At 73.6% G+C, this 56,214-nt stretch carries 52 protein-coding genes and 1 riboswitch (2 of these 53 running past the window's edge); of the genes, 19 read left to right on the forward strand and 33 right to left on the reverse strand.

Features of this window, described 5'->3' with window-relative positions:
- A protein-coding gene (locus ACWCPW_RS20890) for an ABC transporter permease (protein WP_449763076.1) crosses the window boundary here: on the forward strand, positions 1-761 show its 3' portion. It extends 82 nt beyond the left edge of the window; only the last 761 of its 843 coding nucleotides appear in the window; the start codon falls outside the window, past its left edge; it ends in the stop codon at positions 759-761.
- A gap of 36 nt (positions 762-797) precedes the next feature.
- Here ACWCPW_RS20890 and ACWCPW_RS20895 read toward each other — a convergent pair whose 3' ends face one another.
- Positions 798-1,775, reverse strand: coding sequence for a helix-turn-helix transcriptional regulator (locus ACWCPW_RS20895; RefSeq protein ID WP_449763077.1), 978 nt, complete (start codon positions 1,773-1,775; stop codon positions 798-800).
- A gap of 261 nt (positions 1,776-2,036) precedes the next feature.
- Here ACWCPW_RS20895 and ACWCPW_RS20900 point away from each other — a divergent pair, with 261 nt between their 5' ends.
- The gene (locus ACWCPW_RS20900; RefSeq protein ID WP_449763078.1) at positions 2,037-2,270 is read left to right on the forward strand and encodes a hypothetical protein; all 234 of its coding nucleotides are present in this window, start codon (positions 2,037-2,039) and stop codon (positions 2,268-2,270) included.
- 18 nt (positions 2,271-2,288) lie between these two features.
- Here the strand turns inward: ACWCPW_RS20900 and ACWCPW_RS20905 are convergent, their stop codons facing one another.
- A complete protein-coding gene (locus ACWCPW_RS20905) occupies positions 2,289-3,023 on the reverse strand; it encodes a DedA family protein (protein WP_449763079.1) in 735 nt (244 codons plus the stop codon).
- Between the two features lie 206 nt (positions 3,024-3,229).
- Here ACWCPW_RS20905 and ACWCPW_RS20910 point away from each other — a divergent pair, with 206 nt between their 5' ends.
- Positions 3,230-3,706, forward strand: coding sequence for an N-acetyltransferase family protein (locus tag ACWCPW_RS20910; protein ID WP_449763080.1), 477 nt, complete (start codon positions 3,230-3,232; stop codon positions 3,704-3,706).
- Between the two features lie 111 nt (positions 3,707-3,817).
- On the opposite strand, the gene ACWCPW_RS20915 is transcribed toward ACWCPW_RS20910, so the two are convergent.
- A complete protein-coding gene (locus ACWCPW_RS20915; RefSeq protein ID WP_449763081.1) occupies positions 3,818-4,222 on the reverse strand; it encodes a PPOX class F420-dependent oxidoreductase in 405 nt (134 codons plus the stop codon).
- Between the two features lie 114 nt (positions 4,223-4,336).
- Between ACWCPW_RS20915 and ACWCPW_RS20920 the strand changes: the two genes are divergently transcribed.
- Entirely contained in the window at positions 4,337-4,852 is a 516-nt protein-coding gene (locus ACWCPW_RS20920) for an N-acetyltransferase family protein (protein ID WP_449763082.1), read from the forward strand.
- Here ACWCPW_RS20920 and ACWCPW_RS20925 read toward each other — a convergent pair.
- Complete coding sequence (locus tag ACWCPW_RS20925; protein WP_449763083.1) at positions 4,836-5,507, reverse strand: SDR family oxidoreductase; 672 nt, start codon at positions 5,505-5,507, stop codon at positions 4,836-4,838. The genes ACWCPW_RS20920 and ACWCPW_RS20925 overlap by 17 nt on opposite strands.
- A 331-nt stretch (positions 5,508-5,838) precedes the next feature.
- Between ACWCPW_RS20925 and ACWCPW_RS20930 the strand changes: the two genes are divergently transcribed.
- Complete coding sequence (locus tag ACWCPW_RS20930; protein WP_449763084.1) at positions 5,839-7,161, forward strand: hypothetical protein; 1,323 nt, start codon at positions 5,839-5,841, stop codon at positions 7,159-7,161.
- Between the two features lie 91 nt (positions 7,162-7,252).
- Here ACWCPW_RS20930 and ACWCPW_RS20935 read toward each other — a convergent pair whose 3' ends face one another.
- On the reverse strand, positions 7,253-7,711 hold the full coding sequence (locus ACWCPW_RS20935) for a flavodoxin family protein (protein ID WP_449763085.1): 459 nt from the start codon (positions 7,709-7,711) through the stop codon (positions 7,253-7,255).
- Between the two features lie 313 nt (positions 7,712-8,024).
- On the opposite strand from ACWCPW_RS20935, the gene ACWCPW_RS20940 reads away from it, so the two are divergent.
- From ACWCPW_RS20940 to ACWCPW_RS20960, 5 genes are all read left to right on the forward strand, one after another.
- Complete coding sequence (locus ACWCPW_RS20940; protein WP_449763086.1) at positions 8,025-8,375, forward strand: hypothetical protein; 351 nt, start codon at positions 8,025-8,027, stop codon at positions 8,373-8,375.
- Between the two features lie 23 nt (positions 8,376-8,398).
- Positions 8,399-8,593 carry a DUF2304 domain-containing protein gene (locus ACWCPW_RS20945; RefSeq protein ID WP_395865676.1) on the forward strand — a complete coding sequence of 65 codons (195 nt, stop codon included), beginning with the start codon at positions 8,399-8,401 and terminating at the stop codon, positions 8,591-8,593.
- Positions 8,594-8,689: 96 nt separating this feature from the next.
- Positions 8,690-10,273, forward strand: a complete 1,584-nt coding sequence (locus tag ACWCPW_RS20950; RefSeq protein WP_449763087.1) for a hypothetical protein — start codon at positions 8,690-8,692, stop codon at positions 10,271-10,273.
- 200 nt (positions 10,274-10,473) lie between these two features.
- A complete protein-coding gene (locus tag ACWCPW_RS20955) occupies positions 10,474-12,993 on the forward strand; it encodes an ATP-binding SpoIIE family protein phosphatase (RefSeq protein WP_449763088.1) in 2,520 nt (839 codons plus the stop codon).
- Positions 12,994-13,344: 351 nt separating this feature from the next.
- The gene (locus ACWCPW_RS20960; protein WP_360318572.1) at positions 13,345-13,719 is read left to right on the forward strand and encodes an RNA polymerase-binding protein RbpA; all 375 of its coding nucleotides are present in this window, start codon (positions 13,345-13,347) and stop codon (positions 13,717-13,719) included.
- Positions 13,720-13,866: 147 nt separating this feature from the next.
- Here ACWCPW_RS20960 and ACWCPW_RS20965 read toward each other — a convergent pair whose 3' ends face one another.
- The 4 genes from ACWCPW_RS20965 to yczR form a co-directional block, all read right to left on the reverse strand.
- Positions 13,867-14,424, reverse strand: coding sequence for an FxsA family protein (locus ACWCPW_RS20965; protein WP_449763089.1), 558 nt, complete (start codon positions 14,422-14,424; stop codon positions 13,867-13,869).
- Positions 14,425-14,428: 4 nt separating this feature from the next.
- A complete protein-coding gene (locus tag ACWCPW_RS20970) occupies positions 14,429-15,424 on the reverse strand; it encodes a polyprenol monophosphomannose synthase (RefSeq protein ID WP_449763090.1) in 996 nt (331 codons plus the stop codon).
- A complete protein-coding gene (lnt, locus tag ACWCPW_RS20975; protein ID WP_449763091.1) occupies positions 15,421-17,184 on the reverse strand; it encodes an apolipoprotein N-acyltransferase in 1,764 nt (587 codons plus the stop codon). The genes ACWCPW_RS20970 and lnt overlap by 4 nt, the downstream gene beginning before the upstream one ends.
- 822 nt (positions 17,185-18,006) lie before the next feature.
- Positions 18,007-19,494 (reverse strand): MocR-like transcription factor YczR, encoded by a 1,488-nt coding sequence (gene yczR / locus ACWCPW_RS20980; protein ID WP_449763092.1) that lies wholly within the window; start codon positions 19,492-19,494, stop codon positions 18,007-18,009.
- A gap of 102 nt (positions 19,495-19,596) precedes the next feature.
- Between yczR and yczE the strand changes: the two genes are divergently transcribed.
- Positions 19,597-20,271, forward strand: a complete 675-nt coding sequence (yczE, locus tag ACWCPW_RS20985; RefSeq protein ID WP_449763093.1) for a membrane protein YczE — start codon at positions 19,597-19,599, stop codon at positions 20,269-20,271.
- 56 nt (positions 20,272-20,327) lie between these two features.
- On the opposite strand, the gene ACWCPW_RS20990 is transcribed toward yczE, so the two are convergent.
- Together ACWCPW_RS20990 and ACWCPW_RS20995 are read right to left on the reverse strand one after the other, a co-directional pair.
- A complete protein-coding gene (locus tag ACWCPW_RS20990; RefSeq protein WP_449763094.1) occupies positions 20,328-21,950 on the reverse strand; it encodes an amidohydrolase in 1,623 nt (540 codons plus the stop codon).
- 201 nt (positions 21,951-22,151) lie between these two features.
- On the reverse strand, positions 22,152-22,592 hold the full coding sequence (locus tag ACWCPW_RS20995) for an Lrp/AsnC family transcriptional regulator (RefSeq protein ID WP_395865692.1): 441 nt from the start codon (positions 22,590-22,592) through the stop codon (positions 22,152-22,154).
- Between the two features lie 151 nt (positions 22,593-22,743).
- Here ACWCPW_RS20995 and ACWCPW_RS21000 point away from each other — a divergent pair, with 151 nt between their 5' ends.
- Both ACWCPW_RS21000 and ACWCPW_RS21005 read left to right on the forward strand, forming a co-directional pair.
- Positions 22,744-23,709, forward strand: a complete 966-nt coding sequence (locus tag ACWCPW_RS21000) for a tyrosine-type recombinase/integrase (RefSeq protein ID WP_449763095.1) — start codon at positions 22,744-22,746, stop codon at positions 23,707-23,709.
- 214 nt (positions 23,710-23,923) lie between these two features.
- On the forward strand, positions 23,924-24,298 hold the full coding sequence (locus tag ACWCPW_RS21005) for a hypothetical protein (protein ID WP_449763096.1): 375 nt from the start codon (positions 23,924-23,926) through the stop codon (positions 24,296-24,298).
- 115 nt (positions 24,299-24,413) lie between these two features.
- Here the strand turns inward: ACWCPW_RS21005 and ACWCPW_RS21010 are convergent, their stop codons facing one another.
- The 6 genes from ACWCPW_RS21010 to ACWCPW_RS21035 form a co-directional block, all read right to left on the reverse strand.
- On the reverse strand, positions 24,414-24,905 hold the full coding sequence (locus ACWCPW_RS21010) for a MarR family winged helix-turn-helix transcriptional regulator (protein ID WP_449763097.1): 492 nt from the start codon (positions 24,903-24,905) through the stop codon (positions 24,414-24,416).
- Between the two features lie 186 nt (positions 24,906-25,091).
- Entirely contained in the window at positions 25,092-26,240 is a 1,149-nt protein-coding gene (locus ACWCPW_RS21015) for an acyl-CoA dehydrogenase family protein (RefSeq protein ID WP_449763098.1), read from the reverse strand.
- A 215-nt stretch (positions 26,241-26,455) separates the two neighbouring features.
- A complete protein-coding gene (locus tag ACWCPW_RS21020) occupies positions 26,456-27,571 on the reverse strand; it encodes a M24 family metallopeptidase (protein ID WP_449763099.1) in 1,116 nt (371 codons plus the stop codon).
- 46 nt (positions 27,572-27,617) lie between these two features.
- On the reverse strand, positions 27,618-28,478 hold the full coding sequence (locus ACWCPW_RS21025; RefSeq protein WP_449763100.1) for a DUF3050 domain-containing protein: 861 nt from the start codon (positions 28,476-28,478) through the stop codon (positions 27,618-27,620).
- Between the two features lie 196 nt (positions 28,479-28,674).
- Positions 28,675-29,784 carry a CaiB/BaiF CoA transferase family protein gene (locus tag ACWCPW_RS21030; protein WP_449763101.1) on the reverse strand — a complete coding sequence of 370 codons (1,110 nt, stop codon included), beginning with the start codon at positions 29,782-29,784 and terminating at the stop codon, positions 28,675-28,677.
- A 138-nt stretch (positions 29,785-29,922) separates the two neighbouring features.
- On the reverse strand, positions 29,923-31,071 hold the full coding sequence (locus ACWCPW_RS21035; RefSeq protein WP_449763102.1) for a PucR family transcriptional regulator: 1,149 nt from the start codon (positions 31,069-31,071) through the stop codon (positions 29,923-29,925).
- A gap of 684 nt (positions 31,072-31,755) precedes the next feature.
- Between ACWCPW_RS21035 and ACWCPW_RS21040 the strand changes: the two genes are divergently transcribed.
- Complete coding sequence (locus tag ACWCPW_RS21040) at positions 31,756-33,555, forward strand: AAA family ATPase (protein WP_449763201.1); 1,800 nt, start codon at positions 31,756-31,758, stop codon at positions 33,553-33,555.
- 105 nt (positions 33,556-33,660) lie between these two features.
- Entirely contained in the window at positions 33,661-35,403 is a 1,743-nt protein-coding gene (locus ACWCPW_RS21045) for a pyruvate dehydrogenase (RefSeq protein WP_449763103.1), read from the forward strand.
- Between the two features lie 40 nt (positions 35,404-35,443).
- Here the strand turns inward: ACWCPW_RS21045 and ACWCPW_RS21050 are convergent, their stop codons facing one another.
- The 8 genes from ACWCPW_RS21050 to ribD all read right to left on the reverse strand — a co-directional run bounded on the left by ACWCPW_RS21050 (position 35,444) and on the right by ribD (position 41,648).
- A complete protein-coding gene (locus ACWCPW_RS21050; RefSeq protein ID WP_449763104.1) occupies positions 35,444-35,908 on the reverse strand; it encodes a PH domain-containing protein in 465 nt (154 codons plus the stop codon).
- Positions 35,909-35,982: 74 nt separating this feature from the next.
- Positions 35,983-36,846 (reverse strand): ATP phosphoribosyltransferase, encoded by an 864-nt coding sequence (gene hisG, locus ACWCPW_RS21055; protein WP_402232268.1) that lies wholly within the window; start codon positions 36,844-36,846, stop codon positions 35,983-35,985.
- An 83-nt stretch (positions 36,847-36,929) separates the two neighbouring features.
- On the reverse strand, positions 36,930-37,193 hold the full coding sequence (locus tag ACWCPW_RS21060; protein ID WP_449763105.1) for a phosphoribosyl-ATP diphosphatase: 264 nt from the start codon (positions 37,191-37,193) through the stop codon (positions 36,930-36,932).
- Positions 37,194-37,249: 56 nt separating this feature from the next.
- Positions 37,250-37,741, reverse strand: coding sequence for a 6,7-dimethyl-8-ribityllumazine synthase (ribH, locus tag ACWCPW_RS21065; RefSeq protein ID WP_449763106.1), 492 nt, complete (start codon positions 37,739-37,741; stop codon positions 37,250-37,252).
- Positions 37,742-37,933: 192 nt separating this feature from the next.
- Complete coding sequence (locus ACWCPW_RS21070) at positions 37,934-39,268, reverse strand: bifunctional 3,4-dihydroxy-2-butanone-4-phosphate synthase/GTP cyclohydrolase II (protein ID WP_449763202.1); 1,335 nt, start codon at positions 39,266-39,268, stop codon at positions 37,934-37,936.
- Between the two features lie 29 nt (positions 39,269-39,297).
- Positions 39,298-39,960, reverse strand: a complete 663-nt coding sequence (locus tag ACWCPW_RS21075) for a nicotinamide mononucleotide transporter family protein (protein WP_449763107.1) — start codon at positions 39,958-39,960, stop codon at positions 39,298-39,300.
- The gene (locus tag ACWCPW_RS21080) at positions 39,957-40,568 is read right to left on the reverse strand and encodes a riboflavin synthase (RefSeq protein ID WP_449763108.1); all 612 of its coding nucleotides are present in this window, start codon (positions 40,566-40,568) and stop codon (positions 39,957-39,959) included. The genes ACWCPW_RS21075 and ACWCPW_RS21080 overlap by 4 nt, the downstream gene beginning before the upstream one ends.
- Before the next feature lie 3 nt (positions 40,569-40,571).
- Positions 40,572-41,648, reverse strand: coding sequence for a bifunctional diaminohydroxyphosphoribosylaminopyrimidine deaminase/5-amino-6-(5-phosphoribosylamino)uracil reductase RibD (gene ribD / locus ACWCPW_RS21085; RefSeq protein WP_449763203.1), 1,077 nt, complete (start codon positions 41,646-41,648; stop codon positions 40,572-40,574).
- 162 nt (positions 41,649-41,810) lie between these two features.
- Positions 41,811-41,956, reverse strand: a riboswitch (FMN riboswitch).
- A gap of 188 nt (positions 41,957-42,144) precedes the next feature.
- Here ribD and rpe point away from each other — a divergent pair.
- Complete coding sequence (rpe, locus tag ACWCPW_RS21090) at positions 42,145-42,819, forward strand: ribulose-phosphate 3-epimerase (protein WP_449763109.1); 675 nt, start codon at positions 42,145-42,147, stop codon at positions 42,817-42,819.
- Between the two features lie 152 nt (positions 42,820-42,971).
- On the opposite strand, the gene ACWCPW_RS21095 is transcribed toward rpe, so the two are convergent.
- The 5 genes from ACWCPW_RS21095 to def form a co-directional block, all read right to left on the reverse strand.
- Complete coding sequence (locus tag ACWCPW_RS21095) at positions 42,972-43,262, reverse strand: hypothetical protein (RefSeq protein WP_449763110.1); 291 nt, start codon at positions 43,260-43,262, stop codon at positions 42,972-42,974.
- A gap of 100 nt (positions 43,263-43,362) precedes the next feature.
- Positions 43,363-44,064 carry a hypothetical protein gene (locus ACWCPW_RS21100; protein WP_449763111.1) on the reverse strand — a complete coding sequence of 234 codons (702 nt, stop codon included), beginning with the start codon at positions 44,062-44,064 and terminating at the stop codon, positions 43,363-43,365.
- A gap of 355 nt (positions 44,065-44,419) precedes the next feature.
- The gene (locus ACWCPW_RS21105; protein ID WP_449763112.1) at positions 44,420-45,814 is read right to left on the reverse strand and encodes an RsmB/NOP family class I SAM-dependent RNA methyltransferase; all 1,395 of its coding nucleotides are present in this window, start codon (positions 45,812-45,814) and stop codon (positions 44,420-44,422) included.
- A gap of 5 nt (positions 45,815-45,819) precedes the next feature.
- Positions 45,820-46,752, reverse strand: coding sequence for a methionyl-tRNA formyltransferase (gene fmt, locus ACWCPW_RS21110; protein WP_449763113.1), 933 nt, complete (start codon positions 46,750-46,752; stop codon positions 45,820-45,822).
- Between the two features lie 6 nt (positions 46,753-46,758).
- Positions 46,759-47,304: a peptide deformylase gene (def, locus tag ACWCPW_RS21115; RefSeq protein WP_395865728.1), complete on the reverse strand. Its 546-nt coding sequence runs from the start codon at positions 47,302-47,304 to the stop codon at positions 46,759-46,761.
- A gap of 315 nt (positions 47,305-47,619) precedes the next feature.
- Between def and ACWCPW_RS21120 the strand changes: the two genes are divergently transcribed.
- Together ACWCPW_RS21120 and ACWCPW_RS21125 are read left to right on the forward strand one after the other, a co-directional pair.
- Positions 47,620-48,228 carry an RNA polymerase sigma factor gene (locus ACWCPW_RS21120; protein ID WP_449763114.1) on the forward strand — a complete coding sequence of 203 codons (609 nt, stop codon included), beginning with the start codon at positions 47,620-47,622 and terminating at the stop codon, positions 48,226-48,228.
- Entirely contained in the window at positions 48,225-49,391 is a 1,167-nt protein-coding gene (locus ACWCPW_RS21125) for a hypothetical protein (protein WP_449763115.1), read from the forward strand. The genes ACWCPW_RS21120 and ACWCPW_RS21125 overlap by 4 nt, the downstream gene beginning before the upstream one ends.
- A gap of 148 nt (positions 49,392-49,539) precedes the next feature.
- On the opposite strand, the gene ACWCPW_RS21130 is transcribed toward ACWCPW_RS21125, so the two are convergent.
- From ACWCPW_RS21130 to ACWCPW_RS21140, 3 genes are all read right to left on the reverse strand, one after another.
- Positions 49,540-51,768: a primosomal protein N' gene (locus ACWCPW_RS21130; protein WP_449763116.1), complete on the reverse strand. Its 2,229-nt coding sequence runs from the start codon at positions 51,766-51,768 to the stop codon at positions 49,540-49,542.
- A gap of 146 nt (positions 51,769-51,914) precedes the next feature.
- The gene (locus ACWCPW_RS21135; protein ID WP_449763117.1) at positions 51,915-54,029 is read right to left on the reverse strand and encodes a restriction endonuclease; all 2,115 of its coding nucleotides are present in this window, start codon (positions 54,027-54,029) and stop codon (positions 51,915-51,917) included.
- Between the two features lie 179 nt (positions 54,030-54,208).
- Positions 54,209-54,790 (reverse strand): excalibur calcium-binding domain-containing protein, encoded by a 582-nt coding sequence (locus ACWCPW_RS21140; RefSeq protein ID WP_449763118.1) that lies wholly within the window; start codon positions 54,788-54,790, stop codon positions 54,209-54,211.
- A 144-nt stretch (positions 54,791-54,934) separates the two neighbouring features.
- Here ACWCPW_RS21140 and ACWCPW_RS21145 point away from each other — a divergent pair, with 144 nt between their 5' ends.
- On the forward strand, positions 54,935-56,214 hold the 5' portion of the coding sequence (locus ACWCPW_RS21145) for a WS/DGAT/MGAT family O-acyltransferase (RefSeq protein WP_449763119.1). It continues 124 nt past the right edge of the window; 1,280 of the gene's 1,404 nt are visible here — the first part of the coding sequence; the start codon lies at positions 54,935-54,937; the stop codon falls past the right edge of the window.

A 56,214-nucleotide genomic window follows, 5' to 3' on the forward strand; every position in this document is an offset into this window, starting at 1 on the left:
CGTCCGCCGGGTCCGCCCTCGCGGCCGACACGCTCTTGATCTTCGGCCGCTACCTGCGGCAGACCGTCGCGAGCAGGATCGGCCTGATCTTCGGGCTCATGCAGCCGCTGCTGTTCCTGATCCTGTTCGGCCCGCTGCTGCGCGACGTCCCGCTCGGCGGCGACGGCGACTCGTGGCAGACCCTGGTCCCGGGCCTGCTGGTGCAGCTCGGGCTGTTCAGCGCCGCGTTCGCGGGCTTCGGGATCCTGATCGAGAAGCAGCACGGCGTGGTGGAGCGCATGCGGGTGACCCCGGTGAGCCGACTCGCGCTGCTGTTCGGGCGCGTGCTCAAGGACATCGTGCAATTGCTCGTCCAGTCCCTGCTGCTGGTCCTGGTCGGCGTGGCGTTCGGGCTGCGCGCGCCGCTGGTCGGCGTACTGATCGGCTTCGGCTTCGTCGCGCTGATGACCGCCTCGATCGCGTCCCTGTCCTACGCCCTGGCGATGCGGGTGGACAGTCCGCAGGAGTTCGCCCCCGTGGTGAACTCGGTCAACCTGCCGGTGATGTTGTTGTCCGGCATCCTGCTGCCGATGTCGCTGGCCCCGGGCTGGCTGGACGGGCTGTCCCGGGCCAACCCGCTGCGCTACCAGGTGGAGGCGGTCCGGTCGGCGTTCGTGGGCGACTACGGCGGCACCGTCGGGGCGGGCGTGGCGGCCGCACTCGCGTCGGCCGCCGTCTCGGTCGCCCTGGGCGTACGTCTGTTCCGCCGGGACGGCGCGTAGCCCCCCGATCCACCGCCCCGGCGGCGGCGCGGGCGCTCACGCGTACCGCGCCGCCGTCGCGCGTGCGGCGGCGGCCACGCGCGCGCGCAGCTCCGGCGGGCCCAGGATCTCGATCTCCGCCCCCAGCCGCAGCAGCTCGGGCACGGCCACCTCGATCGTCTCGATCGGGAAGTCGGCCCGGACCCGGCCGTCCGCCAGCGGCTCGCCCGCGCTCGCCTCCACGGTGTCCGCGACATGCGCGCCGAACAGGTGCCGCACCATCGCCCGCGCGTCCTCGGTCACCAGCACGTCCGCGAGGATCGGGCGCAACTGTTCGACGAAGTCCTGCGACCAGGCCTGCCAGTAGGCCGGCAGGTCGAAGCCCGGATCACGCTCGAACGCCTCGTCGAGCACGTCCAGTTCCTCGATCCGCACCACGCGGTAGGTGCGGTCGCGGCGCTCGCCCTCGCCCGCCGTGCGCGCCACCAGGTACCACGCGCCCGCCTTGAGCACGAGGCCGTACGGCTCCAGGTCGCGGGTGACCTCGCCCGCCCAGCGCCGGTACCGCACCCGGATCCGCCGGTCGGTCCACACCGCGCCGGCGATCCGGGCCAGCTCCGGCGAGCGGTCCGCCTCGCGATGCCAGCCCGGCGCGTCCAGGTGGAAGCGCAGTTGCGCGCGCCCGACCCGATCGCGCAGTTCGGCCGGCAGCCCCGCCTGCACCTTGAGCTGCGCGGACGCCACCACCGCGCCCAGCCCCAGCTCGGCCGCGGGCCCGGGCAGTCCGGCCAGGAACAGCGCGTCGGCCTCGTCCTGGGTGAGCCCGTTGATCCGGGTCCGAAAGCCCTCCAGGAGGCGGTAGCCGCCGGCCGGCCCGCGTTCGGCGTAGACCGGCACGCCCGCCGCGCCCAGCGCCTCGACGTCGCGGTAGACGGTGCGTACCGACACCTCCAACTGCTCGGCCAGCTCGGTCGCGGTGACCAGGCCCCGGGTCTGCAGGGTCAGCAGGATGGTCAGCAGTCGGCTCGCGCGCATGATCGCCAGTGTCGCGCATACCTGACGGGAGTTGACAGGTACCCGTGGGATCGCCGGAGGGGCCGTCGGCAGTGCCGAACGGGTGAAATGCCCGGCCGAATCGGTGTCCTTCCGTTCGGGATCTTCGTGTCCGTGCCATTCGTTGATCGATCATCGAGTGATCTCGGCGGGACGACGCCGCGTTGCGGACGGTGATCCCGGTACGGCAGCGACCTCGGGGCGGCAGCGATGTCCGTCCCGAACGGGAACGGAGACGGCGCGATGAGCGGCTTCCTCGACAAGGCCAAGAAGATGGCCGAGGACACGATGAACACCGGCAAGCACAAGGTCGAGGAGGTCCAGGTGGGCCGGGACGCGTCCGCGCTGCTCAAGCAGCTCGGCGCCGCGTACTGGAAGGAGCAGCGCGCCGGCGGCTCGCACGAGGAGGTCACCCGGGCCCTCGCCGCGCTGGACGAGCACGTGTCCAAGCACGGCGACGCGGCACTGCGCGGCTGACCGCCGGCGGTGCCCGGATCAGGCGGCGCTGTCCTCGCGGACCGCGGCCGTCGCGCCGGCGTAATCACGCCGTGAACCCGCGGGCGCTTCCGCCGCGGGGTCCCCGAACGCCGAGGAACGGTTCTCCTCGGCCTTGCGACGCCGACGCCGGCGCACGTAGGTGACGATGCCGGCGACGATACCGATCGCGACGATCGCGGCCCCTATCCAACCGGGAACACTCGCCGCCGACGGGTAGGCGCTGCCCGCGAGTCGGCCCAGCATGATCGAGCCCGGCACCCACACCAGGATCCCGACCGCGTTCCACGGCGCGAACCGCCGATAGGGCATGCCCGCCGCGCCGGCGAGCCGGGGCAGCAGGGTCCGGGCGAACGCGACCCAGCGACCCAGCATCACGGTCACGCCGCCGGCGCCGCGACCGCGGGTGAACATCTCCTCGGCCCGTTCCCAGCGGTGCTCGCCCACTCGGCGACCCAGCCGTCCGGTCCTTATGCGTTCGCTGCGATGTCTGCCGGAGAGGTAACCGAGGGTGTCCCCGACGAGCGCGGCGGCGGTCGCGATGATCAACACCGGGACCAGTGCCAGGTGGCCGGTGGAGGTGAGCAGCCCACCCAGCAGCAGCACCGGTTCGGCGGGCGCGAAGACGCCCAGCAACAGACCGGTCTCGACGACGGCGACCAGCGCGATCACGACATAGGCGTACGAGGGTGGTAGATCACCCAACCGCTCCACCCACTCGTGCACGGCATCCACGTGGAACCTCCCCGTTAGGCCGCTTGCCATGTGGCCTGACAAGCATCCGCCCTCAATGGTGTCAACGGATCCTGCGCGCGGCCGAATTCCCGCCTACTCCCCTGGCCGTACGCAGGTGACCTTAGTCATCCGTCATCGGCCGCCCGCGACGCCGCGCCCGGGACCGGACGGATGGCCGCCGAAGGGCTCCCTCTACGTTGGGCGTCATGAACGACATCGAAATCCGGCCGGCGGGCCGGGACGACATCGCGGCCATCGTGGGCCTGCTCGTCGACGACGCCCTCGGCTCGGGGCGGGACTCGCGGGAGGACCTGACGCCGTACCTGGCGGCCTTCGAGCGGGTGACGGCCGATCCGAACCAGGAACTGGTCGTGATGACCCGACCGGACCCGGCCACGGGTGAGCGGACGGTGATCGGCACGCTCCAGTTGACCATCATTCCGGGCCTGTCCCAGCGCGGAACCACCCGAGCCCTGGTGGAGGCGGTACGCATCGCCGGCAGCGAGCGCGGCGGCGGCCTGGGCACGATCCTGATGCACTGGACCATCGAACGCGCCCGCGAACGCGGCGCGACGCTGGTCCAGCTCACCTCCAACGGCACCCGCGAGAACGCCCACCGCTTCTACCGCAACCTCGGCTTCACCGATTCGCACGTGGGCTTCAAACTCACTCTCCGACCGTAGAGCCGCGAACCGTCGACCCGCGGACGTCGACCCGCGGACGTCGACCCGCGGCACCCCGACGGGCACCGGCCGGCGACGGCCCGGCCGGCGCCCCGGGGCGAAAGCCCGGTCCTACTCCCGTTCGCCCAACTCGATCCGGACGCCGATCGTCCCGGCCGTCCCGCGCCGCAGCCGGCTGCCGAGCAGGGTCAACCGCCCGATCACCCCGAACTTGCGCCGAATCAGTCCCCGATACCGCTCGGTCTCGGCGGCGTCCAGCAGACAGGCGTGCCCCGGTACGGCCTCGCCCCTCGGGTTCCCGCGCACGTCGCACGCCGCGACGGTGACCTTCCCGTCGTTGCGGATGCGCTTGACCTTGCCGGAGTCCCGCACCGTCCACGCCCCGAGCGCGGCGCCGTCGCGGATCACCCACACCGGCGTGCCCACCGCCCGCCCGTCCCGGCGGAACGTGGTCAGCAGGACGTACTTGCCGGCCGCGAGACGGTCGAGGTCCTCGGGCACCGGGGGCGAAGTCATGCGCACGAGTCTAGGGCGCGTACACGGCGCGGACGCGGCGCACACGAAGCGGTCGTCAAGATCGTCCGCGACCCGATCTGCCCGCCGCCCGGCCCCGGGTGCGACGATGATCGGATGTCGCGCACATCGGAGGAAACCCGCGTCCAGGTCCGCCCCGCGACCGAGGCCGACGGTACGAGTCTTGCCGAGATCGACCACCTCACGTGGTCCCCCGACGTCACCCCCGCGCCGCGTTGGGCGGCGGACAAGGTCTTCTTCCGCAGCGCCGAGCACGTGCGCGACACCCTGGTCGCCCACGAGGGCGACCTCGTCGTGGGCTACGTGCTGCTGGAACGCTCCACGCTGTGCCCGGCCTCCGGCCACGTGCAGATCGTCAACGGGCTCGCGGTGCATCCCGACCATCAGGGCCGCCGGGTCGGCCGACTGCTGCTTGCGGCCGCCGAGGCCCGGGCGCGCCGGCGCGGGGCCCGACGGATCACTCTTCGGGTGCTCGGCGGCAACGCCTCCGCGCGGGCGCTGTACCTGGCCTGCGGCTACCGGATCGAGGGCGTGCTGGAGGGCGAGTTCCTGCTCGGCGGGCGCTATGTCGACGACGTGCTGATGGCGCTGGACCTCACGGGCGAGGCCTAGCCGCCGCGTACTTGACCGCCTCGGCGACCGGCACGTCGCCGCCGACCACCTCCAGGGTCTTGCCGATCGTGCCGGGCTCGTCGAGCAGTTCGGCCACGATGGCCGCCACGTCGTCGCGGCGGATCGCGCCCCGGCCCTCGCGTTCGGACAGTGCGATCAACCCGGTGCCGGGATCGTCGGTGAGCCGACCCGGGCGCAGCACGGTCAGATCGAGCGCGCCGCGCGAGCGCAGGTCCTCGTCGGCCTCGCCCTTGGCCTTGAGGTAGAGGGCGAAGTCCGGGTCGGTGTCGGCGGGCGGGCTGGTCGAGGCGCCCATCGAGGACACCATCACGTAGCGCCGCACACCCGCGTCCTCGGCCGCGTCGGCCAACAGCACCGCGCCGCCGTAGTCGACCGTCATCGTGCGCTCCCGGGTGCCGGCCGCCCCGGCGCCCGCCGCGAACACCACCGCGTCCGCGCCGACCAGGTGCTCGACCACCTCTTCGACCGGCGCCCGTTCCAGGTCGCACACCACCGGTTCGGCCCCGGCCGCGACCAGGTCGTTCGCGTGGTCGGGGTTGCGAATGAACCCGACCACCGTGTGTCCGCGATCGGCGAGCAGCCGCTCCAGCCGAAGTGCGATCTTTCCGTGTCCACCCGCGATGACAATACGCATGTATCCGACCGTAAGGTCATGAACCGGGACATTCGCCGGCCTGGCCACGCGACACGATCAGGTTCCACTGTTCGGCTGCGCACCACCGATCGACCCGATCGAGGGCGCCCGGCACCGGCGCTCGCGACGGCCGCGGTCGGCCCCGGTCGCTCGGCCCGGGACACTCCGCCGGCGTACTCCCGACGAAGTCGCCCACCGTCCCCCATTTGCCGTAACCTGCCCCATCGCTTCCCCGCACGATCGGGCGGATTTCGCCCTTTGCCCTCCCTCGCGACCCGCAGCCGTTCTATCGTCGCCCCGTTCGGTGTCACCCGTACGGAAGGGGCCGGTCGTGACCCGAGGAGGCATCGGTGCGGCGCGCGTCGGCAAGGCGCTGGGGCTCGTCCCCCGTCAGGTCCGCCTCGCCGCCCGTACAGGACTGCTCGCACAACACCAGGACGGCACCTTCGACGCCGACGCGGTCGCCCGCGCCGCGGCCGACCCCGTCCCCTTCCTCACCGCACTGCGCCGCGAAGAGCCGCTGACCGCCACCGAGGCCGCGCACCGCCTCGGCATCAGCCGGGAGTGCTTCCGCCGGATCGCGCCGGCCGCCGGACTGCCCGTCGTCGACCGGGTGCGGGTCCTGCGGTACGGCCGCGAGTCGGAGGTGCGCTACTACCGCACCGCCGACGTGGACACCCTGCACCCGCACATCGCCGCCGACCGCGAACTGCGCGAGGCGGCCCGCCGGGTGGCCCGCTCACTGGCCGCGAGCAAGGCCGCCGCCACCCGGGCGCACAACCGCGAGCGCGCCCACAACGCGCGCCGGTACCTCGCGACCCTGGCCCCCGACCGGCAGACCGACCCGGCCGACGTGATCGCCTTCGCCTGCGCGCTGGCCCGGCTGCACGGCACCGCGCCCGCCCGGCTGCGCAGGTTCATGGGCGACCCGCGCGTGCGCGACATCGCCGAGATCGGCGCCCAGTGCCGCTACAAGCCGGGCGAGATCGCCGACCTGCTCGCCGCCGCCACCCCGCGCGCGATCACCGCGCTGCGTTCGCTCGCCCGGCCGCATCGGGTGTGGGCGACGCTGGGCGTGCCGGCCGAGGACATCGCGCACCGCGTCCCGTCCATCGACCACCACGTCAGCGCCGACCTGCTGCACCGGCTGGCCACCGACCCGCCGCACTGGCTGCTCGAGCTGCACGCGGACCGCGAACTCGAACACGCCTGCGCTGCGGTCACCCGCTGGCTGGATCGCGAGTGGCACGCCCAGCAGCGGCGCGCCGAGGCGGTGTGCCGCGCCGCCGAGGCGGTGATCGACCACCTCACCGACGACGCCGTCGCCGAACTCTTCGGGCTGCCCGTGGAGTTGGTCCTGGATCTGCGTCCGCGCAGCAACAAGTGGACCACCGCCTACGTCGAGGAGCTCCTGCACACGCGCCCGCTGTGGCTGCGCAGCCAGGGCCTGGCCCGCGCCGAGATCGCCCGCCGCGCCACCGCGCGCGCCCGCCGGGAGGCCGCCCGCACCCAGCGCCGCCTCGGCTGGCGACGCACCTGGGCCCGAGCCCTGTCCATCCCGCTGGAGGCCGTCCCCGACACGGTCGAGCGCCCCACCCCCGCCGCCCTGGAGACCGCCCGGACCCACCCGCCGCACTGGGCCCGCCCGCACTGACACCACCCGGTGCGCGAGGACCCGAGCGACCCCCGCTCCGGGGCGAGCCCGAGGGCCGTACGCGCCTCGCCCGCGTCGGCCGTTCCCCGCCTCAGTTCGCGTCCATCAGCTCCGCCGCGACCACCGCGCCCAGCTCGGTGCACGCGGCCAGCGCGTCACGCGTGACCGGCCCCGCCAGTTCCACCGGCGGGCGGACCCGCTTCCACTGCATCCCGCCCGCCACCGCCTCGACCGAGCGCACCGCGCCGGTGGTGTCGCTGCCGCCGTGCACGTACAGGCCATATGGGCGGCGCACCGTCTCGTGCAGGCACGGATAGTAGGCGCCGTCGAAGAAGTGCTTCAAAGCGCCGGACATGTAGCCCAGGTTCGCGGGCGTGCCGAGCAGGTAGCCGTCCGCCTCCAGCACCTCGACCGGCGAACAGGTCAGCGCGGCCCGGACCCGGACGTCGACGCCCTCGATCTCCGGGTCGCGGGCGCCGGCGAGGGTCGCCTCCAGCATCTCGGCGAGCGTCGGCGAGGGCGTGTGGTGCACCACGAGCAGGATGGCCATGGCCTCACGCTGCCAGAACCGGGCCGGAGCCGAAACGACCCGCTCACCGACCGCCACCCCAATGGGTGAGCTTGTCGGGAAATCGACATCGAGCCGATCACGCCGCGACGCCGGCCACCGGCGGACTGCGACCCGCGATCCCACCTGGGCAAACAGGTTCATCGCCTCACCCATGCGAGTGGATCGTCGGGAAAATCGTGGCGATTCCACCCGTTTGATGCTTTGACAGATGTGCACCATTTGTAACGATAAGAGCACTTTGAGTAATGCATCGATAGGCCAACCGGCCGGCACCTCGGGGAGAAGCACGCACATGCGCCTCATCCACAAGCGGCTACTGCCCTATCCCCGCAGCACATCCCCCACCGACCCGGACCCCGAAGCCGGCCCCACCCCCGTCCCCGACCAGGCCCCCGCCCCCGCCGCCCCCGCGCCGCCCTCCCTCGTCTCGGTCGTCCGCCGCACCCTGGCCCCCGCCACCCGCGCCGGCACCGCGCAATCCCGCACCTTCCACACCGCCTACGCGATCGCCACCCTCCCCCTGGTGATCGCGCTCCACGCCGCCCTCTGGGCGTTGTCCACCCCCGGGCGCCTCGGCGCCACCGTCCTCGTCCTGTACGGCCTCGGCCGCATCGGGATCCTCACCCCGCACCTCACACACTGAGTGCACCGCCCGAAGGAGCACCCATGGTTCTGTCCATCTCCGGCGTCCTGTTGCTCGGCGTCATCGCCTACGTCTTCTTTCGCAAAGACGGGCTGAGAATCCCGCATGCCCTCGTCTGCGCCCTGTTCGGCTTCTATCTGGCCGGCAGTTCGATCGCCCCGCACATCACCGCGAGCGGCAACAGCATCGCCAACCTGCTCAGCGGTCTCAATTTCTGACCCGCGCCCGTCCCCACCACAGCAAGGCCGCAGGCCCCGGCTCGCCCCCGAACCGGGGCCTCCCGCCTACCCGCACCAACCCCTCACGGAGAACGCATGTCCCCCGGCCCCAAGTCCCTCGTCGCCATCGCCCAGCGCGCCAAGGAGGGCATCGGCAACACCCGCACGCGCGCCCAGCGCATCCACCACCACACGCGCGACACGTTCTCGCCCGTGTTCACCCTCAGCCGAGGGCTGAACCGACAACTCGCCTGGGCGCGCACGTGGTGGAAGGGCGCGTCGGCGGACAAGCGCAAGGCCGGCGTCGCCGGCGTCGCCGGCGTCCTGCTCGCCCTCTACTTCCTGCCCTACGCCCCGCTGATCGCACTGCTGCTGATCCTGGCCGGCGCCGCCTGGCTCGGCCACGCGGACAGACCGCCCGCCCCCGAGCCCGGCCCCGACCCCACCGACGTCAAACTCCAGGCCGTCTACAACGGCCTCGTGCCCTACCTCGCCGACGACCACGACCCGGCCCGCCTCTTCCACCCCGGCGGCCCGTACCAGAACGCCTTCCGGCACTGGGAACTCGACGGTGACCGGATCACCCGTCTCGAACTGACCTACAGCCCCTACTTCACCGACGACGACCCCACCGCCCGGGCCCGGATCGAACGTGTGCTCCAGGCCAAGACCGGCCGCGGCCGCGAGTACCTCTACGACTGGGACACCGAGAACAACCACCTCACCGTCGCCGCCCTGCCGCCGCTGCCCTCGGCCGTGCCCGCGCAACACTTCATCACCGCGCCGAGCGAGATCCTGCTCGGCGTCACCGACGCCGGCAGCACCAACCGCCGCGTCCCGATCCGCGTGGACGACACCATCCGGCAACTCCCGCCGGTCATCTGGCGCACCGGCCACCGCAGCACCGACCCGCACCTGCTCGCCGTCGCCGCCCCCGGCGCGGGCAAGTCCAACCTGCTGCGCACCATCGCCCTCCAGGCCGCCCGCGACGGCGACATCGTGATCATCGACGGCAGCGGCTCCGGCGACTACGCCTGCCTGGCCGGTCGCCGCAACATCCTGCGGATCGAGAGCGGCTACCACGGCGCGCTGGAGCTGCTGACCTGGCTGCGGCACGAGACCGAACGCCGGATCGCCGCCGTCACCCACGCCAAGCAACACGGCACCGCGGTACCGGACAACGCCCGCCGACCGTTGTGGCTGATCCTCGACGAGATCACCGAACTCGGCGACCTCGCCGCCGGACAGGGCGGCACCGACCCGCAGGAACTCCTCGACCTCCCGCTGCGCCTGGGCCGCGCCGCGCACGTCGGGGTGATCACCAGCGCCCGCCCCACCCACCTGGACCGACTGCGCCCCGCGCTGATCGCCGACACGCACACCCGTGTCGTGCTGGGCCCGCTGGACCCGGAGACCACGTACACCGTCCTGGGCGCCGCCCCCGGCATCTCCGGCGGCGAGAGCATGCCCCCCGGCCGCGGCTACATCCGGATCGGCAACGGCCCCGTGGTGCGCATCCAGATCCCGCACACCCCCGACCCGCTGGAGGACGACACCCCCGAGGCCGAGCGCGAGCGCCTGCTCGCCCTGCTCCCGCGGCACACCGACACCCTGCCCGTCGCCGCGCCCGCGATCTCGCTCGCCAAGGCCCCCGAACGCGAGCCCGAGCCCACCGGCTGAGTCCGGGCACGGCACCGCGCCGGCCCGCGCCGACCACGTGCCGACCCCGCGTCCACCCTCGCGAAGGCCCCCCGAGCAGCCGCGCTCGGGGGGCCTCGACGCACGGTCACGTCACCATCAAATACCCAAAACGCACCACCGGGTCCGCACCCTCGCGCCATGATGGGGGCCCGCACCCCCACGGAGGACGTGGACGCCCAGTGTTCGACCTCGCCAACTTCACCGTCAGCGACATGGTCGTGTGCAGCTCCGAACTGCGCCAGGTCACCGCCGATTCGGCCACCACCGAGGACGCGGCCCGCGCGATCGTGCGACACCTGCGCACCACCTTCCGCGACCCGCTCACCGGGCAACCCCAACTCGTCCTCGCCCGCCTGTTCCAGACCATGCCCTGGCGCAACCTCACTCCCGACCTGGAACAGTGCGCGCTGCGCCGGCAGCCCGGCCTCACCCCACACCCCGACCTGCGCTGCCTGACCCTGCTGGCCACCACCGGCGACCACCCGGACTGGCGCGACCGCACCCGCTCGCGGCACCACCAGGTGGTCGCCTTCCCCAGCGTCGAGGCGGTCCGCCGGGCACCGATGATCAGCGCCATGCTCGGCCAACTCGGGGTCACCGCCGAGGAGATCGTGGCCGGGCCGCTGCCCACCGACAACGAGTGGGACCGGCACGACATCCACCACATCCCGGACGCGCTCACCAGCAACGCCGTCCCGGACAAGGAGTTCATCCGGGCGAGCGGGATAAAATCCGTGGTCGGCTACGCCGGCAAGCTCCCCGACGGCGAACTGTTCACCGTGCTGATGTTCACCCGCGTCCACGTCCCGGCCCGGATCGCCGAACTCTTCCGCACCGTCGCGGTGTCCACCCGCCTGGCCCTGCTCCCGCTCGACACCGCGCCCCTGTTCGCCGGCGGCCCCGGCCGGCCCACCCCCACCACGCATGTCGCCGCCGCCCGCCTGAACGCCCTGGAACAACTCCTGGCCGCCCACGAGGGCACCACCGCGCAACAGGCCCTGGTCGCCGAGGACGCCCGCGACCGGGTCCGCTCGCAGCAGGAGCAACTCGCCTACAAGCAGCGCCGGCTCGACCAGGAGACCCGGATCGTCGAGACGCTCTACAGCGTCGGCCAGAAACTCACCCGCGAGCTCAACCTCGAACGCCTCGTGCAGGCCGCCACCGACGCCGCCACCTCGGTGATCGCCGCCGAACACGGCATCTTCCGCTACATCGACTACGACACCGGTGGCGTCGCGGACACCCGCTACGCCGTCACCAGCCCCGACCCCACCCTGATCGACCGCCTGCCCCGCCCGCGCCCCTCCCTCGCCGCGCGCAGCCGACCGCAGACCAGCGCCGCGCCGCCGGCCACCGTGCGCCGCGGCGACCTCACCGAAGACCCCACCGCCACACACCTGTTGCCCTACCGGGTGAGCGCCGACGGACAGCCCCCCGTGCGCAGCCTGCTGACCATCCCGGTGACCACCGCGACCGGCGAGGACCTGGGCGCGTTCTCCTTCTGCCACACCCGGGCCGACGTGTTCACCGAACGCGACGAGCAACTCGCCCTGGGCATCGCCGCGCAGGCGGCCACCGCGATCGAGAACGCCCGGCTGTTCCGCAGCGTGCGCGACACCGCCGTCGAACTCCAGCGCAGCCTGCTCCCGCAGGTCCCGCCCGACCTGGACGAACTCAACATCGCCTTCCGCTACCTGCCCGGCGCCAAGGGCCAACAGGTGGGCGGCGACTGGTTCGACGTGATCCCGCTGTCCGCCGGCCGCATCGCCCTGGTGGTCGGCGACGTGATGGGCCGAGGCCTGCGGGCCGCCGCCGTGATGGGACAACTCCGGGCCGCGGTACGGGCGTACGCGGTGATGGACCTGCCGCCCGCGCAGGTCATGCGGCATCTCAACCGGCTGGTGACCGGGCTCGGCGGCGAGGACCAGATCATCACGTGCGTGTACGCCGTCTACGACCCCGGCGACGCCACCATCCACTGGTCCAACGCCGGCCACCTGCCGCCGGCCCTGATCGGCGCCGACGGCAAGGTCGAACTCCTGGAGGACGACCTGGGCGTACCGCTCGGCCTGGACGGCACCGCGTTCGAGGACGCGGTGGTCGGCTTCGACACCGGCGACCAACTGCTCCTGTACACCGACGGCCTGGTCGAGTCGCACGACGCCTCGCTCACCGACCGCCTGCAGGAACTCACCAAGCACATCGACAGCACCACCGGCGGCGCCTACAACGTCGCCGATGTCGCCGACCTGCTCGCCAAGACCATGCTCACCGGCCAGGAACCCGACGACGTCGCGCTGCTGCTGGTCCGGGCCCGGCACAGCGTCGAGCGCACCGCCGGCCTCGACCTGCCACCCACGCCGCGCTCCGCGCGCGAGGCCCGCGACTTCGTCCGCGCCACGCTGAGCCGTTGGGAGCTGGCCGAGCACAGCGACACCACCTGCTCGGTGGTCACCGAACTCGTCTCCAACGCCGCCGAGCACGCCCGCACCCCGATGGAGCTCAGGCTCCGGCACCACCCGGGCCGGCTGATCGTCGAGGTGGTCGACCACGACGGCCGACTGCCCAAGGAGATCGCCTCCCCCGGCCACGACGAGCGGCACCGGGGGTTGTGCATCGTGGCCGGCCTGACCACCGACTGGGGCGTGCGTCCCACCGACACCGGGAAGATCGTCTGGGCCGAGATCCGCGATCGCTGACGCCCGCCGCGGCCCCGGCCGTCGAGACCACCCGCCACACCCACATCACCCGCACCGGGAGCGGCCGGCCGACGCCGGCCCCCGGGTCGGCGCGCATTCGCTGTGCGTGGCGGCGGGCGTTCCGGGCAGGCGTACCGGGGACGGCTCCCGGGCCGTTCAGGCGAGTTTTATGTCACTTTCTCCCGTCGATGTGATGAATCATCCGTTTTCGGGTAGCTACTCACCGTCACGGCCCTCGGTCGTCCCCTCCGCCCCCTCGGTCGGGAATCTTCGGGGCCCGTCACGCGTTCTGCAATCGGACGAGACAGCAAGACCTGTCGATGTGGGTTGACAAGCCAGGAGGCACGATTCATGAGTGAGCGAGCTCTCCGCGGCACACGCCTTGGCGCCACCAGCTACGAAACCGATCGCGGTATCGATCTGGCGCCGCGTCGCACCGTGGAATACGACTGCCCCCGGGGGCACCGCTTCGAGATGCCGTTCTCCGTCGAGGCGGAGATCCCCTCGACGTGGGAGTGCCGCAGTTGCGGTGCCGTCGCGCAGTTGGTGGACGGCGCGCCGCCGGAGGAGAAGAAGAACAAGGCCACCCGTACGCACTGGGACATGCTCATGGAGCGGCGTACCCGGGAAGAGCTGGAAGAGGTCCTCGCCGAGCGCCTCGCCGTACTGCGGTCGGGTGGGATCAACCTCCACCACGATCCGCGCAACAACCGCAAGAGCGCCTGAGCGAGCACCGCGCGAGCCCGCTCCGGGCCCGTGCGGATCCCGTCGACAGGTGGCACCGACGCCCGGGGCGCCGACGATCTCACGATCGTGGCGCCCCGGGCGTCGTGCTGTCTGCGAACGCCGCCCGGGTCTCGAAGCCCCGGGCGCTCAGGGCAGTTCGCGCGGCGGCGGCGGGTCGTCGTCGCGGCGCTCGTCCGGATCGATCACCTCGCCGCGCACGATCTTGCCGTCCGGGCGGTGGATCCGGGCGTCCCGCACCGCGCCGGAGAACCTCGCGCTGTTCGCCACCTTCGCGGCCACCACCGTGCCGATCAGCCGCCGGATCAGCGGCCGGGTGAACGGCAGCACACACAGCAGGCCCAGCGCGTCGGTGATGAACCCGGGGATGATCAGCAGGATGCCGCCGAGGATGACCACGCCCGCGTCGGCGGCGGCCTTGGTCGCCTCCTTGCCCTGGGCCGCGAGCACGGCCGGGTCGCTCTGGCTCTCGCGCTGAGCCTGTTCACCGAGCTCGCGCAGCCGGGTCAGCACCCGGCGGCCCTCGTAGCGGATCACCAGCGAGCCCAGCGCGACGCCGGCCAGGATCAGCAGGAACGTCCGGCCCGCGCCGATCTCGCTGCCGACCAGACTGATCACGTAGATCTCGGCCAGTGGCAGCGCGACGATCGGCAGGAGCGTGGCCGCTCGGCGCAGCGGGGTGCTCACGCGATCACTTCCTCGGTGAGGTGGTACCGGTGGTGCCGGTAGTGCTCGAAGTGTCGGCGGTGTCGGCTGCCTCGGCGGTGTCGGCCGCCTCGACGGCTCGGGTGGATCCGGCGGCCCCGGTGGCTTCGACGGCTCCGGCGGTGTCGGTGGATTCGGCAACCGGCGCGTCGTGGCCCTCGCGCGTGTTGTCGACCCTGCTCGCGCCCTCGGCGCCGCCCTCGATGCCTGCCGCCTCCGGGGTGGCCTCGTTCGGGTATTTGCCGACCCGACGGCCGACGCCCCACGCGGTGACCCGCCACAGCGCCTCGGCGACGATCGAGTTGCTCATCTTGCTGTTGCCGCGCTCGCGTTCGATGAACGTGATCGGCACCTCCAGGACGCGGTAGCCCTTGCGGATCGCCCGCCAGGCCAGGTCCACCTGGAAGCAGTAGCCCTGGGAGGCGACCTCGTCCAGGCCGATGCCGAGCAGGGTGTCCTTGCGAAACGCCCGGAAGCCGCCGGTGACGTCGTGGATGTCGACGCCGAGCATCAGGCGCGAGTAGGTGCTGCCGCCCCTGGAGATGAGCTTGCGGTGTCCGGGCCAGTTGACCGCGCCGCCGCCGGGGACCCAGCGCGAGCCGAGCACCAGGTCCGCGTCCCGTACCGCTTCGAGCAGGCGCGGGAGTTGTTCGGGCTGGTGCGAACCGTCGGCGTCCATCTCCACCAGGATGTCGTAGCCGCGGTCGATGCCCCAGCGGAAGCCCGCGATGTAGGCGGCGCCCAGGCCCTCCTTGCCGGCCCGGTGCATGACCTGGACGTGCGGGTCGTGCTCGGCGAGGGTGTCCGCGATGTCGCCGGTGCCGTCCGGGCTGTTGTCGTCGGCGATCAGCACGTCGACATCGGGCACGGCGGCCCGCAGGCGGGAGACGATCGGCTCGATGTTCTCCGATTCGTTGTAGGTGGGGATGATGACGAGCACCTTGCCGAGGTCGGCGAAGCTGGTCTGCTCGCTGTCGGTCACATCATCTCCTTGATGGCGTTGGCGTCGGCGAGGGTGTCGACGCCGGCGTCGGCTGTGGTCGGCTGGATGCCGGGGGTGTTGACTGTCCGGGCCTGGCGCCGACGGCGGAGGATGCCGTACGCGCAGGCGAGAAGACCGACGATAGCCAGGATCCACTCGGGAGCCGAACCGAGTCGGGTGGCCAACGTGCGGTCGTCGCGCAGCGGCACGTCCATGACCAGCGTGTCGGCGGTGAATTCGCGGGTGCGTTCGACCACCTTTCCATCCGGCATGACGATCGCGCTGATCCCGGAGGTGGCCGCGATCAGCACCGCGCGGCCGTGCTCGATCGCGCGCAGCCTGGACATCGCGAGTTGCTGCTCGGGCTGGCCGCTGCGGCCGTAGGTGGCGTTGTTGGTCTGCACGACCAGCACCCGGCCGCCGTGCGTGACCGCCTCGCGGGTGACGTTGTCGTAGGCGATCTCGAAGCAGATCACGTCGCCGATCCGGGCCGGGCCCAGTTGCATGACGCCGACGGTCTTGCCGGGGTAGAAGTCGCGCGGGACGCGTTCGAGCCGGCTGATGAACTTGGTGAGCAGTTCGCGCATCGGGATGTACTCGCCGAACGGCACCGGGTGGCGCTTGGTGTAGGAGGCGCCGGGTCCGGTGACCGGGTCCCACACGATGCCCTGGTTCTGGATGTGCGTGGCGTCGGGGCCGGCGACCAGGACGCCGGTGAGCACGGGGACGCCGATGTCCTTGACCGCGCCGTCGATCGCCGCGTACGCGTCGCGTTCCTCGAACGGGTTCAGGTCCGAGGAGTTCTCCGGCCAGATCACCAGTTCGGGCTTCTTGACCTTGCCCGCGCGCACGTCGGCGGCGAGCTTGTGGGTCTCGCGCACGTGGTTGTCCAGGACCGCGCGCCGCTGGCCGAGGAAGTCCAGGCCGGTGCGCGGGACGTTGCCCTGGATCACCGCGATGGTCGCGCTGTCCGGACCGGCGGCGTCGCCCTCGGTGGGGATGGGGACCGCGTAGGCGCTCGCGGGGATGGCGATCGCCAGGCCGACGGCGCCCAGGGCGAGCGGTACGGCGGCACGCGGCGTGCGCGCGGCCTCGGGGCCCGGCTCGGCGCTCTCGGCCGCGGGTGCGGTGTATCGGGCGTACAGGCGCAGCCCGGCCCAGCCGAGCAGGGCGCCGGTGAGCGCGACGGCGAAGGTGACCCCGGGGGCGCCGGCGAGCGCGGCGATCGGGGTGAACGGCGTCGCGGTGTTGGCGAAGGCCAGTCGGCCCCACGGGAAGCCGCCGAACGGGACGCGGTCGCGCACCAGTTCCTCCGCGACCCACAGGCACGCGGTCCACAGCGGCCACAGCCGCAGTCGGCCGATCAGGGTGAGCGCTGCGGCCAACGCGGCGATGTACAGCGCCTGCACCACCGACAGCACGATCCACGCGTCCGGCCCGACCACGCGCAGCCACTTGAGCAGCCACAACATGAACGGCAGGCCGAACAGCAGGCCGTAGCCGAAGCCGGTGCGGGTGCGCTGCCCGTGCACCGCGACGGTGAGCACGGCGACCGCGAGCACGCTCAGCGGCCAGATGTCGTACGGCGGGAACGCGAGTGCCAGCAGCAGGCCGCTGATCAGCGCGTAGGCCGGGCGGACGGGCTTGCGGTAGATGCTCACGGCGGTGGCCCGGGTGCGTCGGAAACGCCGCTTGCGGGCGGGCGCCGAGTCCGGGGGCGGGGCGCCCTCGGACACTGTGGCGCTGTCGAGCTGCGGCACCGTGGGGCCCCCTCGCTGGGTCGTCGCTGATCGCTGCTGCCGGCTTCGGCACGAAGTTGCGCCGGTCGGGTGATGCAGTGACGTTACAACGTTCGAGGTGGGTGAGCGGTTTCGGATCGTTCTCGACAGTGGGGTGGGGGCAGCGGGAGCTCGGTCGCCCTTCGGGCCGGCCCCGGACCGGCTGGCTGTCGGTCGCGGTGGTCGTTGTCTACTGGGCGACCGGGCTCTGCCGCGGTCTCACCTTCCGGCGCGGGGTGTGCTCGCGTCCGGCGGGGCGGCTGCACGGGTGCCGCTCTGCCGTTCGTGGCCGCGTGGGGCGGCCTCCCGGGCGCGTGTCACGTCGGTCCCGGACCTGGCGCCCGGTGGCTGTGCCACCTGTGGCCCGGAGGCGTGCGCGTGCTCGGGGAGGGTGTTCTCCTGCCGGTCGTCCTGCGGTGGACCGGGTCGAACGTACTGGGCGATGCGGGCGCGGTGTCAACATCGCACTGACCTGCACGGATGTGGTATCGGTGCAGGTCAGGGCCCGGGGTGGTGCGGCACTGGTGTGGGTGGTGTGCGCCCGCCGGGTGGCGCAATCGTTCCCCTAATGGGTCTCGTCGCGGCTTCCGCACCCCTTGCGCACGTGCCTCGCGACCCGGTCCCGACCCGATCGCGATCCGGTGCCGGCCCGTTTCCGGTCGTGTCGGGCGGCGGGGACGGTCGGCGTGTCGCGCGTTGCGGGCTTCCCGGGTTGTTGTACACGGGTCGGGGCCCGACGCGCGAGCGAGACCCCGAGGCGCGTTCACCCACATCGGTGAATCCGGCCGTCGCCGGCGTCTCGGTTCAGGCCACGCAGGTCGCCCCGGAGAAGCCCGCGTAGGCGCCGGGTCGGCTGCGCTCGGTCTCCCCCACCGCCGTGGCCAGTCGGCGGATGGCCTCGGTCAGCGTCGCCGGATCGTGCGCGTACGGCAGTCGCACGTGGTGCTCGAAGGTGCCGTCGGTGCCGAAGTGGGTGCCCGCCGCGATCCGCACGCCGTGCCGCGCCGCCGCCTCGGTCAGGGTCAGGCTGGAGGTCCCGTCGGTGCGCACCCACAACGACAGACCGCCCACCGGCATCGCGAAGGTCCAGTTCGGCAGCCGGTCGGCGAGCGCGTCGGCGAGGGCGCCTCGGGCGGTGCGCAGCGCGGGCAGCCGGCTCTCCAGGATGGTGTCCTCGTGGTCGGTGATCAGGTGGTGGGTGACCAGTTGGTCCAACACGGGCGCGCCGACGTCGAAGGACGCGCGGGTGGCCGCGATCCGCCGGACCAGGTCCGGGGTGGCCCGGATCCAGCCGATCCGCAGGCCGCCCCAGAAGGTCTTCGACGTCGAGCCGATGGTGACCACGTTGTTGGTCCGGTCGAACGCGGCCATCGGCAGCGGCCGGTCGCTCGGGTCGATGTCCAGGGCCAGGTCGAAGCACGTCTCGTCGACGATCAGCGTGGTCCCGGTATTGCGCGCCAGGTCCACCAGGGTGCGGCGGATGCCCGCGTCGGCGAGGTGGCCGGTCGGGTTCTGGTAGTCCGGGATCAGGTAGGCCAGTCGGGGCGCGGCGGTGCGCAGCGTGTCGCGCCAGGTCTCCGGGTCCCACCCGGTGTCCGTCATCGGCACCGGGACCAGCCGGTTCCCGGCCTGCCGGATGGCGTCCAGCACGTTGGCGTACGTGGGCGATTCGACCGCGACCCGGTCGCCGGGGCCGGCCAGCGTGCGCAGGACCAGGGTGACCGCGGCGAGCGCGCCGGGGGTGACCAGGATCTGGTCGGGTGTGGTGGGCACGCCGCGCCGGGTGTAGCGCTGGGCCAGCGTGTCGCGCAGGACCGGCAGGCCGCCGGGCAGGTAGCCGTGGCCGGTGGTGTAGGTGGGCAGCGAATCGGTGGCGTCGGCGACCGCCTGGTGCAGGGCCCGGCCGGGGCCGGGCAGGGCCGCGACGCCGAGGTCGATCACGCCGGTGGTGGTGCTCGGGCTCAGTCCCTTGGTGGGGATCTCGGTGTGCGTGCCGGGCAGGGTGGTCCAACTGCCGGAGCCGCGCCGGCTGGTCAGGTAGCCGTCGGTGCGCAGGAGTTCGTACGCGGCGGCGACCGTGGTGCGGCTGATGCCGAGTCGGTCGGCGAGGCCGCGCTCGGCGGGCAGGCGCGCGGTCAGCGGGATCCGACCGTCCAGGAGCAGCGCGCGGATGCGATCGGCCAGCGTGCGGTACGCCGGGCCGGTGCGCGCCGCGGACTGGGTCGTGGTGGTCCAAGGGTGCAGGAGGTCGGCGAGGCGGGTGCTGCTGACGGTCAGGTGAGGCGCGCTCATCAGTCCACTCCTGTCGAATTGGCTATGGAACCGTGATCCGGTGTCGACGATTCTTTCACCGTTGGCTCTTTTTTGGCAGTCCGGTAAAGAACGAGGTGCACGGTGGCTTGGTCGTGGGTCCGGCGCTTGGTCCAGTTGTATGCGGGACTCACGCTCTACGGGTTCAGCATGGCGTTGATGATCCGGGCCGAGCTGGGCCTGGATCCGTGGGACGTCTTCCATCAGGGCCTCGCCGAGCGCACCGGATGGAGCTTCGGCGTGGTGACGATCGTGGTCGGCGCCGCGGTACTGCTGCTGTGGTGGCCGATGCGGCAGCGGCCGGGCCTGGGCACGGTGAGCAACGTGTTCGTGATCGGCATCGCGGTGGACGCGTCGCTGCGGTGGCTGCCCGCGCCGGAGGCGCTGGGTTGGCGGGCGGCCTTCCTGGTCTTCGGGGTGGTCCTGAACGCGGTGGCCGGCGGCGCCTACATCGGCGCGCGGCTGGGCCCGGGACCCCGGGACGGCCTGATGACCGGGCTGGTGCGGCGGACCGGGCGCTCGGTGCGGCTGGTCCGGACCGGCATCGAGGTCACCGTGCTGGCGGTGGGCTTCGTGCTGGGCGGCTCGCTCGGCCTGGGCACCGTGCTGTACGCGCTGGCGATCGGCCCGCTGGTGCAGGTCTTCCTGCCCCTGCTGACCGTCCCGGAGCGACCGCGGGCGACCGAGGTCGCGCCCGGCGCGGCGGGGTCGGGCGGGCCGGCACGCCACGGGACGCCGGAGCCGACCCCGGCCGGTTAGGGCGGGCCTCGGGAGCGGCCCCGGGGCCGCTCCGGGGCCGGCGTCCGCGATCGTGCTCACGCCTGCTCGAGAGCTCCCTCGGCCGTGTACACCGCGGTGCCCCGCACCGCCGTCCGCAGGCAGCGCGGCAGCGGCAGGTCGGGGGCCAGGTCGGGCAGCCCCGGGGTGCCCGAGCGCGGGTCGGTGGACCAGCCGGAGAGCCGGCTGTCCGGCGCCTGCACGACCAGTTCGGTGGTGTCCCACACCGCGTAGGTGGCGGGTGCGCCGGGCACCAGGACGCCGGCGTCGTCCCGGCCGACCGCGCGGTGGCCGCCTCGGGTGTGCGCGGCGAACGCGGCGCGCACGCTGATGCGTTGCCCCGGGGTGCGGTGGAAGGCCGCGGCGCGCACCGTGCCCCACGGGTCGAGCGGGGTCACCGGCGCGTCCGACCCGAACGCGAGTGGTACGCCGGCGGCGCTCAGCGCGGCCAACGGGTTCATCAGCGCGGCGCGTTCGGCGCCCAGGCGGCGGACGTACATGCCGTCCGGGCCGCCCCACGCGGCGTCGAAGGCGGGCTGTACGGAGGCGGTCAGGCCCAGTTCGGCGAAGGCCGCGACGGCTTCGGCGTCGAGCAGTTCGGCGTGTTCGACGCGGTGTCGCAGCGCGCGGAAGGCCGCGCCGTGCGGGCCCTGGATCAGCGCGCGGGCGGCGGCGGTGACCGCGCCGATCGCGGCGTCGCCGATCGCGTGGAAGCCGGCCTGGATGCCGGCCCCGGTGCACGCGGCGAGGTGCTCGGCGACCTGCTCGGCCGCCAGGTGGGCCAGGCCGGTGCCGGCGCCGGGGTCGTCGGAGTAGGGCGCGTGCAGGCACGCGGTGTGCGAGCCGAGCGAGCCGTCGATGAACAGGTCGCCGCCCAGTCCGTGCGCGCCCAGGTCGGCGCGCAGGGTGCGGGCGTGCTCGGCGTCGGCGGCGAGCGCGCCCCAGTAGCCGACCACGTCCGGGCCGGCCTCCTCCCGGGCCAGTGCCAGCAGCGCCCGGAAGTCGGCCTCGCCGGCGATCTCCGGTCCGCCGCACTCGTGCAGCGTGCCGATGCCCAGCGCCGCCGCCCGGGCCCGCGCGACCCGCTGCGCGGCGACCCGATCGGCCGCGGTCAGCGCGGCGTTGGCGGCGGCCCGCGCGACGTGGTGCACGGTGCCCGCCAGGGGCGCGTCGCCGTGCTCGCCCGGGACCAGCGCGAGCAGCGCGGGCGAGCACGCGGCGGAGTGCACGTCGATCCGGGAGAGGTAGACGGTGGCACCACCTGTGGCCCGGTCCAATTCGGCCGGGGTGGGCGGCCGTCCCTCGGGCCACGCGCTGTCGTCCCAGCCGTGCCCGAGCAGCACGTGGCCGGCCCCGTACAAGCCGCGCCGCTTGGCGTGGTCCTCCACCGCCGAGAGCGCGTACGCCAACGAGGGCGCGCCGGTCAGGTCGAGGCCGGTCAGCGCGAGGCCGGTGGCGGTGGCGTGCACGTGCGCGTCCACGAACGCGGGGGTGACCAGGGCGCCCGCGAGGTCGAGCACCGCGTCGACGGCGTCGACGTGGGCCGCGGCGGCTCCCTCGGCGCCGATCCAGGCGATGGTGTCGTTCTCGACGACCATGGCGGTCGCGAAGGGATCGGCCGGACTGTGCACGGCGCCGTTGCGCAGGAGGAGCGTGGTCATGACCACCAGTGTGGCCCGCCCGGCTCCAACCCCTGGCCGGAGGTCACCCCTTCGGGGGTGTGATCCGCGCCGCGCACACCCGCTCGGGTCCGGGCGGCGTTGTCGACGGCCGCCCTCCACGCGGCTTCTCCCGGACGGGCGCGGGCGGTTCGCTCGGGATCGCTCGGGCGCTTCGTTCGGGTTCGGGGCGGGCGGGTGCGCTCAGAATCGGGGCGCGCGGGCCTCGTAGGGCGTCGACAACACCACCGTCGTACGGGTGGACACGCCCGCCTGGAGCCGGATCCGGGCCAGTAGCGTCTCCAGGTCGCCGGGGGTGGCGACGCGGACCTTGAGGATGTAGCTCTCGTCGCCCGCCACGCTGTGACACGCCTCCAGCTCCTCGAGGTCCGCCAGGCGCTCGGGAGCGTCGTCGGGGGCGCTGGGGTCGATCGGCTTGACCGAGATGAACGCGGTCAACGGCAGCCCGATGGCCTCGGTGTCGACCACGGCGGCGTAGCCGCGGATGACCCCGCGTTGTTCGAGTCGGCGCACACGCTGGTGTGCGGCCGAGGTGGACAGGCCGGTGGCCTTGCCCAGGTCGGTGTAGCTCATCCGCCCGTCGAGCAGGAGCAGTTTGACGATCTGTCGGTCGAGGTCCTCCACACGATGAACCTATGGCATGGCGGCCTCGCGTGGCGTCGCGCGGGCGGTTAGGAGGCCTTCGGCGGGCCCGGCGGCCGGCCCGGCGCGGCGCGGGCACCGGGTCGATCGGCGATCGGGGTCGGTCGTCGGTGGCCGTGGTTACAGTGCCCCCATGGCCGACCAGGACCGTGCTCCCGCGCTCGATCAGCTCGACCGTGCCCTGCTTCGGGTCACCGCGCGGGCCGATACTTCCGCCGCGCGGGCTCGGCAACTGCGTTGGGTGGTGGGCGAGTTGCGTCGGGCGCTGGTCCAGGAGGGCTTCCCGCCCGAGGCGCGCGGCTCGCTCGCGGCTCTGCTGTCCGCCGATCCGATGCGGCGTTATCTGGAGTTGGCGGGCAGCGGCCGGTTGCGCACCCGCGCGGTGGCCGGCGACGGCGTCTCGACGACGTCGAGCATTCGGGTGCGGATGGACTGCCTGGAGATCCTGGCCCGGGCCGGATCGGTGCCGATCGCCTTGCCCGAACGCCCCGCGATGCCCGAACTCAAGCCGCCGGTGGGCGCCCGGCAGCGCTCGTTGCTGCTGGACTGGCTGACCGCGCACGCCGATCGCTCCGGCGCCGACCCGGGCCGGGTCCGGCTGTTCGCGCTGATCGGCGTCGTTTTGGACACCGGCGCCAGGGCGGGCGAGTTGTGCGCGCTGCGGCTGAGCGACCTGGCGCCCGACGAGCGCACGGTGCGCATCGTGCGGCGCCCGCAGGCGCGCTCGGTCAACCCGGCGGTGACCGAGGTGCTGCCGCTCTCCGGCCCCACCCGCGCGGCGCTGGCGCGCTGGTTGGACGTACGCGAGGAACTGGTGCGGCATGTACAGGGGTCGGTGGCCGCGGTGTGGGTGTCGGTCCGCGGCAACCACGCCGGCGTGCCCGATCGGGACGGGAACTCCCGGCGCCGGCCGGTCGGGATGCCGCTGATGCCGCGCGGGCTCGCCCGCGCCTATACGCGCACGGTGGTGCAGTTGAACGTGGACATGGCCGGGCGGCCGGGATGGGAGCCGATTCCCTATCGGCTGGAGCAGTTGCGGCGGGCGGTCGAGTTCGAGCCCGTGCCGGGGGCGGAGGCCGCGGACGGCGCGGGGGCGTGAGCGGGTTCGGCCGCGCCGACCGAGAGCGCCGGCCGGCGCGGCCCGACCGAGGACGCCGGCGCGGCACGGCGCGCCGGCCCGGCCGGTGGCGATGCCATCCGTTTCGCGCGTCGCGCGAATTGGGTTCGGATGAGTACTGCAACGTTCCGGTCGGGCGCACTATCGTCGGCGGAGCGCGCCGTCACCGCGGCGCTGTGGCGACAGGGGGAGCCCCATGAGTATCGCCGTGGACGTGCCCGCGGGCACCGGGGCACGCGGTCCGATCGCGGACTTCGACGACACGTTCGAGTTCGAGCCGGACGGGGACCCGTCCGCCGCCGCGACCGCGCGTCGGGCGTGCCCGGAGTGTGCCGTCGTACTGGTCGTGGACGTGGCCGCCGACGGGGCGACGGTGCCGGATCACGCGGTGTGCCCCAGCGCGCGGGATCCGTTCGGGATTCGTTCCTGCCCGGGCTCGGGCGCGGTGTTCGGGGACACGCCCGACCGGGCCGGCTCCGCGACGCCCGAGCCGCCGCGGCCGCGGCCCGCGGTCACGGTGTTGCCGGCGGGCCTGGACTGGCGGGCCCAGCCGTTCTCGCACACGTGGTGAGCCGGCGGGTCCCGGTCCGAACCCGGGCACCGCTGCGCGCGACGCGCGAAGCCGACCGCGTCCGCACGGGGCCGGCCGCCTCGCGCGGCGCACGAAAGCCGGCCGGCCGCGCCGCTCATTCCCCGTTGCCGACGGCCCCGCCCTCGTAGGCACCCATCGTCCGCACGAACATCGCCCGATCCTCGGGCGAGAGCGGGTCGAAGGCCCGACGCCACGCGTCGGCGCCGTTCGCCAGCCAGCTCTCGATCGCGGTCCGGGTCTGCGGGTCCTCGGTGATCGCCACGATCGACCGGCGCCGGTCACCGGGGTCGGTGTGCCGCTCCAGCACGCCCTGCCGGCCGAGGTCGCCGACCATCAGGCTGACCGTGGTCGGGGCCACCTCCAGCCGCGCGGCCAGGTGGTTGACCGACATCGGGCCGTCGAAGAGCAGATAGGCCAACAGCGACAGGTGTCGCGGGGCCAGGTTCATCGACTGCAACCGCTCGGGGATCCGGGTGCGCTTGAGCCGTGCCGCCACCCTGGGCATCAGCAACAACATGGCCCGAATCGCCTCGTCGGTGCTCAGGCCATCCTCGGCCGAGGCCCCCGGGGTACGCTCCCTCGTCACGCCCGCCGCCTCCTCGTCCTCGACCCGCGCGGCTTCGGATGCCGGGCGCGATCCCCCGGATCCCGCAACCGTACCCGACCCCCGCCGCCCGATCCGGAAGGCCGCGATCCGCCCCGCGCCGACCCGCCCGCTGCCCGTCGCCGGCCCGCCCCGGCCGCGGGCCGCCCGCCGGCCGGCACCGCCGGATCATCCGTGCAGCAGCAAGTCCCGGGCGATGACCATGCGTTGGATCTGATTCGTGCCCTCGACGATCTGCAGGCACTTGGCCTCGCGCAGGTAGCGCTCCGCCGGGAAGTCGGTGGTGTACCCGTAGCCGCCCAGGACCTGTACGGCGTCGACCGTCACCCGCATCGCGGCGTCCGTGCAGAAGAGTTTGGCCATCGCCGCCTGGCGGCCGAACGGCCGGCCCGCGTCGCGCAGTCGCGCGGCGGACAGGTACAGCGCGCGGCCCGCCTCGATCGCGGTGGCCATGTCGGCGAGCATGAAGCGGATGCCCTGTTTGTCGGCGATCGGGCCGCCGAACTGCGAGCGGCTCTTGGCGTAGTCGCTCGCCAGGTCCAACGCGGCCTGGGCAACGCCGGTGGCACACGCGGCGATGCCCAACCGGCCGCAGTCGAGCGCGGCCAGCGCGATCGGGAAGCCCTGGCCCTCGTCGCCGATCCGCCGCCGCGCCGGGATCCGGGCGCCGTCGAGGTGGATCTGCGCGGTGGGCGAGGACCGCATCCCCATCTTGTGCTCGGGCGCGGCGGCGGACAGGCCCGGCGTGTCGGCGTCGACCAGGAACGCGCTGATCCCGCGCGAGCCGTCGGGCGAGGTACGGGCGAGCACGGTGTAGAAGTCGGCCACCCCGCCGTGCGTGATCCACGCCTTGGTCCCGGTGAGCACGTATCCGTCGGTCGCGGCCAGGGCCTTGGTGCTCAGCGCCGCGGCGTCCGAGCCCGAGTGCGGCTCGGACAGGCAGTACGCGCCGAGCAGGTCGCCGGACAACATCGCGGGCAGGTGCGCGGCCCGCTGCTCCGGCGTACCGAAGGTCGCGAGCGGGTGACACGCGAGCGTGTGCACCGACACCCCGAGGCCGACCGCCAGCCAGCCGGCGGCGAGTTCCTCGAGCACTTGGAGGTAGACCTCGTACGGCTGATCGCCGCCGCCGTATTCCTCGGCGTACGGCAGCGACAACAACCCGGCGGCGCCGAGGGTCGCGAACACCTCGCGCGGGAAGCGTCCGGCGGCCTCGTCGGCGGCGGCCCGAGGGGCGATCTCGCGAGCGGTGATCTCCCGGGTGAGGTCGAGCAGGGCACGGGACTCGTCGGTGGGCAGAGTGCGCGTGAGGGCCATGGGACGTCCTTCCGTGCGGTCCGGAGGTGGCCGGATCCGGCGGTGGCCGGCGGCGGACCGGGTGGGGTTCGCCCCCCGGCCGTTGCGCACGATCGTACGGCGCCGCCCCCGCCCTCGCCCGACACCGACGCGGCCCGCGCCCCGAACGCCGGCCGGCGGCGGCCGGATCCGGGTTCGCGGGCGGCGGGCCGCGACCGGCGGCACCACGAACGGACCTACACCACGGCCAACCCGTGCGGACGCACGTTCATCGGGTCGGCGCCGCTCTCGCCGCAGACCACGATGTCCTCGATGCGCGCGCCGTGCGCGCCGGGCAGGTAGATGCCGGGCTCGATCGAGAACGCCATGCCCGGCTCCAGGGGCAGCGTGTTGCCCTGGACGATGTACGGGTCCTCGTGGCTCTCCATGCCGATGCCGTGACCGGTGCGGTGGATGAAGTACTCGCCGTAGCCCGCCTCGGTGATGATGTCGCGACCGACCGCGTCGAGTTGCTCGCAGGTCAACCCGGGCCGGACCGCCGCGAGTTGGGCGGCCTGGGCGCGCTCGAGCACGTCGTAGTAGCGGCGGAACTCGGCGGGCGGTTCGCCGACGCTGTAGGTGCGCGTCTCGTCCGAGCAGTAGCCGTCGGCGGTGGTGCCGCCGATGTCGACGACGACCACGTCGCCGGTCTCGATCACCCGGTCGGAGAGTTCGTGGTGCGGGCTCGCGGCGTTGGGGCCGGAGCCGACGATCACGAAGTCCACCCGCACGTGGCCCTCGGCGATGATCGCGTCGGCGATGTCCGCGCCGACCTCACGCTCGGTGCGGCCCGCCCGGAGCCAGTCGCCCACGCGCGCGTGCACCCGGTCGATCGCCGCGCCGGCCCGGCGCAGCGCCTCCACCTCGGCGGCCGACTTGCGCATCCGCAGTTCGCGCAACACCTCGCCGGCGAGCGACTGTTCGGCGTCGGGCAGGGCGGCGCGAAAGGCGAGCACCTTCTCCGCCCACATGTGGTTGTCCAGGCCGACCCGGGCCGCGCCGCGCGGCAGTCGGCCCGCGATCAGCGCGTACGGGTCCTCGGTCTCGCCCCAGCCGGCCACGTCGATGCCCAGCGCTCCCGCGGGCGACGCGAGGGCGGCGGGCTTCTCCAGGCCGGGTACGACGAGGAAGGGTTCGGCGCCGACGGGCACCACCAGGCAGGTCAGGCGCTCCAGCGGAAGCGCCTCGTAGCCGGTGAGATAGCGCAGGTCGGCGCCGGGCGAGATGAGCAGGGCGTCCAGTCCCGCGTCGGCGGCTGCCTTTTGAGCGCGGCCGAGGCGGTCTGTGGGGTGGAGGGCTGCGTCGTGGGTCACGCGCCCAACATATGACACGTCACACGGCCCCGGGCAAGGCCGCGTTTCAGCCGGCCCCGGTACGGGCCGCGTCGATCGCGGCGCGCACCGCGTCCCACAGGTCGGCGCGGGCGCGCAGCGAGACGGTGACGGTGCCCGCGCTCTCGCGCCACGCGCGGGCCGGGTCCGCGGTGGCGGCGCACAACCGGCCGAGCAGGCGCAGCGCCATCGGGCCGTGGTCGTCCCCGTCCACCTCGATGTGCCGGGCGAGGTATTCGCCGAACACCGCGAGCCGGCCCTCGTGCAGGTCGTCGAGCGCGGTGAGGTGGTCGAACATGCGCGGGATGAGTTCCTCGCGGCCGAGCGCGAAGGACGCGGCGACGCAGTGCAGTGGCGCGTGCTCGACCACCTGCCACGTGCGCGTGACGAACGCGGCGGCCCCCGCGGGCGCCCCGCACGCGGCGACCGCCTCGGGCACCGGGACCCCGTCCGCGAGCAGGCTCAGGAAGCGGCGGGCCGGTCGGGTGTCGGCGCCGGCCCCGTCCATCGCGGCGAGGTAGAGCTCGAAGTGGCTGAGCGGGCCCAGCGAGGTGGTGTCGCTCTCCTCGCCGAGCACGATCTCGTTGACCATCCGCCGGATCTCCGCGTCGCCGCGCGGCACCCACGGGATCTCCACGCAGGTCAGGTGCCGTTGCAGGCTCTTGAGCAGGGACATGAAGTCCCAGACGGCGAACACGTGGTGCGCCATGAACACCCGGATCGCGGTGAGGTCGGTGAGCTCGCGGTAGACGGTGTGCCGGAGCACGCGTTGCCGCACGGGGGCGGTCTCGCCGAGCAGCCGTGCGATGGGGTCGGCGCTTGCCGCGCGCGCGTGCGGGACGGTGGTGTCGATCGTGCCGATGGTGCCGGTGAGCGTGCTGGGGTCCATGGTTCCTCGCGTGTGGTCGGCGGCTGCGGCTACCGATCGTAGAGAGATCGCTACGCGTCGAAACATTTGTCGCGCAATTCCCGGCGCGCGGGGCACGCGCGTGCCATGATGCGCGCCGCGCGCGCGAGGGCCGCCGAACGACCGCGGCTTCGGGTGGAGTTCGGGGGGCGTCGAGTGGCTTCGGGTCCTGCTCCGGTCAGTCCTGGGGGGCCAGCTTCGCGGCCTCGTCCGGGGTCAGGCCCCAGGTCCGAAGCAGGGCCGCGTCCAGGCGGCCGCCGGCGTCGCCGACGAGCGAGGGCGTGCCCGAGAAGCGGGGAGCCGGCGCGGGCTGGAGGATGCCGTCGGAGCGCACGAAGGTGTCCCGGGCCCGGTTGTGCGGGTGCTCGGCGGCCTCGTCCCAGGTGAGCACCGGGGTCACGCACGCGTCCGTCGACGCGAAGACCGCGGTCCACTCGTCCCGGGTACGGCCGGCGATCACGGCGGCGAAGCGCTCGCGCAGGAGCGGCCAGCCCGCCCGGTCGTTCTGCCCGGGCAGGTCCTCGTCGGCGAGCCCGAGACCGGCCAACAGCAGGGCGTAGAACTGCGGTTCGATCGCGCCGACGGCGAGGTGGCGACCGTCGGCGGTGGTGTACACGTCGTAGAACGGAGCGCCGGTGTCGAGCAGGTTCTCGCCGGGCTCGCCCGCCCAGCCGCCGATTCCGCGCATCCCGTGGATGAACGCGCTCAGCGTCGCCGAGCCGTCCGTCATCGCCGCGTCGACGACCTGCCCCCGCCCGGTCGTACGCGCCGCCAGCAGCGCGGCCAGGATGCCGAAGGCGCAGAACATCGCGCCGCCGCCGTAGTCGCCGACCAGGTTCAGCGGCGGCACCGGGCGCTCGCCGGCGCGGGCGAAGGAGTGCAACACCCCGGAGATCGAGATGTAGTTGATGTCGTGCCCGGCCTGCGGCGCGAGCGGCCCGTGCTGGCCCCAGCCGGTCATCCGGGCGTAGACCAGCGCCGGGTTGCGCTCCAGGCAGGTGTCCGGCCCCAGCCCCAGCCGCTCGGTGACGCCGGGGCGAAAGCCCTCGATCAGCACGTCGGCACCCTCGACGAGCCGCAACACCGAGTCGCGCGCGGCGACATCCTTGAGGTCGACCTCCAGCGTGCCCAACCGGCCGCGCCCGACCACCATCGAGGGCATCGTCGCGCCACCGGGCCGGTCCACCCGGATGACCCCGGCCCCGGCGTCCGCCAACATCATGCCGACGAACGGCCCGGGCCCGATCCCGGCCAGCTCGACCACCTTGACGCCATCCAGCGCACCCATGCCCACTCCCCACGCCACGCCCGATTGCCTGGCACAGTCAAGCAGACCGCCCGCGCCGTGTCGCGTGCTCGGGCCGGCCCGTTGCGCCGTGCCCGCGCCGGGGTCGGCGCGCCGGGGGCACCCGCCCGCCCGCCGGTGTCAGCGTCCCTGCATGCGCACGATCTGGAGCGCGATCATCAGATTCAGCCGCAGGTGCGGGTCCTGGGTGAACGGCCCGAGCAGGCGCTCGAGTTTGGTGATCCGATAGCGCAGGGTGTTGTAGTGCACGTAGAGCCTGCGGGCGGTCTCGGCCACGTTCAGGTTCGTGTCCAGCAGCGCCTGCAACGTGTTGCGCAGGTCCGCCGCCTCGGGATCGCGCGGATGCGCGAGCGAGCGCAACGCCTCGCGCGCGAAGCGGTCCAGCTCGCCCGGGTCCGGAATCAGGCTGAGCAGGCGGAAGACGCCGAGTTGATCGAAGTCCGCCACCGCGCCGGGTCCGTGGATGCGCCGGCCCGCCGCCACCGCGCGCCGCGCCTGCTCGTACGCGGCCGGGAGCGCGTCCAGCGATTCCGCCGGGCGGCTGATGCCGGTGGTGAACGAGCGGATCAGCGTGCCGCAGTCGGCGTGCACCACGGCGGCGAGTTCGGCGACCACGCGCGCGGACCGGCCGTCGTCGGGCGCGCCGAGCAGGGCCACCACCTCGCGCGGGTACGCCGCGACGGCCGCCTCGGGGGCACGCGCGCCCAGCACCGTGGACCACGCCAGGGCGAGCGCCTCCTGGCCGGCCCGGATCGCCCGCGCGTCGCCGCTCGCCGCGGGCGGATCGGGCTCGGCGACCACGACCAGGAGCGGGCCGCTGGGCAGCGCGGCCCAGCCGGCGAGGTCGGTGCTGCGCCCGGTCAGCAGATCGCGCATCAGGTCGCTGCGGTACTTGACGTCCGAGGCGGCCTGCGCGAGTCGACCCGCCAGGCCGATCGCGGTCTCCACGAGCGGACGCCCGGCCTGACGCACGACCTTCGCGGGAGCGGCGGCGGCGGACGCGGCGGGGCCGGCCTGCGCGGGCACCGGCCGCGGGTCGCCGCCCGCGTCCCACGCCGTCGAGGCCCCCGCGACCCGAGCCCTGGGCACCAGTCCCGGTTCCGGCGCGCTGGCCCCGCCGCCGACCGCCTTGCGGCGCCGCGGCGGCAGCCGTCGCGGCGCGGCGCCCGCCACCGCCGCGCGGCCGCTCCCGCCACCACTCTTGTCACCGGGACGAAGCGATGGTTCGCCCCCGGCTGCCGTTCCGCCCGCGTCCCCGAGGTTGCCCATATACCGACCGTAGCGTTACGAACACACGCGCGTCAGCACCACGGAGAGCGCGTGGGCAGTGCACTCCCGGAGTGCGCGGGGCGCACGATCCCCGATCGGGGCCGATTCACGAAGATCACGTTCCGTCCGGAGATTTCCCGGCGTGGCGTCCTTGACCGTTGTGTCCGGATCGCCATAGCTTGCGGTCCAGCGGCAGTGCCGGACCCCCTCGCCGGCCCCGCGTCGAGACGAAGCCTCCGGCCGTTCCCCCGCGGCCGGAGGCTTCCTCGCACCGCGCCGGGTCGATCGGCGCCCGCCCCCGGATCCGCGGGCCCCCACGTCACCACCGGCACGCGCCCGACGGCGGCACTCACCACCCCAAATACCTTTCGCCCCTCGGATTGCCGGGCCCCGCTCGGTACGATGCGCGGGGACGAAACGCGTGGCGACGCGGACACCATCCGTGACCGCCTCGCGCGAGAGCGCGTGACGGGCAGCGGAACGGGAGAGGCTCTAAGGGGCGTCGCCGATCGGGCGGAATGGACGCACCGGGATTCATCGGCAGCGGGCCGACATCCTCTCGAAGTCCCCTCGGGGACACGGGCACGCGGAGAGGACCGGCCGGGGGAAGGGGGGTCCACCGTGGGACAGACCGATCGTGGCGCACGTACCGGAAGTCCGGCCGAACTGGCCTGGTTGCGCGGCATGGACGCCTACGTCGCCGGCGAATACGGCCAGGCGGAGGTGCAGTTCCGGGCCGCGGTCGAGGCCGACCCGGGCATGGCCGACGCGTGGCTGGGGCTGCACGCGCTCAAGGTGGAGGTGGCCGCCGCGGTGGTGGCCATGCACACCCATCGAGAACGCTTCGGCGAGCAACGCGCGAAATACGGCCGACCGCTCAACTCCTGGTACTGGCTGGGCTGGTGGGTACAACTGGTCCTGGAGACCCCGCGCGACCTGGCCCTCGCGCACGCCTCGCACTGGTTGGACGGGCGCCATCTGCCCGAGCTGGACGCGGCGTTGGCCCTGTGCCCGCCCGCCGAACAGGACGCGGCCACCCGGTTCCTCCTCGCCTGCCGCGCCTATCTGGGCAAGGACTGGCAACAACTGCTCCGCCACACCGCCGGCCTGGACGACGACGCGCTGCTCGGCGTCGAGGCGGGCCTGTTCGCGGGCATGGCCCGGGTGCGCCTGGGGCTGTACGCCAAGGCCGAACAGGTGCTCGCCACCGCCCTGGTGCGCTGCCGCTCGGAACACCCGCAGCGCAAGGAGCTGCGCTACTGGCTCGCGCGCGCGTACGAGGAGACCGGTCGCACCCCGGCCGCGCTGCCGCTGTACCGCGCCGTGCACCAGGCGGACCCCTCGTTCATGGACACCGCCGCGCGGCTGTCCTCGCTGGCGGCCGGCGAACCGCTGGACGAGTACGGCGGGATGACCGCGCGCCTGGCCGGTCCCGTGGTCGGCCGGGGCCCGCTCCCGGACGTGTTGCCGCCGATACCCGCGACGGCTCCCCCGCCGGCCGGGCCGCCGCCCGCCGCCGAGGTCGAGCGCGAGCCGGACCCGATCCCGGACGGCGTCGACGTCGAATCCCAGCCCGACCCGGACAACCGGGCGGCCGGCCGATCCGCGCCGATGCGCCCCGCCGCCGCCCCCGAGGAACTCGCGCTGGTACTGGCCGAATTGGAGTCGATGGTCGGCCTGGAGCCGGTCAAGCGCCAGGTACGCGCGTTGTCCGCGCAGATGCGGATGGCCCGGCTGCGCGAGGCGCAGGGCCTGCCCGCGCAGGCCCCCAAGCGGCACTTCGTCTTCTCCGGCCCCTCCGGCACCGGCAAGACCACCGTCGCCCGGCTGCTCGGCCGGGTCTTCGCCGCGCTGGGCCTGCTGGAGAGCGACCGCCTGGTCGAGGCCCAGCGCTCCGACCTGGTCGGCGAGTACCTGGGCCAGACCGCGGTCAAGACCGGCGAGTTGATCGACTCGGCGCTGGGCGGCGTGCTGTTCGTGGACGAGGCGTACGGCCTGACCAACGTGGGCTACTCCAAGGGCGACGCGTACGGCGACGAGGCGCTCCAGGTGCTGCTCAAGCGGGCCGAGGACGACCGGGACCGGCTGGTGATCATCCTGGCCGGCTATCCGGAGGGCATGGACCGGCTGCTCACCTCGAACCCGGGCCTGATGTCGCGGTTCACCACCCGGGTCGAGTTCCCCTCCTACGGCGCCGAGGACCTGGCCCGGATCGCCGAGGTGATGGCCGCCGGCGGCGGCGACACGTGGGACGAGGACGCGGCGGCCGAGCTGCGCAGCATCACCGGCCACGTGCGCGAACAGGGTTGGATCGACGAGTTGGGCAACGCCCGCTTCGTCCGCACCCTGTACGAGAAGTGCTGCATGTACCGGGACGTGCGGCTGGTGGAGCTGGCGGAGGGGCCGGACCTGGCCGAGCTGACCACGCTGCGCCTGTCCGATCTCTTCCAGGCATACGGGGACCTGGCCGACGGCCGGGGATAGCCGGGGCAGGCACGGGTAGGGCTATCCGATCATCGCTTCTCGACCGCCGGGCGGGCGCGGCGGCACGCGCCGGGCCGCCGGTCGAGCAGGACGAAAGGGTCTCCCGTGGCCAAGCAGAGCGTCGCCGAGCAGTTCGTGGACATCCTCGCCCAGGCGGGGGTGCGCCGGTTGTACGGCGTGGTGGGCGACAGCCTCAATCCGATCGTGGACGCGGTGCGGCGCAACGCCGCGATCGACTGGGTGCACGTACGGCACGAGGAGGTGGCCGCGTTCGCGGCCGGCGCGGAGGCGCAACTGACCGGCACGCTGGCCGCGTGCGCGGGCAGTTGCGGCCCGGGCAACCTGCACCTGATCAACGGCCTGTTCGACGCGCATCGCTCGCACGCCCCGGTGCTGGCGCTCGCGTCGCACATCCCCAGCGGCGAGATCGGTACCGCGTTCTTCCAGGAGACACATCCCGAACGACTGTTCGTCGAGTGCAGCCACTACAGCGAGATGATCGGCACCCCCGAGCAGATGCCCCGGGTGCTGCAGTCGGCGATCCGGCACGCGGTGGGCCTGGGCGGGGTGTCGGTGGTCACCCTCCCGGGCGATGTCGCGGACCGGCCCGCGCCGGAGAACGCCTACCGGCCGGCGCCGCCCGTGTCGCTCCCGACGGTGCGCCCGGCGGACGCGGACCTGGCCGCGCTGACCCGGATGATCGACGAGGCCGGGCGGGTCACCCTGTTCTGCGGCGCGGGCACGGCGGGCGCGCACGAGGAGGTGATGGCCTTCGCCGACCGGATCAACGCGCCGGTGGGACACGCGCTGCGCGGCAAGGAGCACATCCAGTACGACAATCCGTTCGACGTGGGCATGTCCGGACTGCTGGGCTACGGCGCCGCGTACGAGGCGATGCACGAGGCGGACCTGCTGATCCTGCTGGGCACCGACTTCCCGTACAACGCCTTCCTGCCACAGGACGTGGCCACCGTGCAGGTGGACGTACGACCCGCGCACCTGGGTCGGCGCACGAAGCTGGACCTGGCGGTGTGGGGCGACGTACGCGAGACGCTGCGCGCGCTGACCCCGATGGTCCGGGCCAAGACCGACCGCAGGTTCCTGGACCGGATGTTGCGCAAGCACGCGGACGCGCTCGAGGGCGTGGTGAAGGCGTACACCCGCAAGGTGGACAAGCACGTGCCCATCCACCCCGAGTACGTCGCCTCGATCCTGGACGAGGAGGCCGCCGACGACGCGATCTTCACCGTCGACACCGGCATGTGCAACGTGTGGGCGGCGCGCTACCTGACGCCGAACGGGCGGCGCCGGGTCATCGGTTCGTTCTCGCACGGCTCGATGGCCAACGCGCTGCCCCAGGCGATCGGCGCGCAGTTCCTGGACCTGGACCGGCAGGTGGTGTCGATGTCCGGGGACGGCGGCTTCTCGATGCTGATGGGCGACCTGCTGACCCTGGTGCAGTCCGCGTTGCCGGTGAAGATCGTGCTGTTCGACAATTCGTCGCTGGGGATGGTCGAGCTGGAGATGATGGTCGCCGGGCTCGAGCCGTTCGGGACCACCAACAAGAACCCGGACTTCGCCGCGATCGCGCGTGCGGCGGGCGCGTTCGGGGTGCGGGTGGAAAAGCCCAGGCAGGTCCGGGCCGCGCTGCGCGACGCGTTCGCGCACCAGGGCCCGGCGCTGGTGGACATCGTCACCGATCCCAACGCGCTGTCCATCCCGCCGAAGATCACCGCCGAGCAGATCCAGGGCTTCGCCCTGAGCGCCGGGCGCACGGTGCTGGCCGGCGGCGTCGGCCGGATGGTCCAGATGGCCAGGTCGAACCTGCGCAACGTGCCGAGGCCGTGAGCGGGCGGGCCGGGCCGGCGTCGAGGAAGCGGCGGGCCGTCTAGCTCGCCTCGGCGCCCGTGCCGTACTTGTCCACCAGGTCCCGGAGCTCGCGGGTCGCGGTGATCGCGTCGGCCTTGCCGTTGGAGGTCTGGATGCCCATCACCGCCAGCGTGTCGCCGTTGGACATGTCGATCTGCGCCCACGGGTCGCCCTGGCGCAGGTAGACCCGGACGATCTGGGCCCACTCCAGGTGCGTGGTGCGCAGCAGGTTGACCACGGTCACCCCGCTCGCCGCCGCGACCACCTTCGGTCGGCCGAGCATCAGCATCGCGGCCAGGCCGAGCACGCCGGTGAGCGCGACGCCCATCCGCGAGCCGAACCCCCAGCCGCCCTCCTCCGGCAACATCAGCGCCAGCACGCACAACCCGACCAGGATGACCGCGCCGAGCACGGCGGTGATGAGACGACTGCGCTTCGCGTACCAGGTGCGCGGGAGGTCGGCGGCGGGAGTGGTGGCGCTCATGGCGGAACGGTTCTCCGGTGGGGTGAGGGTGGTCGGTCCGCCCGCGCGCGCGGCGGGAACGGACCGACCGGGTGTCAGAGGCGGCAGGCGTGGATGCCGGTGACCAGGATCGCGCGGGCGCCGATCTCCCACAGGTCGTCCATGATCTGCTGGGCGTTCTTGCGCGGGACCATCGCGCGCACCGCCACCCAGCCCTCGTTGTGCAGCGGGCTGACCGTGGGCGACTCCAGGCCCGGGGTCAGGGTGACCGCCGCCTCCACCCGCTCGACCCGGATGTCGTAGTCCATCATCACGTAGCTGCGCGCGACCAGGACGCCCTGGAGCCGGCGCACCAGTTGCTCCAGCGCGGCCGAGGTCTCCGCGCCGGCCCGGCGGATCAGCACCGCCTCCGAGCGCAGGATCGGCTCGCCGAACACCTCCAGGCCCGCCTGCGCGAGCGTGGTGCCGGTCTCCACGACGTCGGCGATCACGTCCGCGACGCCCAGTTGGATCGCGGTCTCCACCGCGCCGTCCAGCTTGACCAGCGCGGCGGCCTCGATGCCGTTGTCGGCGAAGTCGCGCTCGACGATCCCGATGTAGGAGGACGCCACCCGCAGCCCGGCCAGGCCCTTCTTGCCCTGCCCGTCCAGCTCCCGGGCCAGCGCGGCGGGCGCGGCGTAGCGGAAGGTGGCCGGCGCCAGCCCCAGTTGCAGGATCTCCTCGGCCTCGGCGCCCGAGTCCATCAGCAGGTCGCGCCCGGTGATGCCGGCGTCGAGCCGGCCGGAGCCGACGTAGATGGCGATGTCGCGCGGGCGCAGGAAGAAGAACTCGACGTTGTTGTCGGGGTCGGTCAGCACCAGTTCCTTGGAGTGCTTGCGCTGGCGGTAGCCCGCCTCATGCAGCATCGCCGACGCAGGCTCGGAGAGGGAACCCTTGTTGGGGACGGCGATGCGCAGCATGGAATGACCCTTCGGGAGGTGCCGAACGAGGTTGCGGTACGGCGGCGCCCCCGGCCCGGACGACGGGCCGGGGACGGCGGATGTCACAGGTGAGCGTATACGTCCTGCAGCGAGATGCCGCGAGCGACCATCATCACCTGGAGGTGGTAAAGGAGCTGGGAGATCTCCTCGGCGGTGCGGTCGGCGCCCTCGTGCTCGGCGGCCATCCACACTTCGGCGGCCTCCTCGACGACCTTCTTGCCGATCGTGTGCACACCGGCGGTGACGAGCTCGACCGTGCGCGAGCCCTCCTGACCGGAGGCCGCCTTGGCCCGCAGCTCGTCGAAAAGCTCTTCAAACGTCTTCATGGTGCCCATCGCGTGGTTGTGGGTGGCATGGCGCGTGCGACCTGTCGGTGCGTCGATCAGGCCGAACGCCGCGGTTCGGAGAGCGTACGCAACGCCATCGCGGTCGCGACGGCCGCCTCCACCGCTTCGCGGCCCTTGTCCTCGCGCGAGCCGGGCACGCCGGCCCGGTCCAGGGCCTGCTCCTCGGTGTCGCAGGTGAGCAGTCCGAAGCCGACGGGAACGCCGGTGTCCAGCGCGACCCGGGTCAGGCCGTCGGTGGCGGCCGAGCACACGTACTCGAAATGCGGGGTCCCGCCGCGGATCACCACGCCGAGCGCGACCACCGCGTCGTAACCGCGCCCGGCCAGCGCCTTGGCGAGCACGGGCAGCTCGAACGCGCCGGGGGCGCGGATCAGCGTGGGTTCGGTGATGCCCAGCTCGCTCAGGGCCTTGAGGGCCCCGTCCACGAGTCCGTCCATCACGGCGGTGTGCCACTGCGCGGCGACCACGCCCACGCGCAGGTCACGGCAGCCCTCGACGGTCAGTTTCGGGGCTCCTGCGCCACTCATGTCTGTCGGTGTCCTTCGGCTGGAACGGCTGAAAGCCTGATTGCGGTGGTCAAGTAGGGCGAATCGAGCCCCGGGGTGCCGGCGCGGGTTCGCGGGTGGAGCGGATCGAACGGGTTCGCGCGGGTCGAACCTATCGGCGCGGCGGGGACGGTGCCGCGCGCGTTTCACCGATACGGGTGAGACCGCGGTCGGTCAGGCGGTGCTGACCGCGTGGCCCTTCGCGTCGACGACCTCGGCGACCTCGCCGACCGAGGGCGCGGTCGCGGCCTCGTCGGAGGGGTCCAGCCAGGGCAGGTCGTGCCCCATCCGGTCGCGCTTGGTGAGCAGGTAGCGCAGGTTGTCCGCGGTGGCGTGCACGGGCAGCGCGACCCGGCCGGTGATCTCCAGGCCGTAGCCCTCCAGGCCCGCGCGCTTGGCCGGGTTGTTGGTGAGCAGGCGCATCGAGCGCACGCCCAGGTCGACCAGGATCTGCGCGCCGGTGCCGTAGTCGCGGGCGTCGGCGGGCAGGCCCAGTTCCAGGTTGGCGTCCACCGTGTCGTGGCCGGCGTCCTGGAGTTGGTAGGCCTGGAGCTTGTGGATCAGCCCGATGCCGCGACCCTCGTGGCCGCGCATGTACAACACCACGCCCCGGCCCTCGGCGGTGACCCGCTCCAGCGCGGCCTCCAGTTGCGGGCCGCAGTCGCAGCGCAGCGAGCCGAACACGTCGCCGGTCAGGCACTCGGAGTGCACCCGCACCAGCACGTCCTCGCCGTCGCCGATGTCGCCGGCCACCAGCGCGATGTGCTCGACGCCGTCGGCGGTGCTGCGGTAGCCGATCGCCTGGAAGGTGCCGTGCGCGGTGGGCAGCCGGGTCTCCGCGGCCCGCTCGATGGTGCGCTCGGTGCGCCGCCGGTAGGCGATCAGGTCGGCGATGGTGACGATCTTGAGGCCGTGTTCGCGGGCGAAGGGGACCAGTTGCGGCAGCCGGGCCATCGTGCCGTCGTCGTTGACCACCTCGCAGATCACGCCCACGGGTGCCAGGCCGGCCAGTTCGGCCAGGTCCACGGCCGCCTCGGTGTGCCCGGGGCGCACCAGCACGCCGCCCTCGACCGCGCGCAGCGGGAAGATGTGGCCGGGCCGGGTCAGCTCGCCGGCCACCGTGTCCGGGTCGGCCAACAGGCGCACGGTGTGCGTGCGGTCGGCCGCCGAGATGCCGGTGTCCACGCCGTCCTTGGCGTCCACCGAGACCGAGTACGCGGTGCCCTTGCGGTCCTCGTTGACGGCGGTCATCGGCGGCAGCTTGAGCCGGTCCAGGTCGGCGCCGCGCATCGGCACGCAGACCACGCCCGAGGAGTAGCGGATCATGAACGCCATCAGCGCCTGGGTGGCCAGTTCGCCGGCGAAGATCAGGTCGCCCTCGTTCTCGCGGTCCTCGTCGTCCACGACCACGATCGCCTCGCCGGCGGCCATCGCCTTGATCGCGTCCTCGATCGAGTCGAGCACCAGTTCCTCCGATGCGGCTTCCGGCGCCGCCTTCTGCGCCGGCACCTCGATGTCGGTGGTTTCGCTGCTGGTCTTCACGCCGTTGCCCCTTCCAGGTGCCGGTCTGCCACACGGGCAGCCCCGTTGTCCCGGTACCGCCGGGAGCGGTTCCACCAGTCGACGAGTCCGGCGACGCACATCACGAAGAAGACGCCGTAGACCAGTCCGCTGAACACCAGGCCGTGCTGCACGGCGAGCGGCACGCCCACCATGTCCACGGCGATCCACACCAGCCAGAACTCGAACAGGCCGCGGGCCTGGGCGAGCATCGCCACCACCGAGCCGACGAAGATGTACGCGTCCGGCCACGGCGCCCACGAGATGCCCGTGCGCTCGAGCAGCAGCGCGAAGCCGACGGTGCCGGCCGCCATCACCGCGACCAGCGCGATGCGCTCGTGGGTGGTCCCGAAGCGGATCTGCACCTCGCCGGTGTCGCGCCGGCCGCGGGCCCAGCGCCACCAGCCGTAGCCGGCCGCGAGGATGATGACGACGTTGCGCATCGCGCTGCCGCCCAGGTGCACCGAGGTGTTGGCGGCGATCAGCAGTGCCGCGCCGAGGATCTGCACCGGCCACGCCCACAGGTTGCGGCGCAGCGCGAGCCCCACGGTGGCCAGCGACGCGATCTGCCCGAGCAGGTCGGACCAGGGCACCGGCTTGTCGGCGACGGTGAACGCGGCGTCGTTGAGCCAGCCGATCACGATGTCCCCCCGTGTGTGCCCAGCCGTTCGACGTACTTGGCGATGATGTCGACCTCGAGGTTGACCGGGTCGCCGACGGTCTTGACGCCCAGCGTGGTCAGCGCGAGCGTGGTCGGGATCAGGCTGACGGTGAAGCTCGCGTCGTGCGCCTGTACGACGGTGAGGCTGATGCCGTCCACGGTGATCGAGCCCTTGTCCACCACGTAGCGGGCCAGGTGCGCGGGCAGCGCGATCTCCACCACCTCCCACTCCTCGCCGGGCGTGCGGGCGAGGATCTCGCCGGTGCCGTCGACGTGGCCCTGCACGAGGTGGCCGCCGAGCCGTCCGCCGAGCACCATGGGGCGCTCCAGGTTGACCCGCGCGCCGGTGGTGAGCGCGCCCAGGCTCGACTTGTCCAGCGTCTCCTGCATCACGTCCGCGGTGAAGGTGGCCTCGACCGGGTCGACCTTGTCGTCCACGACGGTCAGACACACCCCGTTGACGGCGATCGAGTCGCCGTGCCGGGCACCGGTGGTGACGACGGGGCCGCGGATGGTGATCCGGGCCGAGTCGGTCAGCCGCTCGATGGCCACGATCTCGCCGAGTTCCTCAACGATTCCGGTGAACATGCGTCAGGACTCCTTCGTTCGGCCGGCGGATTCCGGCCGGGGGCGGGCGGTGATGCGGATGTCGGTGCCAAGGCGCGCGACGTCGTCGACGTCCAGTCGCAACACCTCGGAGATGGTGGCGATTCCGGCCGGTCCCAGGGCGGCGGGTCCGGCGCCGAGCAGGGCGGGGGCGAGGTAGCCCACGACGGTGTCGATCAGGCCGGCCGCGGCGAACGCGCCGGCCAGGGTCGGACCGCCTTCGAGCAGCACGGCGCGTACGTCGCGCGCGTACAGCTCCTTCAGCAACGCGGGCAGGTCCAGGCCGGCGTCGGCGCGCGGCACGCGCAGTACGGCGGCCTGGGGCAGGTGGGCGGCGTCCGCGTCGGGGCCGACCGCGATCAGGGTGGGCGCCGCGTCGTCCAGGACCCGGGCGTTCGCCGGGGTGCGGGCGTGCGTGTCCACGATCACCCGCAGCGGCTGCCGGACGTCGGGGATCTCGCGTGCGGCCAGGTGCGGGTCGTCGGCGAGCAGGGTGCCGGAGCCGGCCAGCACCGCGTCCACGCTCGCGCGCAGGAGGTGCGCGTCGGCGCGGGAGGCGGCGCCGGTGATCCAGCGGCTGCTGCCGTCGGCGGCGGCGCTGCGGCCGTCCAGGGTGGCGGCGTATTTCCAGGTGACGTGCGGACGGCCCAGGCGGGTCGCGGTCAGCCAGGCCCGGTTGCCCGCCTCGGCCTCGTCGGCCAGCAGGCCGCCCTCGGCGTCGACGCCCGCCGCGCGCAGCACCGCGCCGCCGCCGGCCGCGGCCGGGTTGGGGTCGGCGACCGCGTAGCGCACCCGGCGGATGCCGGCGTCGATCAGGGCCTGGGTGCACGGGCCGGTGCGGCCGGTGTGCGAGCAGGGTTCGAGGGTGACCAGGGCGGTGCCGCCGCGGGCCGCGGATCCCGCCGCGCGCAGTGCCTCGACCTCGGCGTGCGGGGCGCCGGCGCGGGTGTGGAAGCCCTCGCCGACCACGGTGCCGTCGACGCCGAGCACGACGCAGCCGACCACGGGATTGGGGCTGGTGTGCCCCAGGGCGCGGCTCGCCAGCGAGATGGCGCGGCGCATCGCGGCGGTCTCGTCGACCGGCGGGGTGGTGTTGCCCTGCACCTCGTGCCTCCTCGCGTTTCGACGCGGGGCACCGGGGTGTTTTCGGGCAGAACGGCACGACGAAGTGACGTGCGGGGATGACGGCGCACCGAGGGTACGCGAACATGCCGCAGTCGCTCGCCGCGCGCTGCCTCCCATCCGGACTTTGACCGTCGGTACCGGAATTCCACCGGTTCAGCCGGCCGTCGCTCCACTGATGCGGGGCGTCGACCGGGTCGCGGACTGTAACCGCCGGTTCGGATTTTCACCGACCCCGGAGCGCGCGTACGTGACTTTCGTACACCTCGAAGTGTGCCACGACGGCCGACAACGTTGACCTTGGGCAACCTGTGCCGTCCGTCACGGTGCGTTCGTATACCGGAACACGACTGCGGCGTGGATGATCTGACGTGTCGTCAGCTCGGTGGCCGAAGGCGGTGCCGAAGGACTGTGGCGGCGATGAGATTCTGTGCGCATGACCGTGCAGATCAATCCGAGCATCCTGTCCGCCGACTTCGCCCGCCTCGCCGACGAGGTCGCGCAGGTGCGCAACGCCGACTGGCTCCACGTGGATGTCATGGACAACCACTTCGTCCCGAACCTGACCATCGGCCTGCCCGTGGTCGAGAGCCTGATCAAGGCCACCGACACGCCCATCGACATGCACCTGATGATCGAGGACCCGGACCGCTGGGCGCCCGCCTACGCGGAGGCCGGCGCGGGCAGCGTGACCTTCCACGTCGAGGCCGCGACCGCCCCGGTCAAGCTCGCCCGGGACCTGCGGGCCAAGGGCGCGCGGGCGTCGATGGCGCTGCGCCCGGCCACGCCGATCGAGCCGTACGAGGACCTGCTGCCGGAGCTGGACATGCTCCTGGTGATGACGGTCGAGCCGGGTTTCGGCGGGCAGAGCTTCCTGGACATCATGCTGCCGAAGATCCGCCGGACGAGGCAGTTGATCGCCAAGCACGGCCTGCAGATGTGGCTGCAGGTGGACGGCGGGGTGTCCGCGAAGACGATCGAGATGTGCGCTGAGGCCGGCGCGGACGTGTTCGTGGCGGGGTCGGCGGTGTTCGACGGGCGTGATCCGGGGGCGGCGGTGGACCGGCTGCGGGCGCTGGCCACCGGGGCCGCGCAGCGCTGCGCTCACTAGGCGGACGTGTCGCGCCCACCCGCCGGCCGTTGCGCTGCGTGAACAGGCGGCGGGATTCGGGTTCGGGGCGCGGCACTCGGAGCCTCGCGGGCTTCGTCACAAAGAGTGAAGGTCGGGCCTCTCGTCGTCCTCGCCGGGGCGGGAGGCCCCTTTCAGTGTTTCGCCGACCAACCGGTGTTTCGCCGACCAACCGGTCCAGAAGTCGCTCTCGTGATCGGGGTGGAGGCGGCGGGTTCGGCCTCGATGTAGGCGGCCGGGTCGTCGAGTTCGGAATCGGTGAGCTCGTGCAGGATCGAGCGGCCGGTGCGGGCGCGCAGGTCCGCGGCGACCTCGCGGGCGCCGGCCGGGTGGACCGGTTCGCGCATCAGGTCCGCCCACTCCGCACCGGGGGTGCGTCGGGCGTAGGTGAGGCGGTTGGCGTCGCTGTGGAAGTCGATGGGCATGGTCGCGCTCCCGGCGGTGCGAGGAAGAAGCAGGTATCTTGATGTCAAGATACTTTGGGGTGGGCGGGCCGCTCAAGGTCTCCCGCGCCGCGCGGCGGCGTCAGGCGGGCGCGCGGCGGCGCTGCCAGGCCAGGTAGGCGCCGGTGCACACGGTGACGCCGGCCATCGCGGCGATGTGCTCGCGGCCGGCCAGGTTCGGCTTGACCACGACCTCGGCGATCATCAGGATCCACGCGCCGGCGAACAGGATCGGCGCGCGGCGCACCATCGCGATGCACACCACCAGGCCCACCACCGCGGCCGAGGGGCCGGTGTCCAGGACGTCGCCGTGCCGGGCGTCGATGCCCAACAGGTGGTCCGGGCCGAGCGCGATCATCACCCGAGCGGTCAGCGTGCCGCACAGGGTGGCCAGGTACGCGATCGCCAGCGTGCGCCGCGCGCCCAGGTCGAGTTCGGCCAGTCCGAACAGGATCAGCACCTGGATCAGGGCGCCCCACACCGGCAGGTCCGGCGCCGGGACGAACAGCGACACGGGGGTGCGCAGCAGCGCGAGCGGCAGCGGGATGCCCGCGCTCACGCCGCCGAGTACACGCGCCACGTCGCCGCCCCACGCGGTACGCCAGGCGAGCCAGAAGCCGAGGGTCAGCAGCACCGTGCAGCAGGTGAGCGGGATCGCCCACACGCCGTGCGCGCGCAACTCGCGCGCCGGGACGGAGGTGAGCCTGTCCCACTCGCCGCGGACCGCTCCCCCGGTGCGGGCGAGCAGGCCGGGGCGCGGGGTGCTGGGGGCGAGCGTGGACATGGGTACGGCGGCTCCTGCGGTGGCGGCTGCCGGTCGCCCTCGGACTTCCTGGGATTTCCTGGGACTCGAGGGACGACCGGTGCGGCCGAGCCGAAAGTGATGACCGCCTTCGCCGTTATGCCCCACTTGTACCGAATTCAGGCACGTGCCACCCGTCCGTACGGGTGATCGTGTGACACGTGTGGGTGAACGGGCACCCACGCGGGTGGCGGCCTGGGCGTCGCGCTCACCCGGGCGTCGCGGTCACCGCGGTCACCCGGTCACCGCGGTCACCCGGGCGTCGCGGTCACCCGGGCGTCGCGCCTGCCCGAAGCCGCCTGCGCCGAAGCGCCGGTCGGCCCGGGCCGTCGAGTGCTCAGCCCGTGCGGCGCAGCAGGGCCAGGTACATCGCGTCGGTGCCGTGCAGGTGCGGCCACAGTTGTACGTCCGGGCCGGTGCCCAGGTGCGGCACGCCCGGGAACAGCGGCCGGGCGTCGATCAGCTCGGCCTCGCCCGCGCGCAGGATGTCGTCCACCACCACGCGCGTCTCCGCCGGATGCGGTGAGCAGGTGACGTACGCGATCGCCCCGCCGGGGCGTGCCGCGGCCACCGCGCCGCGCAGCAACGCGCGCTGGAGCTCGCCCAGTTCGGGGATGTCCTCGGGCTTGCGGCGCCAGCGCGACTCGGGCCGGCGGCGCAGCGCGCCCAGGCCGCTGCACGGCACGTCGGCGATCACCCGGTCGAAGCTCCCGGGCTGCCAGGCCGGCCGGGTGCCGTCGGCGGTGATCACCTGATGGTGGGTCAGGTGGCCGATCGCGTTGCGCACCAGTCGGGCGCGGTGGTGTCGGCGCTCGACCGCCAGCAGCGACACCTCGCGCCCGGTGGCGATCGCCGCGAGCAGGCCGGCCTTGCCGCCGGGGCCCGCGCACAGGTCCAGCCAGCGGCTCTCCGCGCCCTCGACCTCCGCGTTGGCCAGCGCGGCGGCGACCAGTTGGCTGCCCTCGTCCTGGACCGCGGCGCGGCCGTCCCGGATCGCCTTGATGCCGGCCGGGTCGCCCTCGGGGAGGGTGGCCGCGTACGGCGACCAGCGCCCGGGGGTGGCGCCGGCCTCGTAGAGTTCGGCGAGTTCGACCCGGCCCGGGCGGGCGACCAGGGAGATCACCGGGGCGATGTTGTCGGCGGCCAGCAGCGCCTCCATCGCGGCGCGGTCGTGCGGGTTGCCGCGCGCGCCCAGGGCGTCCCACAGCGCCTGCACGATCCAGCGCGGATGCGAGTGCAGGACCGCGAGGTGGCCCTCGGGGTCCTCGTCGTAGGGCGGCGCGATCTGCCGCAGCCAGGTGTCCAGGTCCTGCTTGGACACCCGGCGCAGGATCGCGTTGACGAACTTGGCGCGGCCGTCGCCGAGGACCGCGCGGGCCAGTTCCACGGTCGCCGAGACGGCGGCGTGCACGGGGGTGCGCATGCTCAGCAGTTGGTGCACGCCGAGCGCGAGCACGTCCAGCACCGGCGGGTCGATCTCCTTGATCGGCCGGTCCGTGCAGGCCGCCACGATCTGGTCGTAGGTGCCCTGGCGGCGCAGCGTGCCGTGCACGAGTTCGGTCGCGAAGGCGGCGTCGCGCGGGATGATCCTGCGTTCGCGCAGCAGCGCGGGCAGCACCAGGTTGGCGTACGCGTCGCGTTCGCCGACCGCGTGCAGGACGTCGTAGGCGGCCAGGCGCGCGGCGTCGGGACGCGGGCGGCGGTAGGGGCGTGCGGCGGGGGCGTTGGTCACGGTGCTCAGTTCGTGCCGAGGGTTTCACCGGACTCGGGGTGTGCGCCCCGGGCCCAGTCGGTGGCGGCCATCATGCGTTTGCCCTGGGGCTGGACCTGGGTGAGTTCGATCGCGTGGCTGCCGGTACCCACGCGCACCACCTTCTTCTCCACCGCGATCTCGCCGGGAGCCAGCGCGTTGTCACCGCCGCGCGGACGCACCGGGGCGAGCTTGAGGCGCTCGCCGCGGAAGGTGGTCCAGGCACCGGGGGCGGGCGTACAGCCGCGCACCACGCGGTCCACCCGCAGGGCGGGCGCGGTGAAGTCCACGCGCGCGTCCTCGACGGTCAGCTTGGGCGCGAGGGTGACGCCGTGCGGCGGTTGCGGGCGCGCCTCCAGGCTGCCGTCGGCGATGCCGTCCATGGTCGCCACCAGCAGCCGCGCGCCGGAGCGGGACAGCCGCTCGAGCAGGTCGCCGCTGGTGTCGGTGGGGCGGATCTCGTCGGTGACGGTGCCGTAGACGGGGCCCGAGTCCAGGCCCTGCTCGATTTCGAAGGTGCACGCGCCGGTGATGTCGTCGCCGGCGAGCACCGCGTGCTGCACGGGCGCCGCGCCGCGCCACGCGGGCAGCAGCGAGAAGTGCAGGTTGACCCAGCCCCGCGCGGGGATGTCCAGCGCGGCCTTGGGCAGCAGCGCGCCGTAGGCGACCACGGGGCAGCAGTCGGGGGCGATCTCGGCGAGCCGGGCCAGGAAGTCCGGGTCGCGCGGCTTGGTCGGGCGCAGGATCTCGATCCCGTCCCGGGCTGCGCGCTCGGCCACCGGGCTGGCGACGAGCTTGCGGCCTCGGCCGGCGGGTGCGTCGGGTCGGGTGACGACGGCGACCACCTCGTGCCGGGATTCCAGCAGGGCTTCGAGTGCGGGTACGGCGACCTCGGGGGTGCCGGCGAAGACTAGGCGCATGGGGGTTTAGAGGGCCTTCCCGAAGGTGCCGTGGGGGGAGAACTTGACCTGCGGCGGCGCCTGCCCGGCCCACTGGGCCTCGCGCAGCGCGCGCAGCGCGGCCTTGCGCTGCTCGCGGTCGAGCCGGTCGATGAACAGGATGCCGTCGAGGTGGTCCGTCTCGTGCTGGATGCACCGCGAGAGCAGTTGGGTGCCTTCGATGGTGACGGGGTCGCCGTGCATGTTGAAGCCCTTGGCGACCACGCCGTACGCGCGCTTGGTGTCGTAGCGCAGGCCCGGCAGCGACAGGCAGCCCTCGGGGCCGTCCTGTTCGTCGTCGGACAGGTCCAGGTCCGGGTTGATCAGGTGGCCCACCTCGCCGTCCACCTGGTAGGTGAACACCCGCAGGGCGACGCCGATCTGGGGTGCGGCCAGGCCGGTGCCGGGCGCGTCGCGCATCGTGTCGGTGAGGTCGGCGACCAGGCGCCGCAGTTCCTTGTCGAACACGGTGACCGGGTCGGCCTTGCTCCGCAGGACGGGGTCGCCGAACAGACGAATCGGCTGGACTGCCACGGGTGTGCTCCCCCATCGGTGGTCGGTCGTGGTGACGAAAGTCGCCGGCGCGCGGCGGCGTTCCGGCGCGGTGCGGCCGCGCGGTGGCGCCGGTCGATCGAAACCGGAGAGCGGCAAGTCTACTGAGCACCCGGGCCGCGGCCGGCGCACACACCGCGGCATGGGGCGGGGGCGCGGGGGGTGGGGCCTCGCGGGTGGGGTTCGGGTGGGTTCGAGTGGGGTCGGCGCGGGATGCGGGGCGGGATGCGGCGTCGGAGTCGGCGCGGGAGTCGGGGCGGAGGCAACCTCGGTGGGCGAGGCGGACACTCTCGGGGTGTGACGACGGATCAGGTGCAGGAGGACGGGGATCACGTGGTGTGGTCCCGGGTCCGGACGGGGGATCGCGATGCGTTCGCGGTGGTGTTCGACCGGCACGCGGGGGCGGTGTATGGGCATGTGCTGCGCCGGATCGGGGACGGCGGCGAGGCCGAGGACCTGACGTCGGCGGTGTTCCTGACCGCCTGGCGCCGCCGCGCGGAAGTGACGTTCGACCGGGACAGCGCGCTGCCGTGGCTGCTGGGTACGGCCAATCGCACGCTCGCGAACCGGCGGCGCGCGCTCAAGCGCTATCGGGCGCTGGCGGCGCGCGTACCGCTGCCGCGGGATGTCCCCGACCACGCGGACGAGGTGGCCCGGCGGATCGACGAGGAACGCGCGGCGCAGGCGCTGCGGCGCTCGGTGGCGCGGCTGCCCCGGCACGAGCGCGACGTCGTGGAGTTGTGCGTCTGGGGCGGCCTGGACCAGCAGGCGGCCGCGACCGCGCTCGGCGTCGCGCTGGGCACGGTCAAGGCGCGCATGCACCGGGCGCGGAAACGATTGGGCGGCCTGTTGGCCGAAGAGGGCGTGCACGCGGGCACGTACCGAGGCATCGAGGAGGCACGATGAGCCCGTACAACCAGGACCGACTGCCGGGGCACGAGCGGCGCAGGCGCGAACTGCTCGCGATTCTCGACACCGGGGAAACGTCCCGCGCCCGGGCCCTGACGCCGGGCATCGCCGCGGGCGCGGTGCTCGCGGTGTGCGCGGCCGGGATCCTGGTCGCGCAGCCGTGGCAGGGCCCGCGGGATCTGGCGCCGGCCGGCCCGGTGGCCGGGCAGGACCCGACCCGGGGGGTGCCCCAGGACGCGGCGAAGCCCGGCGATCCGGTGCCGTGGGACGTGGCGACCCGCACGCTGACCGCGTGTCTGGAGCTCGGCCGTCGGACCGCCGTTCCGCCCCCGCCGCCGACCGGATTCGACGCGGGAGGTCCGACGATGTCGCCGCCGGGATCGAGCGCGCCCGGGTCCGCCCCGCCGAGCGACGGCCACACCCTGCCGCCCGGCACTCCGTTGAATGCCGCTGACATGCCCATGCGCACGCCGGGAGACGGGACGGGCCCGAACGGGCTGCCGGCCCAGCCGCCCCCCACGGCCGTGTCGTGGACCCCGACCGGGTGGATCGTGCCGCCCACATCGACGCCGCGCCCGACCGGGATCACCACCGCGCCCGACCGGAGGGTGTGGAAGGTGCGCGAGCCGGACGCGGCGTTCCGGCCGTACTTCACCGCGTGGGAGCACGACGCGTCCGGCGGGCTGCGCCCGTTCGTGCTGGGCAAGGCCGACAAGCCCGATCTGGTGGTGTGCCACGGCGAGAAGTCCCCGCCGGAGCTGCCGGCGCCGACGGCCGCCGACGGCGTCCTCGCGGGGGCGTTCGAGGTGCGCCGGACCCTGGCCATGATGCTGCCCGGGGCGCAACCCCTCCCCCTGGACCCGGCCGCGGCCGAGCCGCTTCCGATGGTGGCCCCGACCCCGACCACGTGGTGGGGCCGCACCACCGGCGCGGTGGCGCGGGTCGTGGTCGAGCTGCCCGACGGGCGGACGGTGGGCGCGGTGGTACGCAACGGCGTGTGGTTCGCGGCCGTACCGGGCAACGACGTCGCGCCGGCCCGGATCCGGGCCTACGACGCGGCCGGCGCGCTGCTGCACGAGCGCGTGGCGGACGCGGAATCCCTGCGCTGCGCACAGGCCCCGACGACGAAGTCCTGCGGGAGCCGAACCCACTGGGGGTGAGTGTCGGCGGGGAAGGACGGCCGTCCGGCGGAACGGCCGGGCGGTTCACGGGCCGGCGGTTCACGGGCCGGCGGTTCACGGGCCGGCGTGCGTGATGGGGCGCATACGGCCTGGCGCGCACCGGTCGGCTCGGTGCGGCGGCAGGCGCTCAGCCGATGTCGGGTGGGTCGATTCTGATCTGCACCGGGTCGGGGGCGGCTCGGGCCAGGCGGAGGGTCTGGGCCGCCTTGAGGGCATGGGCCAGCTCCGCGCCTCGGCCCGGTTCGATGCGCAGCAGTACACGTTCGTGCCGGGGCGGCGCGGCGGGGGGCGCGGCCGGGCGGCGGCCCGGCGGCGGGGTGTCGCCGAACAGGGCGCGGGTGAGCTCGGCGCGGGTCCGCGCGGCACGCGGGTCGGGTTTGGCCGGCGCCGCCGGCGGCGGGGTGCGCGGCGCGGTCGGGGCGACCGGGACCGGGCCCAGCACGTCCGCCCCGTCCGGCAGCCGGAGCACCGCCAGGAAGTCGGCGATGCCCGCCGGCGGCCCGGTGACCGACGCCATCCGCGACACCGGCGGCAGGTTCAACTCGGCGCGCTCGACCAGTTCGGCCAGCGCGTACCCCTGCGGATCCCAGCGCACCAGCGCCTGCACCGGGCGCAGCGTGGACTCGGCGACCACCACCAGCGTGCCGCCCTCCCCCGCCGGCCGGACCAGGCTCGCCGCGTCCAGCCAGCGGCGCAGCGCCTCCTCGCCGGCGCGCAGGTCGGGCCGGGTGAGCAGGGCCCAGCCGTCCAGGAGCAACGCCGCCGCGTAGCCGCTCGGCGCGACCGGTTCGGCGCCGGGCGTGGCGATGATCAGCGCGGGCAGGTCCGGCACGGCGGTCAGGATCGCGTCCCGGCCCGAGGTACGCACCGGCACGGCGGGAAACGCGCGGCCCAACTCCTCCGCGGTCCGGCGCGCGCCGATCACACCGGCCCGGATGCGATCGCCGCCGCACACCCGACAACGCCAGGCCGGTGCCGGACGGGTACACCAGCCACAGGTCAACACGCCGTCTCCGGAGGGCAGTTCGAGCGGCCCCGAGCAGTGGACGCAGCGCGCGGGTTCGCGGCACCGTTGGCACGAGGTGCGGACCAGGTAGCCCCGGCGCGGGACCTGGACCAGGACCGGCCCGGTCCGCAACGCGTTGCGCGCCACCTCCCACGCCATGCTCGGCAGCCGCGCGGCCCGCGCGGCCTCGTCCCGGGCCAGGTCCAGATCGCTGCCGACGGTGCGCACGAGCGGGGCCGCGGCGCGCACCGCCGCCCGGTCCGCGTCCAGCGGCCGGGCCCACCCGGAGCGCACCAGTTGCGCGGCCTCGACGGTGGTGGCGTGCCCGCCGACGGTGAACGCGGCGTGCTCGCGCGCGGCGCGCATCGCCAGCACCTCGCGCACGTGCGGGTAGGGCGCGTTGAGGTCGGCGTGCGAGTCGTCGCCGTCGTTCCAGACCAGCGCCAGGCCCAGTTCCACCACCGGCGCGAACATCGCCGCCCGGGTGCCGACCACCGCGCGCACCGTCCCGCGGTTGACCGCCAGCCAGCGCCGGTAGCGCTCCTGCGGCCCCAGACCCGCGGTGAGCGCGACGTGCCTGCCCGGTCCCAGCAGCGCGGTCAGCGCCGCGTCCACGCGCTCCACCGACTTGGCGTCCGGGACCACCGCGAGCGCGCCTCGGCCGCCGGCCAGGGTCGCGGCCATCGCGCGGGCGATCTCGTCGGGCCAGTGCGGGCCGGGCAGCGCGGTCCACACCGTGCGCGGCGATGCGCCCGCCGCGAGCTCGGCCAGGTGCGCGGCGCCCGACGGGTAGCGCGTCCACGGCCCGGGGGGCGGCGGGGCGGGGCGGACCAGGGGCTCCCCGGACGGCTCCGCCTCGGCGCGCGCGTGCCGGGCGGGCAGCGCGATCTGGACCACGTCGGCGAGGGTGCCCGCGTACCGGTCCGCGACCGCGCGGGCCAGCTCGATCATCGGCGGCGCGAGCACGATCTCGGGCGAGGTGACACCGGCCAGCGGCGCCAGCGGCCCGCCGTACGTGCTGCGCTCGACCCGCTCGACGATCACGCCGTCGATCAGCCCGCCGCCCTGCCGCCGCCCGTCCACGACCTTGGCCCCGAACCGCACCCGCACCCGCACCCCGGGCTGGGCCACCTCGGCCAGCTTGGCCGGCACCGAGTAGTCGAACAGGCGGTCCAGGTGCACCAGGCCCTTGTCCACCAGGACCCGCGCCACCGGCAGGCGCTCGGCGGACGCCTTGGGCTTGGGCTTGCGCGCCCGCACGGCCCGGACCGCCCGCCGCGCCTGCTCGACCCCGAGCGTGAGCTGCTCGTCCTCCTCGTTGCCGCCCGCCTCCGGATCGTTCGTCGCCACACCAGGAATCTTGACAGACGGGTACGACGAACCCGCGCGGGTACCGGGCCGGCTCCCCGCGGGTACGCGAGGCGCCGGCGGGCCGCTGCCGCGCCCTCCCGGCGCGGGCCGCGCGCTCCTCCGTCGTCGGCTCGGGGCCTGCCGGCCTACTCCACCTCGACGCCGTGGGATTCGGCCACGCCCAGCAGGCCGTTGCGGAAGCCGTTGCCGGTCGGGGAGAAGGTCCAGGTGTCGTCGGTGCGGACGAAGGCGCCCAGGACCATCGCGGTCTCCCCCGGGCGGCGGGTGGGTACGGAGGTCTCGCCGATGCGGTGGCCGTCGGCCTGGTCCAGGCGGGTCAGCGTGGCCCCGCGCAGGCCGGCCAGGTCGCCGCCGGGGGCCTGTTCCTCGTCGACGGCGGCGGCCAGCACCAGCCGGTCGGCCCGCGCGGGCAGCAGGGCCAGGTCGACCAGGAAGGCCACCCCGTCGCCGATCCGGACCGCGCCGTCGGGGCTGGCCGGGTTGTTGAAGAAGACGAAGTGCTCGTCGCTGAGCACCCGCCCGCGCTGACACACGAACGCGCACGGGTCCAGCGGCGGCGCGTTGCCCGGCTGCCGGCCGAGCTGGACCAGGATCCGGCTGCCGGGCGCGGCGGGCGCGGCGCCCCCCGCGCCGGGACCCAGGCGGCCCCGCAGGCCGTGTTGCGCGAGCAGGCCCACCAGTTCCGGGCCGGTGACCAGGCCCAGCGGCTTGTTCCGGATGAACTCGTGGCTGCCGGGCCCGAATCCGGACGTGGTGACCAACAGGCCCTTGTTCGCGCCGTGGTGTTGCACCGTGCCGGCCAGGTCGCGCACGGCGGTCGGCGGGACGGTGTTGCGGTAGCGCTTGACCTGCACCACGATCTTGCCGCCGCGGATCGGGTCCGGATCCACCGCGACCACGTCGACCCCCTGGTCGCCGCTGCGCGCGGTGGTCTCGACCTGCATGCCCATGCGCTGGAACAACTGGGCGATCAGGTTCTCGAACTCGATCGGGTCCATCACGAACAGGTCCGGCTCGTCGTCGCCGGAGCCGGACCGCGCGGGGGCGGGGGTCGGGGCGGGCGCCGGCGTCGGCGCCGACGCGACGCTGTCCGCGAGCCGGCTCGGCTGTACCGGGGTGGGCCGGTCCGGGCGCGCGGACAACGTGCCGCGCATCGCCTCCAGGCACGCGAGCGCGTCCACCCGGTCCAGACTCACCTCCCGGAACTCCCGGGCCCGCGCGGTCACCGTGAGCAGGTACGTGCGCCCGTGTCGGCCGGTGGCCGGATTGACCGCCTGGACGAAGCCGTTGAGCACCACCGAGTCGAGGATGCCCTCGTGATCGGCGAAGAACAGCTCGGCCAGTATCCGGATCGCGCTCTGCGCGAGCACGTCGCGGTGGATCGCGCGTCGGTCGGTCGCGGTGCGCGCGACCTCCTTCTCCTGGTCGTCGGTCTTGACATAGCGCACCCGCGCGATGTGCGGCACCACATCGGTGGTGGGCAGTTCGTGATCGACCACGAGCTGGCGCGCGGCGGCGTCGAAGGCCACCGTCGAATGGTCGGAGAAGCCCTCGGGCCAGTCCGGCGACGCCAGCAGCACGCCCTCGAAGTAGTCCTCGATCGCCTCGGGATCACGCGCCGCCAGCCGCCGCACCAGGTCGTCGACCTGCTCGTTGCGCTGCGCGGCGAGCGCGCGCTGCCCGTTCGCCCAGTCCTGGAACTGCCGGTGGTAGTCGTTGTATCGCTGCTGCCGCTGGTACTCGGCCGCCTGCGCGGCCCGCAGGTCGTACTCGTACCGCGCCTGCGCCTGCGCGCGGTCCTGCTCGTAGCGCGACTGTGCGCCCGGCGCGAAACTTCCCAGGCCGGACGGCGCGGCCGGTTGGTAGCGCGCCGGGTCGGGCATCGGGATCGGTCGCGCGAGCTCACCCGGCTGGAACGGCGGGATCTCCACGGCGGCCCGCAGCCGTTCGATGCGGAAGCCGGGTTGGCTCAGGCGGGCCCGGAGCACACCCTGAAGCTCCGCCACCCGCTCCTCGATCTCGGCGGTCCGCCGGGCCACTTCGGCCTCGCGGGACTGCTGATACGCGCGCTGCGCCTCGCGGTCGGCCCGTGCGGCGGCCTTCTGCGCCTCGCGCCGATTGCGTTCGTCGGCCCGCAGTTGTTGCTGTCGCGCGCGCAACTCGGCCTCGCGTTGCCGCTGTTGTTGCCGCTGCAGCTCGGCCCATGCCCCCAGCACGCCGGTGCTCCGCCGACTCGCCACGCTATCGCCCTTCCACCCTCACCCGTCCGCCCCCACGCTCGAAGACATCCTGCCGTGTCGGACCGACCGACGCGAAGGCGGTCGGTGGGTTCGGGCCGGTCGCACCGGCTGTCGGAACGGCTGTCGAAGCGCGGGGCGGCGCGCCGGCCCAAACGCCGCTCGGGCTCGGGTAAGCCGGGTCATTCGCAGGCGACTCCGTCACCGTCGCGGTCCAGGTGCGAGCCGAAGCCGGGATCGCCGCGGCGGATCGGCGCGGCCCCCGCGGCGCGGACGGCGGTGCAGTTCTTGTAGTAGACCGGTCCGCCACCGCCGGTGCTGCTGCCGTCGCTCGTGCTGCCGTTCGCACCGGAGCCGGCGGACGAGCCGGTGCCGGTCGAGCCGGTGCCGGAGGACCCGCCGACCGTGGAGCCGCCCGCCGCGGACCCTCCGTTGGAACCGCTTCCGCTCGCTCCGCCGCCCGAGGCGGTCGCGTTCGAGCCGCCGGGCACCGGCGCCGGAGCCGTGGTGAGCGGTCCCGTGGCCTTCGGCGACGGCGTACCGGGCGCCTTGGTGGTCGGCGGCGCCGAACTCGGCGGCGCGGACGTGGGCGGCGGCGTGCTCGCCGGCGCGGTACCGCTCGGCGACGACTTCGGCCGATCGGACTTCCCGCCGCCGTCCCCGTCGCATCCGGTCAGGGTCAACGCCAGGGTCAAGGTCAACGCGACGGTCCCCGGCAGCAGGACGGAAGCGGTTTTCGGCAGACGGCCGGCCGATATGCGCATGTGCGAGTTCCCCCCTCGATACGTGCCGTCCGGACTCTAGCCCCCTCGGGCCCGCCCGTTCCGGCGATCCCCGCATCGCGCACGGCCCGTGACGTTTCGGCGGAAATCTGGACCCCGGCTCGGGGCGCGACCTACCGTGCCTGGATGGACCGATTGAGCGCGATGGATGCCGGGTTCTACTTCGTCGAGGACGAGAACGTGCCCATGCACGTCGGATGCGTCCTGGTCTTCGAGGGGCCGGTGCCGGCCTACGGCGACGTGATCCGCCTGTTCGTCTCGAAGCTGCCGGACGTACCGCGCTACCGCCAGCGGGTGCGCACGCTGCCCCTGCACCTGGGGCGACCGGTGTGGGTGGACGACGACCACTTCCAGATCCTCTACCACGTGCGGCACACCGCGGTTCCCGCGCCGGGCGGCGCGGATCAGGTGCGCAACCTCGCCGGTCGGCTGTTCGCGCAGCGGCTGGACCTGAGCAAGCCGCTGTGGGAGGTCTGGCTCGTGGAGGGCCTGGCCGAGGGTCGCTGGGCGATCATCTCCAAGGTGCACCACTGCCTGATCGACGGCGTGGCCGGCACCGACCTGCTCCAGATCCTGCTCGATTGGCGCGAACACCCCGAACCGGCCGAGCCGGTCGACCCGGACCCGTGGCTCCCCGAGCCCGCGCCGAGCACGTTCGACCTGATCGCGGACGGTCTGCGGGACGCCGTCGCGGCCCCGGTCAAGCACCTCGCCGCGGTGCCGGCCCTGGCCCGGGAGATGCGCAGCGGATCGGAGCTGGCGGACATCGTGCGAGCCCTGGCCGGCAGCCTGCCCGGTACCGCCCATCGGCTCCTGGAGACGTCGGCGGGTTCGCTCAACGGCTCGATCGGCCCGCATCGGCGGTGGGTGTGGGCCGCCTCCGACATCGCCGAGATCAAGCGGGTGCGCAAGGAGTTCGGCGGCACCGTCAACGACGTCATCCTCGCCGCGATCACCCGGGGCTTCCGCGATCTGCTGGCGGCACGAGGGGAGTTGACGACGGAGCAGGTGGTCCGTTCGCTGGTCCCGGTGTCGGTGCGCTCGCCGCGCGAGCGCAATACGTTGAACAATCGACTCAGCGCGATCCTGGTGAACCTGCCGGTCGGCGAGGACGATCCGGTGGCCCGACTGGCGTCCGTGCGGGCGCAGATGGACGATCTCAAGCGCAGTCGGCAGGCGGCCGGCGCGGACGTGCTGACCGGGCTGGGCAATTTCGCCGCACCGACCCTGCTCGCCCTGGGCTCGCGCACCGCGCTGCGCTTCCCGCAGCGCTTCCTGCAGACGCTCACCACGAACGTGCCCGGGCCGCGGGTACCCCTGTACATGCTGGGCCGACCACTCGCGGAGATGTACCCGTACGTGCCGATCGCCAGCACGATGCGGATCAGCGTCGGGATCTTCTCCTA

This window comes from Embleya sp. NPDC001921 (genome assembly GCF_053594475.1).

What these genes read in the sequence shown, in the direction of transcription:
- ACWCPW_RS20895 (WP_449763077.1), bottom strand. Translation starts at nt 1,775, where the DNA reads ATGCGCGCGAGCCGACTGCTGACCATCCTGCTGACCCTGCAGACCCGG.
- ACWCPW_RS20915 (WP_449763081.1), bottom strand. Translation starts at nt 4,222, where the DNA reads ATGACTTCGCCCCCGGTGCCCGAGGACCTCGACCGTCTCGCGGCCGGC.
- ACWCPW_RS20950 (WP_449763087.1), top strand. Translation starts at nt 8,690, where the DNA reads ATGTCCCCCGGCCCCAAGTCCCTCGTCGCCATCGCCCAGCGCGCCAAG.
- ACWCPW_RS21080 (WP_449763108.1), bottom strand. Translation starts at nt 40,568, where the DNA reads ATGTTCACCGGAATCGTTGAGGAACTCGGCGAGATCGTGGCCATCGAG.
- hisG (WP_402232268.1), bottom strand. Translation starts at nt 36,846, where the DNA reads ATGCTGCGCATCGCCGTCCCCAACAAGGGTTCCCTCTCCGAGCCTGCG.
- ACWCPW_RS21125 (WP_449763115.1), top strand. Translation starts at nt 48,225, where the DNA reads ATGAGCCCGTACAACCAGGACCGACTGCCGGGGCACGAGCGGCGCAGG.
- ACWCPW_RS20900 (WP_449763078.1), top strand. Translation starts at nt 2,037, where the DNA reads ATGAGCGGCTTCCTCGACAAGGCCAAGAAGATGGCCGAGGACACGATG.
- ACWCPW_RS20925 (WP_449763083.1), bottom strand. Translation starts at nt 5,507, where the DNA reads ATGCGTATTGTCATCGCGGGTGGACACGGAAAGATCGCACTTCGGCTG.
- ACWCPW_RS21095 (WP_449763110.1), bottom strand. Translation starts at nt 43,262, where the DNA reads ATGCCCATCGACTTCCACAGCGACGCCAACCGCCTCACCTACGCCCGA.
- rpe (WP_449763109.1), top strand. Translation starts at nt 42,145, where the DNA reads ATGACCGTGCAGATCAATCCGAGCATCCTGTCCGCCGACTTCGCCCGC.
- ACWCPW_RS20910 (WP_449763080.1), top strand. Translation starts at nt 3,230, where the DNA reads ATGAACGACATCGAAATCCGGCCGGCGGGCCGGGACGACATCGCGGCC.
- ACWCPW_RS21005 (WP_449763096.1), top strand. Translation starts at nt 23,924, where the DNA reads ATGAGTATCGCCGTGGACGTGCCCGCGGGCACCGGGGCACGCGGTCCG.
- ACWCPW_RS21025 (WP_449763100.1), bottom strand. Translation starts at nt 28,478, where the DNA reads ATGGACCCCAGCACGCTCACCGGCACCATCGGCACGATCGACACCACC.
- ACWCPW_RS20960 (WP_360318572.1), top strand. Translation starts at nt 13,345, where the DNA reads ATGAGTGAGCGAGCTCTCCGCGGCACACGCCTTGGCGCCACCAGCTAC.
- ACWCPW_RS20935 (WP_449763085.1), bottom strand. Translation starts at nt 7,711, where the DNA reads ATGGCCATCCTGCTCGTGGTGCACCACACGCCCTCGCCGACGCTCGCC.
- ACWCPW_RS20945 (WP_395865676.1), top strand. Translation starts at nt 8,399, where the DNA reads ATGGTTCTGTCCATCTCCGGCGTCCTGTTGCTCGGCGTCATCGCCTAC.
- ACWCPW_RS20990 (WP_449763094.1), bottom strand. Translation starts at nt 21,950, where the DNA reads ATGACCACGCTCCTCCTGCGCAACGGCGCCGTGCACAGTCCGGCCGAT.
- ACWCPW_RS21015 (WP_449763098.1), bottom strand. Translation starts at nt 26,240, where the DNA reads ATGGCCCTCACGCGCACTCTGCCCACCGACGAGTCCCGTGCCCTGCTC.
- ribH (WP_449763106.1), bottom strand. Translation starts at nt 37,741, where the DNA reads ATGAGTGGCGCAGGAGCCCCGAAACTGACCGTCGAGGGCTGCCGTGAC.
- ACWCPW_RS20920 (WP_449763082.1), top strand. Translation starts at nt 4,337, where the DNA reads ATGTCGCGCACATCGGAGGAAACCCGCGTCCAGGTCCGCCCCGCGACC.
- yczR (WP_449763092.1), bottom strand. Translation starts at nt 19,494, where the DNA reads ATGAGCGCGCCTCACCTGACCGTCAGCAGCACCCGCCTCGCCGACCTC.
- ACWCPW_RS21140 (WP_449763118.1), bottom strand. Translation starts at nt 54,790, where the DNA reads ATGCGCATATCGGCCGGCCGTCTGCCGAAAACCGCTTCCGTCCTGCTG.
- ACWCPW_RS20940 (WP_449763086.1), top strand. Translation starts at nt 8,025, where the DNA reads ATGCGCCTCATCCACAAGCGGCTACTGCCCTATCCCCGCAGCACATCC.
- ACWCPW_RS21030 (WP_449763101.1), bottom strand. Translation starts at nt 29,784, where the DNA reads ATGGGTGCGCTGGATGGCGTCAAGGTGGTCGAGCTGGCCGGGATCGGG.
- ACWCPW_RS21060 (WP_449763105.1), bottom strand. Translation starts at nt 37,193, where the DNA reads ATGAAGACGTTTGAAGAGCTTTTCGACGAGCTGCGGGCCAAGGCGGCC.
- ribD (WP_449763203.1), bottom strand. Translation starts at nt 41,648, where the DNA reads ATGCGCCGCGCCATCTCGCTGGCGAGCCGCGCCCTGGGGCACACCAGC.
- ACWCPW_RS21050 (WP_449763104.1), bottom strand. Translation starts at nt 35,908, where the DNA reads ATGAGCGCCACCACTCCCGCCGCCGACCTCCCGCGCACCTGGTACGCG.
- ACWCPW_RS21040 (WP_449763201.1), top strand. Translation starts at nt 31,756, where the DNA reads ATGGACGCCTACGTCGCCGGCGAATACGGCCAGGCGGAGGTGCAGTTC.
- ACWCPW_RS21000 (WP_449763095.1), top strand. Translation starts at nt 22,744, where the DNA reads ATGGCCGACCAGGACCGTGCTCCCGCGCTCGATCAGCTCGACCGTGCC.
- ACWCPW_RS21100 (WP_449763111.1), bottom strand. Translation starts at nt 44,064, where the DNA reads ATGTCCACGCTCGCCCCCAGCACCCCGCGCCCCGGCCTGCTCGCCCGC.
- ACWCPW_RS21035 (WP_449763102.1), bottom strand. Translation starts at nt 31,071, where the DNA reads ATGGGCAACCTCGGGGACGCGGGCGGAACGGCAGCCGGGGGCGAACCA.
- fmt (WP_449763113.1), bottom strand. Translation starts at nt 46,752, where the DNA reads ATGCGCCTAGTCTTCGCCGGCACCCCCGAGGTCGCCGTACCCGCACTC.